Below are 56,203 nucleotides of genomic sequence, written 5' to 3'. Positions count from 1 at the left end.
TCAGGGCGGCCATCCGCGCGTACCACTCCGGCGTGAAGAAGTCGTTGGGGTCGGCGGCCTCCACCGGGACGACGGCGTGCGTCACGGTGTCGTCGTACACGTGCACGAGCTGGAACGTCTGCCCCGCGTCCATCCCGTTCACCGACAGCGCGGGGCGCGCGATGTCCATCGTGTAGCACGATGCGGACGCGACGCTCACGGGGATCCCCGCGAACGTGCCGCTCGTGGCGTAGTGCAGATGGCCCGCGAGGATGGCCCGCACGTCGGTGCCGCGGATCGCGTCGGCCAGCGCCGGCTGGTCCTGCAGCTCGAGGATGTCGAAGAGCGGGACGTGGCTCGGCAGCGGCGGATGGTGCAGAGCCAGGAGCGTCCCGAGCGGCGCTGGCTCCGCCAGCTCGCGGCGCAGCCAGTCCAGCTGCTCGTCGCCCAGCCGACCGTGGTGCCAGCCGGGCACCGAGGAGTCGAGGGCGATGAGGCGGAGGCCGCCGAGGTCGTGCACCGAGGTGACGGGTTCGAGGCTCGGCTCTCCTCCCAGGAGCGCCGACCGCAGCGGGGCGCGCTCGTCGTGGTTGCCTGCCACCCACACGACGGGCGCGCCGAGGCGCGCCGCCACCGGCTCGACCAGCGCCCGCAGCCGGCGGTACGCCGACTCCTCGGCGAGGTCGGTCAGATCGCCCGTGAGCACGAGCGCGTCGACCCCGCCGACGAGCCGCTCGACGCGCGCGAGCGCGCGGACGAGATTGGCCTCGGTGTCGATGCGCCCGTTCAGCGGCCCTTCGAGCAGATGGGTGTCGCTGAGGTGCACGATCGTGCGGCGGGCTGGCGGATGGCTGCCGAGCTGGTGCATGCGCCCAGCCTAGGCGGGGCGGGCGACGCCGCCCCGCCCGCGGCGGGTCAGCCGAAGAGGGCGGCCGCCTCCTCGTAGCGGCTGAGCGGCACCGTGTGCAGCTCGCCGAGGGCCTCCTCGAACGGCACGCGCACGATGTCGGTGCCCTGCATGGCGACCATCTGCCCCCAGGCGCCGTCCACGACGGCGTCGGCGGCGTGCAGGCCCAGACGCGTCGCGAGCACGCGGTCGAAGCCCGAGGGGGCGCCGCCGCGCTGGATGTGGCCGAGCACCGTCGAGCGGGTCTCGATCCCGGTCGCCTGCTCGATGAGGGGCGCGAGCACCTCGCTGATCCCGCCCAGGCGCGGCCTGTTGAACGCGTCGAGCCCCTTGTCGCTGTACGCCTCGGACTGGCCCTTCAGCGTGAAGCCCTCCGCCACGACGACGAGCGGAGCGCGACCGCGCTCGGCCGCCGCGAGCACGTGCTCGGTGATCTCCTCGAGCGACAGCGGCACCTCGGGGATGCAGATGATGTGCGCGCCCGCCGCCATCCCGGAGTGCAGGGCGATCCAGCCGACGTGACGGCCCATGACCTCGGCCACCATGCAGCGCTGGTGCGAGTCGCCCGTCGTGCGGAGCCGGTCCATGGCGTCGGTGGCGATGTTGACGGCCGTGTCGAACCCGAACGAGTAGTCCGTCGCCCGCAGGTCGTTGTCGATCGTCTTCGGCACGCCGAGCACGGGGATGCCGTCGTTGTTGAGGCGCTGAGCGGCCGCGAGGGTCCCCTCGCCGCCGATCGCGATGATGCCGTCGAGCTTGTGCCCGTAGAGCGTCTTCGCGATGTTCTCCGCCCCCCCGCGGTCGCCCTCGTAGGGGTTCGTGCGGCTCGTGCCGAGGATGGTCCCGCCGACCTTCGACAGGCCCTTCACGTCACGGCGCGTGAGCGGGAAGAAGTCCGCCTCCACGAGGCCCTTCCAGCCGTCGCGGATGCCGACGAACTCCATGTCGTACGCCTCGGTGCCCTTGAGCACCGCGCCGCGGATGACTGCATTGAGGCCGGGGCAGTCGCCACCACTCGTCAGAACGCCGATCTTCATGAGAACAACGCTAGGGCATCCCGGGCCGCCGTGTTCACGCCCCGGGAGCCGAGCGCGTCAGTCGCCGCCGAGCGCCTGGCGGAGCACGTGCATGAGCGCGGCGAGCTGCACGGAGTCGCTCGACGTCTCGTCCCAGACCTCGCCGTCGAGCGCGCGACCCGCGAGACCCTGCTTGCGGTCGATGAGCTCCGCGATCTTCGTGTCGATCGTGTGCGCGGCGATGATGCGCCAGGCGGTGACGGGCTCGTCCTGGCCGATGCGGTGCACGCGGTCGATCGCCTGCGTCTGCTCCGCGGCCGTCCAGCTGAGCTCGGCCAGCACGACGTTCGAGGCCACCTGCATGTTGACGCCGACACCGGCTGCGGTGAGCGAGCACACCGCGATGCCGACCTCCGGGTCGTTGTTGAACGCGTCGATCGCGGCCTGCCGGACGGCGCCGGACTGCTCTCCGCGCACGGAGACGGCCTTGATCCCGGCCGCGGCGAAGTGCGCCTCCGCCTGGTCCATGACATCGATGTGCTTGGCGAAGAAGACGACCTTGCCGACCGAGCGCTGCAGCTGCGCGGCGTAGTCCGCCGCGAGCAGCGCCTTGGCCTGGCCGATGCGGCGCACCATCGCGAAGACGTTGTCGCCCTCGGTGCCGGCGGCCTTCGACTCGTCGAGCTCGCCCTGCGCCACGAGGCGCACGATGTCGTCGTCGATCTCGCCCGGCGCGAGGCCCCTGTCGCCGCGCGCCTCGATGATGCGGCGGTACCGTGCGGCGAGCCGGCCGCCGAGCTCGCGCTCGGCCGCGCGGATGCCGCGCCCGAACTCGTCGTCGAGCTGCACGGGGAGGTCGGCCACGAGCTTGTCGGGGAGGTCCTTCGCGACGTCCTTCTTGCGTCGGCGGACAATGCCGAGCGAGATGACGGCGTCGCGGGCCTCGGGGTAGAAGGCCTTGTCGGCGGGCGTCAGCCCCGTCGCGTCGAGCTTCTCCATGAGCTCGGGGCCGGGCTTCTCGCCGTTCGTCCAGCCGAGGAAGCGCCAGATCGCGTCGAAGTCCTCGACGTCGTTGATGAGCGGCGTGCCCGTCAGGGCGAGCATGAGCGGCTCGCCGCCCGGGGTGGTCTCTCGGATTCCCCGCGCGAGGGCGAGGACGTTCTGCGACCGCTGCGACGTGAGGTTCTTGATGAAGTGCGCCTCGTCGACGACCATCCCCCGCAGCCCGAGCGTCGACAGCCATCCGATGTGGCGGTCGAGGATCTCGTAGTTCACGATGAACACGTCGGCGAACGCGTCGACGTCCTGCCCGTCGCCGTTGATGACCGTGGCGCGGCGCTGCGGCGTCCAGCGCTCCACCTCGCGCGCCCAGTTCATCTTCACGACGTTCGGCACGACGACCACGAGCGGATAGGCCTCCGCGACCGACGCCGCGAGCACCGATTCCGCAGTCTTGCCGAGACCCGGCTCGTCGGCGAGGAGGAACGACCGGTGCCCCTGCCGCACGGCCTCGAGGAACCGCGACTGGTGCGGCATGACCTCGAGTCCCTTGGGCGAGAGCCGGTCGAACTCGGGCACGTCGGGCAGCGGCATGGTGGCCGCGCCCCCGCCGGCGCCCAGCTCGAACGCCTTGTAGAGCGGGCCCATGAGCTCCCAGCCGTCGAGTCGACGACGCGGGGTCGGCCCGGATGGCGCGCGCGACAGATCGGGGGCGAGGAACGGATTCGCCTCGCGGCGCGTCTCGATCTGCGGCGGCGTGACAGCGCGCTCCGACACGACGGCGGGGAGGACCGCGGCCTGCACGACGGGCTTCTCGTCGGAGATGACGAGCTCCTCCGGCGGCAGATCGGCACCCGACTCGAGCAGCCAGTCGCGGCGCATGCGGCGCGCCACGGGCGAGGTCGCGTGATCGGCCTCGAGGAGCTGGATGAGCGAGGTGTCGCGCGCCGCCGTCTTGGCGAGGATGGTCGCGACGCCGTCGAGCCGCTTGAGCAGCTCGGCGCGGGCGGCGTCGGTGATGGCCGTGTCGGCCTTCACGCGGGCGCGCTCCTCGCGGACGAGGAACGCGATCACCTGGAACTTGACGCGGTTCGTGGGGCCGAGCTTGTTGCGCTGTGCCTTCGCCTCGATCTCGCGCACCTTCCGGGCGAGGATCGGGATGACGGGGGCCTCGTCGTCGCGCCGGGCGGACGAGGACTTCTTGCGCTGTCGCGCGGGTGCCGTGGTCGGCATGCTCCTCCTGAGCGTCGCTGCCCGCGGATGTCGCCGCAGGTCAGGTCGAGGTCGTGCGTGCGCCATGCGCCGCCGGAGTGCGGGCGGCGCCGTCCGGCGGGACCGGGCGACGACCGGAGCGCTCGCGAACCGGCGTCCGATGACGCGTCCCGTCCCCCCGGCGCACACGCGTCGATCGGGAGAACGGAAGCTTCACGGGCATTCTACGCCATCGGGCGACCCCGACCGCGTCTCAGCCCCAGAGCGTCGCGATGACGTCGTCGGTGTACTCGGGCTCGACGTCCGCGTTCAGCCAGTGGGTGGACACCCACCCGTTGCCGCCCAGCACGTGGACCTCGCCGCCCTCGCCCTCGGGAGCGCCGTCGAAGGTGTCCCTGAGCTCGCAGCGCGTCACGACGACGCGGTCCTCGCAGGCGAACGCCTGCTCCTGCAGCGCCGCGAGGACGGCGTCCGCCTGCGCGTCGTCGACGATCGCGACGGTCGTGGCGATCCCGACGTCGCTCGGCAGGCCCCACGTGCAGCGCAGGCTCGGCACCGTGTCGAGCACCTCGAGCGCCGGCACGACCTCGGTCGAGAGCATCGTGAGACCGGGGTCGTTCAGCGGTCCCACGTCCTCGCTCAGGATGGCGAGCGCCTCGGGCGACCACACCTGCTCGCAGCTCGCCGGCAGGGCGATGCCCTCGGAGGGCTCCGTCGTCGGCGTCGGCGCCGCGGGTGCCGTGGTCGCGGGGGTCGGCGTGACCGGAGCGCCCGTCTCCGTCGTCACGGGCACGGACGAGGTCTCGGCGGGCGCCGGGCCGAGCCCGCCGGAGGCGCACCCCGCCGCCGTGAGCACGAAGGCCGCCGGCACGACGGCGAGGGCGAGGCGGCGCATCATGCGTCCGACGGTAGCGGAGCGACCGTCCCGCCGCGCGGGGGCGCACCCCGATCGTGATGCAATCGCATCCGATGGGGCGCGCCTCAGCGAAAGCGGCGCAGCCGCAGGCTGTTCAGCACGACGAAGACGCTCGAGAACGCCATCGCCGCCGCGGCGATCATGGGGTCGAGCAGGCCGAGCGCGGCGAGCGGGATGGCCGCCACGTTGTATCCGAACGCCCACACGAGGTTGCCGCGGATGATCGACATGGTGCGCCTCGACAGCCTCACGGCATCGGCGGCGGCGTCGAGCGACGCGCGCACGAGCGTGACGTCGCTCGCGTGCAGAGCCGCGTCGGCTCCCCCGCCCATCGCGATGCCGAGGTCGGCCGCGGCGAGCGCCGCGGCGTCGTTGACGCCGTCGCCCACCATCGCCACCCGATGGCCGTCGGCCCGCAGGCGCGCGATCTCGGCGAGCTTGCCCTCGGGGTCGGTGCCGGCGACGACGCGGTCGATGCCGACGGCGTCGGCGACCCGGCGCGCGATCGGCTCGGCGTCGCCCGTGAGCAGGACGGGCTCGAGACCGAGGGCGCGCAGGCGAGCGATGGCGGCGGCGGAATCGGACCGGACGGCGTCGGCGACGAGGAGCACGGCCCTGGCCTCGAGCGGGGCGTCGGCGTCCTCCGCCCAGCCGACCACGACGACCGTCGCGACGGCGTCGTCGACCGCCTCGGCGAGCGCGTCCGGCAGGCGCGTGCTCTGATCCGCGGCGAAGGCCGGGCTGCCTGCGAACGCGCGACGGCCTCCGACGACGCCCGTCACGCCGCGACCCGCGTGGTCGCGGAAGTCCTCCACCGCATCGGGCTCGCCGCCCGCGGCCTCGACGACGGCGCGCGCGATCGGGTGGGCGGAGGCGCCCTCGAGCGCCGCCGCCGTCCGCAGGGCGTCGCGCTCGGAGACGCCGCCGGCGACGACCACGCCCTCGACGGCCATCCGCCCCTGCGTCACGGTGCCCGTCTTGTCCAGCACGACGACGTCGACGCCGCCCGCGGTCTCGATGGCCTCGGGGCCCGTCACGAGGATGCCGCGCTGCGCTCCCCGCCCCGTGCCGACGAGGATGGCGACGGGGGTCGCGAGGCCCAGCGCGCACGGGCAGGCGATGATGACGACGGCGACGGCGGCCGTGAACGCGGCGTCGACGGGCTGACCGGCGATGAGCCATCCCGCGAAGGTGGCCACGGCGAGGGCGATCACGATGGGGACGAACACCGCCGAGATGCGGTCGGCCAGACGCTGCACGCGGCTCTTGCCCGCCTGCGCGTCCTCGACGAGCCGTGCCATGTGCGCCAGCCGGGTCGCCTCTCCCACGGCCGTCGCGACGACGACGAGCCGCCCGTCCGCGGCGATCGTCCCGCCCGTGACGGAGTCGCCCTCTCCGCGCGCGACGGGGACCGACTCGCCCGTGAGCATGCTCGTGTCGACGGCCGCCGATCCGCTCTCGACGACGCCGTCCGCGGCGATCCGCTCGCCGGGCCGCACGACGAACCGGTCGCCCTCCGCGAGGGAGCCGATCGGCACGCGCGCGCCGTCTCGGCCGTCGGGGGCGGCCAGCACGACGTCCTTCGCGCCCAGCTCGAGCAGGGCGCGCAGCGCGGCTCCCGCCGTGCGCTTCGACCTCTGCTCGATGACGCGCCCGAGCAGGAGGAAGACGGTGATGACGGCCGCCGTCTCGAAGTACACGTGCCCGTCGCCGAGGACCGTCGCCCCTGCGCTCCACAGCAGCGCGGCCGCCGTCCCCAGTGTGATGAGCGTGTCCATCGTGGCGGCGCCGTGACGGGCGGCGGCGAACGCCGCCCTGTGGAACGGCCATCCGCCCCACACGACGACGACGGCCGTCGCGACGAGCGCCGCCCACTGCCATCCCGGTACCTGGAGGGGCATGATCATCGACACGAGCACGACGGGGACGGCCAGCACGGCCGACACCACGAGCCGTGTCCGCAGCGTCACGGCACCCGGCCGGTCCTCGACGTCGTGCACGTGGCCCGCCGCACCCGCGTGCTCATGGGCACTGCGCTCATGGACACCGTGCTCACGATCGCCGTGCTCATGGACACCGTGATCGTGGCGAACGGTGCGCCCCTGCGTCGCTGCGGGGCGGCGCACGACGGCGTCGTATCCCGCCGATCGGACGGCCGCGACGAGCGCGTCGTCCTCGACACCGGCGGGCGCGGTCACCCTCGCCGACTCGGTCGCGAGGTTGACGCTCGCGTCGACGCCCGGCACGCTCCGCAGGCGCTTCTCGACCCGGGCGACGCAGCTCGCGCAGGTCATGCCGTCGATGTCGAGCACGACGGGTCGCCCGCCGGCCTCCTCTGTCACCGCCATGGCGCATCCTCCTTCGCTGTCACGTCACTGAACACGATACCCCCCAGGGGTATTCCGCACCACCCACGCGGGTAGGCTGGTCGCATGCCCATCGAGCTCACCGAGGCGGCTGTCGCCGCCGCCATCGACCACGCGATCCTCAAGCCGGACTTCACGCGCGCCGACGTCGACCGGGAGCTCGACATCGCCGCGCAGTGGGGCGTGTTCAGCGTCTGCGTCCGCCCCTCCGACATCCCCTACGCCGTGCGCCGTCTCGACGGGACGGGAGTCGCGGTCGGCACCGTCATCGGGTTCCCCCACGGCACGACCTCGACGGCGGCCAAGACGGCCGAGCTGCGGCGGGCCCTCGACGACGGCGCGACGGAGTTCGACATGGTCGTGCACATCGGAGCCCTGCGCGGCGGCGAGGACGACCGCGTCGTCGCCGACATCCGCGAGGTCGTGGCCGCCGCCGGCGGCCTCGTCACCAAGGTCATCCTCGAGACGAGCCTCCTCGACGAGGAGCAGATCGAGCGCGGCAGCCGTCTCACCGAAGCCGGCGGCGCGTCCTTCGTGAAGACGTCGACGGGCTTCGCCGGGGGCGGTGCAACGGTCGAGCACGTGGCGCTCATGCGCCGCACGGTGTCGGAGACCGTGCAGGTGAAGGCGTCCGGCGGCGTCCGCGGCCTCGACGCGGCCATCGCCATGCTGGGGGCCGGCGCGACCCGGCTCGGGACGAGCGCGAGCGCGACCATCCTCGGCGAGCTGCGTGCCCGCGAGGCCGGCGGCGCGGCCTCCACGACGGAGGACGCCACCTCCTACTGAGGCGCCGTCCGCGACGCCCTCAGCCCTGGCGGAGGGCGTCGCCGACGTGCGCGACGTCGTCGGCCATCTGGTCGATGAGCCTCTCGACGCCCTCGAAGGCGACCATTCCGCGGATGCGCGCGACGAACTGCACCTCGACACGCAGCCCGTACAGGTCGAGATCGGCCTCGTCGAGCACGTAGGCCTCCACCTGGCGGCGCTCGACGTCGTCGAAGGTCGGGTTGGTGCCCACCGAGATCGCGGCCGGATAGCGCACGACCGAGCCGAGGTCGCCACGCGGCACGATGAGCCACCCGGCGTAGACGCCGTCGGCCGGTACGAAGCCCTCCGCGTCCTCGGCGAGGTTCGCGGTCGGGAACCCCAGTTCGCGGCCGCGCTTCAGACCGTGCACGATCTCGCCCCGCATGCCGTGCGGGCGGCCGAGCAGCTTCGCCGCGCGCTCCACCTCGCCCGCATCGAGCAGTTCCCTGATCCAGGTGGACGACACCCGGCGGCCGTCGCCCGCGCTCGCGATGTCGGGCATGACCTCGACCGTGAAGCCGTGGACCGCCCCCATCCGCTCGAGGAGGGCGGAGTCGCCCGCTCCGCCGCGGCCGAACCGGAAGTCGCCGCCCACGAGCACGCGCTCGGCGTGCAGGGCTCCGACGAGCACGCGCTCGACGAAGCGCTCCGGCTCCTCCCCCGCGAGCTCGTCGTCGAAGGCGAGCACCAGGGTCGCGTCGATCCCCGTGCCGTCGAGCAGGTCGATCTTCTGCGCGACGCCGATGAGTGGCCTCGGGCACTTCTCCGGCGCGATGAGCGCGAGCGGGTTGCGGTCGAACGTGACGGCCACGGTGCGCGACCCCGTCCCCGCCGCGTCCACGAGCATCCGCTCGACGATGGCGCGGTGGCCGGCGTGGAGGCCGTCGAACTTGCCGATCGCGACGACCGACGGACCGAAGCCGACGGGCACCTCGTCCGCGTTGCGGAAGAGCATCATGCTCCCGCCTCCGGTGCATGCGTGCGCAGCCACCAGATGCCGAAGAAGGGCAGGACGAGCGGAATCCAGACGTAGCCGCTGCCGTAGAGCGACCACACCGTGGGGTGCTGGAAGAGCGCGGGGAGCGCGACGCTGAGGGTTCCCACGACGAGCACGCCCGCCAGCTCGAACAGGACCGAGACCCACGCGACCCGGTACCACGCCGGGCTCTTCGCGAACAGGAGCGCGAGCGTCGCGAGGATGTAGACGACGGCCGATGCGGCCGAGAGCGCGTAGGCGAGCGGCGCCTCGTCGAACGCGCGCACGATCTGCACGAACGAGCGGCCTGTGGCGGCGAGCGCCATGACGCCGTAGACGAACACGAGGACGATGCCGACGCCGGTCATCCGGCGGGTGCGCGCGGTCTGTGTCATAACCGCTCCAGTCTAGTTCTCCCGAGGGGAGGGCGATCCGGCCTCACGCGCCCTGGATGGTCCAGATGACGTGCATGCGGTACACCATGACCGCCACGGCGAGCGCGAGCACGCCCATCACGACGACGCTCCAGCGGCTCCTGTCGACGAACGCCCACACGATGCCGGCGGCGGGCAGGAGCGCGGCCGATACGAGGTACGTCCAGAACTCCAGCAGGTCCCCCGTGGGCGGGTTCCCCGCGAGCGGCGCGACGATCGCCACGACGATCTGGGCGAGCAGGAGCAGCTCGACGAGGGCGAGCGCGCCCACCGACACGTCGCCGGGGCGGCGCCCGACGAGGCCCAGGACGACGCACAGGAGCCCTGCCGCCGCCGCGACGCCGACCTGCGCCACGGTGAACCACTCGATCACGACAGCGACTCCGGCATGTTCATGGCGCTCTTGAGCGCGGCGCCCCGCTTCTCCACCACGCCGACGAGCACGCCGTCCGGGTCGATCGCCGCGGCGCGCGCGCCCGCCAGGCGGACGGCCGCTCCCTCCAGGCGCTTGCCGTGGCGGAGGTCCCTGGCCTCGTCGGCGGTCGCGTCGAAGCGGCCGAGGACGCGCGCCGCCACCTCGGCGGCGGGGAGGAGCACCGCGTCGTCGAGCGCGTCGACGGCCGCAGCCTCCGCCACGCCGAAGGGGCCGACATGCGTGCGGCGGAGCGCCGTGAGGTGCCCGCCGATGCCGAGCGACGCCCCCAGGTCGCGCGCGAGGGCGCGGATGTACGTCCCGGACGAGCAGTCGACGACGACGTCGAGGTCGATCGCCCCGGCCGAACGGCGGATGGCCTTCACGTCGAATCGCGAGATCGTCACCTCCCGTGCCGCGAGCGAGACCTCCTCCCCGGCGCGCACGCGGTCGTACGCGCGGCGGCCGTCGACCTTGATCGCGGACACCGCGCTCGGCACCTGCGAGATCGCGCCCGTGAGCGCCGCGACGCCGTCGGCGATCGCGGCATCCGCCACGGCCGCGAGCGCGACCTCGTCGACGGGCGCGAGCGTCTCGCCCTCGGCGTCGTCCGTCGTCGTCGCCGCGCCGAGGCGGATGGTGGCCGTGTAGGTCTTGCCGAGGCCGACGAGGTACGTGAGGAGCCGGGTCGATCCTTCCACGCCGATCACGAGGAGGCCCGTCGCCATGGGGTCCAGCGTGCCGGCGTGGCCGACCTTGCGGGTGCCGAACGCGCGCCGCGTGCGGGCGACGACGTCGTGGCTCGTCAGCCCGCCCGGCTTGTCGACGAGGAGGATGCCCCCTGCCGTGGGATGAGCCTGTGCCATCCCTCCAGCCTAGGCGCTCGCGCGCGGGAGCCCCTCAGGCGCAGGCCTCGTAGGACGGCGTCTCCTGCGTCGTCACGGTCACCGATCCGGCACCGTCGCCGCCGTCGGAGTAGGTGAAGAAGAGCGCGCCGTCCTCGGCGTCGTCGTCGCGGACGCGGAGATGCGAGACGCCGTCGACGGGCGAGGCGACCTCCTCCGCGTCGGGGAAGACCGCGAGCACGTCGTCGCGCTGCGCGCCCACGCCGAGCCCCTCCTCCGTGCGCGGGCCGATGCCGGTCATATCGCTCAGCCACTCCACGGCGACGCCGACGACAGGGCCGTCCGCACCGGCGTCGGCATCGCGCTGGAAGGACACGAGGTAGGTGCCGTCGGGTGAGGACCAGTACGCCACCCAGGCGCAGCTGTCGTCGTTGATCCACTCGGCGGGGAGCCCCGCCAGCGTCTGCGCGAACGGCTCGCCCAGCTCCACCGGCCCGATCGACCCGTCCTCGATCTCCCACGTGGCAGGATCGGCGGGGTCCTCCTCGTCGCGCCCTGGCGTGGAGGGCGTGGGCGGCGGCGTGGCCGGCGTCTGCGACGGGGTCGCGCTGGACGGCGCGGATGAGTCCGTCGTGCCCGGCTCCGCGCCCCCCGGCGACGCGCAGCCGGCGAGCGCGAGCGCGAGCGCTCCCGCGAGCGCGGCGGCAGAGCGTGTGCGCGACATGATGAGACTCCTCCGTCGATCCCCCTCTCGACGCTAGCGGCGGGTTGCGGTATGTCGGTAACGGTTGGGACGCCGTCCGATAACGCTTCGGTCGCGACGGCCGTCCTAGGGTGGAGGGATGCCCGACCTCGCGCTCGCCGACGCCCTCGCGCCGTGGTTCCGCGCCCACGCGCGCGATCTCCCATGGCGCCGGCCGGGGTTCGGCGCGTGGGGCACGCTCGTCAGCGAGTTCATGCTGCAGCAGACGCCCGTGGCGCGCGTCGTCCCGCGGCTCGCCGAATGGCTCGAGCGCTGGCCCACGCCGACGGCCCTCGCCGATGACGCGCCGGCAGAGGCCGTGCGCCTCTGGGCCAACCTCGGGTACCCGCGCCGCGCGCTGTGGCTCCACCGCGCCGCGGTCGAGATCCGCGACCGCCATCACGGCGTCGTCCCTCGCGACGTCGACGATCTGCTCGCCCTCACGGGCATCGGCGACTACACGGCGCGCGCCGTCGCCGCCTTCGCCTACGGCGACAGGCATCCCGTCGTCGACACGAACACGCGGCGCGTGATCGCGCGGGCCGTGCACGGGAGGGCGCAGCCCGCCCCTCCGCATCGTCGCGACCTCGCCGAGATGACGGACCTCCTGCCGCCGGCCGCGCCGGACGCCGCCGTGATGAACGCAGCGGCCATGGAGCTCGGCCAGGTCATCTGCACGGCGCGGACGCCCCGCTGCGGCGAGTGCCCCGTCCAGCACCTGTGCGCATGGGTCGCCGCTGGTCGTCCGGAGACGCCCGACACCCGTCGGCGCCAGGCGCGGTACGAGGGCAGCGACCGGCAGGCGCGAGGCGCCGTCCTGCGGCTGCTGCGCGACCGCGATCCCTCTCCCGTCGCGGAGGACGCCGTGCTCGCAGGATGGCCCGACCGCGCACAGCGCGACCGGGCCATCCTCTCGCTCCTCGCCGACGGCCTCGTGGAGGCGGAGGGCGGAGAGCTGCGACTGCCGCGGTGAGCGTCAGTCCTCGTCGTCCACGCGGGGCTTGACGTAGGGGTCCTCGTCACCCGCGTACCGGGCGCCCGCCGCGAGACCGGCCACGGCCTGATCGCGCTCGCGCGCCTCCTGCAGCAGCGCAGCCAGGTGGTCCGCCGATTCCGGCAGCGCATCGGGGATGAACTCGAGCGTGGGGGTGAGGCGCGTGTTGAGCTTGCGACCGACCTCGCTGCGCAGCATCCCGGTCGCGGCCTTGAGAGCCGCGCCGCTGGAGGCGCGCTCCTCGTCGGAGCCGTAGACGGTGAAGAACACCGACGCGTGCTGCAGGTCGCCCGTGACGCGCACGTCGGTGATCGTCACGAACCCGAGCCGCGGATCGCGCAGCCCCTTCTCGAGCCGCTCGGCGAGGATGACGCGGATGCGGTCCGCGAGCCTGGCCTGTCGTTCGTTTCCAGCCATGTTCAGTCCTCCTCGGGAAGAGACGGCCCTGCCGGGCGGCGCGAGCCGCCCGGCAGGGCCATCGTGTCATGAAGACGCGTCAGGAACGCGGCTTCTCGACCATCTCGGTCGTCTCGATCTCGTCGCCGATCTGGATGTCGTTGTACTTGCCCAGGCCGATACCGCACTCGAAGTCCGTGCGGACCTCGGTGACGTCGTCCTTGAAGCGGCGCAGCGACTCGATGGCGAGCCCGTCCGCGATGACGACGCCGTCGCGGATGACGCGCGCCTTCGCGTTGCGGGTGATCGTCCCCGACCGCACGATGACACCGGCGATGTTGCCGAACTTGGAGGAGCGGAAGACCTCGCGGATCTCCGCGACGCCCGACTGCACCTCCTCGTACTCCGGCTTGAGCATGCCCTTGAGCGACTGCTCGACGTCGTCGATCGCGTTGTAGATGACGGAGTAGAAGCGCACGTCGACGCCCTCGCGGGCGGCCGCCTCGCGGGCCTTCGCGTCCGGCCGGACGTTGAAGCCGATCACGATCGCGTTGTCGATCGTGGCGAGGTTGACGTCGGACTCGGTGATCGCGCCCACACCGCGGTGGATGATCCGCAGCTGCACGCTGTCGTCGACCTCGATCTTGAGGAGCGACTCCTCCAGCGCCTCCACGGCACCGGCGACGTCGCCCTTGATGATGAGGTTGAGCGACTCGACCTTGCCCTCCTCGAGGGCGCGCGTGAACTCCTCGAGCGACATGCGCTTGCGGGCCTTGGCCAGCTGCGCGTTGCGCTCGACGGCCTCGCGCTTCTCGGCGATCTGGCGGGCCGTGCGGTCGTCGTCCGTGACGATGAAGGTGTCGCCGGCCCGGGGGACCGAGCTGAGACCCTGCACCTGGACGGGCCGCGACGGGGCGGCCTCGACGACCTGGTCGCCGTTCTCGTCGACCATGGCGCGCACGCGGCCGTACGCCGTGCCCGCGACGATCGGGTCGCCGACACGCAGCGTTCCCGACTGCACGAGGACCGTGGCCACGGAGCCGCGGCCCTTGTCGAGCTTCGCCTCGATCGCGATGCCGCGCGCGGCCTTGTTCGGGTTCGCGCGCAGGTCGAGACCCGCGTCGGCCGTCAGCAGCACGGCGTCCAGGAGGTCCTGGATGCCCGTGTTCTGGCGCGCCGACACGTCGACGAACATGACGTCTCCGCCGTACTCCTCGGCGACGAGCCCGTACTCGGTCAGCTGCTGGCGCACCTTCGCCGGGTTCGCCTCCGGCTTGTCGATCTTGTTCACCGCGACGACGATCGGCACGCCGGCCGCCTGCGCGTGGTTCAGGGCCTCGACCGTCTGCGGCATGATGCCGTCGTCGGCCGCGACCACGAGGATCGCGATGTCGGTCACCTCGGCACCGCGGGCGCGCATGGCCGTGAAGGCCTCGTGACCCGGGGTGTCGATGAAGGTGATCGCGCGCTCGTAGCCCTCGTGCTCCGTCCACACCTGGTAGGCGCCGATGTGCTGCGTGATGCCGCCGGCCTCGCCCGCGACGACGTTCGTCTTGCGGATGGCGTCGAGCAGTCGCGTCTTGCCGTGGTCGACGTGGCCCATGACGGTGACCACGGGAGGACGGATCTCGAGATCGTCGTCGTCCTCCTCGAGCTCCTCCTTCTCGAGGTCGAGGCCGAAGCCCTCGAGGAGCTCCTTGTCCTCGTCCTCGGGGGAGACGATCTGCACCTTGTAGCCGAGCTCGGAGCCGAGCACGTCGAAGGTCGCCTCGTCGAGGGACTCGGTGGCGGTGGCCATCTCACCGAGGTGGAAGAGCACCGTCACGAGGTTGCCGGGCTGGCAGACCATGCCGGTCGCGGCCTCGATCTTGTCGGCGAAGTCGGAGATCGACGCGCCGCGGCGCATCCGGATGACGGTGTTGCCGTCGCCGCGCGGGACCTTGACGCCGCCGACGATCGGGGCCTCCCGCATCTCGAACTCTTGACGCTTCGCCCGACGCGACTTGCGCTGCTTCGACTTGCCGCCGCCCTTGCCGAACGCGCCGGCGGTGCCGCCTCGTCCGCGTCCGCCGGGGCCGGGACGGCCGGCGAAGCCGCCGCCGGGAGCGCCGCCGCCGGGACGGAAGCCGCCGCCGGCACCGGGAGCGCCGCCGGGACGACCGGGGCCGCCGGGACGCTGCTGGAACGGGGCGCCGCCGGGACGACCGCCGCCGGGACGGCCGGGGCGCGGAGCACCAGGCCGGGGTGCGCCGGGACGCGGAGCCTGCGGCTTCGGCGGGCGCGGGATGTTGCCGGGCGTCGGGCGCTGGCCCATGCCCTGCTGCGACGCGAAGGGATTGTTGCCCGGACGGGGACCTGCGGCGGGGCGCTTGCCCATGCCCTGCTGGGTCGAGAACGGGTTGTTGCCGGGACGCGGGCCGCCGGGGCGGGGGCCGGGCGTGGGCGCACCGGACGCCGTCGGCGCCTCGTCGGCCGACGCGATCGCGGCGGCGGGCTTCGCCGCGGCGGGTGCCGCGGGTGCGGCGGCTGCCCGCTTCGCCGGGGCGGAAGGCGCGGCAGCGGCGGGCGCCGGGGCTGCCGGCTCCTCGACGGCGGGCTTCTCCGCGGGGCGCGCGGGGCCGGGCTTCGGGGCGCCGGGGCGCGCGGCCGCGGGCCCGGGGCGGCCGGGGGCGCGCGGAGCGGCGGGCTTCGCCGATCCCTCGGCCGCCGGCTTCGCGGAGCCCTCCGACTCGAGCGCGGCGCGCAGCTTGCGCGCGACGGGCGGCTCGATCGTCGACGACGGGCTCTTGACGAACTCGCCGAGCTCCTTCAGCTTCGCGAGCGCGACCTTGCTGTCGACGCCGAGCTCCGCTGCGATCTCATGTACGCGTGGTTTTGCCACAATTCTCCTGTCTGGGGCGGCCTGCCCCGGACAGGGCAGACCTCAGTGAAGTCGGACGGGACTCATTTCGAGCCGTTCACTTGGTTTCCATAGCTGACAGCCATTTCTCGAAGGTCTGCGTGTCGAGCGGGCCCGACACGCGCAGTGCCCGAACGAAGGCGCGGCGCTTCACCGCGATCCCGATGCACTCGGGGGTCGGATGGACCCACGCGCCCCTGCCCGGCATGATCGCGCGCTCGTCTGCGACGAGTTCGGAATCGATGACCACCACCCTGAGGAGGGCGGTTCGGGAGGCACGCGTGCGACAGGCGACGCACGTCCGTACGGGTTCCATCCTACACCTTGGTGTCGCGGCCGCCTCCGCGCGTGTCGCGGGGCCGGCCATCCTGCGGTTACTCCTCGAGCACGCTGTCGGGCTGGATGTCGATCTTGGCGCCCGTGAGCTTGGCGGCGAGGCGGGCGTTCTGGCCCTCCTTGCCGATGGCGAGCGAGAGTTGGTAGTCCGGCACGAGGGCGCGCACGGCCTTCGTCGAGGCGTCGAGCACGAAGGCGCTCGTGACCTTGGCGGGCGAGAGCGCGTTCGCGACGAACTTCGGCAGCTCGTCGTCGTGGTCGACGATGTCGATCTTCTCTCCGCTCAGCTCCTCCGTGACGGCGCGCACGCGCCGCCCGAGCTCGCCGATGCAGGCGCCCTTGGCGTTGATGGAGGGGTCGTTGGCGCGCACGGCGATCTTCGTGCGGTGCCCCGCCTCTCGCGCGAGCGAGGTGATCTCGACGAGGCCGTTCGCGATCTCCGGCACCTCCAGCGCGAAGAGCTTCCGGACGAGCCCGGGGTGGGTGCGCGAGACCGTGATCTGCGGGCCCTTGGTGCCCTTCGCGACGCTCGTGACGTAGACGCGGAGCCGCGATCCGTGTGCGTACTCCTCGCCCGGAACCTGCTCCTCGGGGGGGAGGATGGCCTCGACGGTGCCGAGGTCGACGTGGATCATCCGGGGGTTGGGCCCCTGCTGGACGACGCCCGCGACGATGTCGCCCTCCTTGCCGCGGAACTCGCCGAGCACGGCGTCGTCGGCGATGTCGCGCAGTCGCTGGCTGATGACCTGCTTCGCCGCATAGGCCGCGATGCGACCGAAGTCGTCGGGGGTCGTCTCCTCCTCGCCGACGACGGCGCCCTCGTCGTCCCGGACGGGGAGGAGGATGGCCACGTGGCCGCTCTTCCTGTCGAGACGGGCGCGTGCCCCCTCGGGGATCTCGCCCGACTGCGAGATGTGCTTGCCGTAGGCGGTGAGGATCGCCTGCTCGATGATGCGGACGAGTTCGTCGAAGGGGATCTCCTTCTCGCGCTCGACCGTCCGAAGCAATCCGAGATCGATGTCCACAGGGCCCTCCAGTATTCAGCTCTCACCGGCACACGTCTCGCCGATATCTCCGCAACGATACCGGATGAGCAGGGGCGGCGGCTGTGCGTCGTCGCCCCGGGCGCGCCGGTCAGCGCGCGGAGGCGAGCCCGTTCACAGCGGCGATGAGGCGGTGGAGCGACCCGACCTCGCGTCGACGCAGGTGCAGGGCGATGCGAGGGAGGTCGACGTGGTCGTCGTCGGCGACCTCGGGAGGGAGCGCCGCGACGCGCTCGATGCGCCCCTCGGCGAGGAGCGGGCCGAAGGTCGCGTCGAGCTCGGCGAGCTCGGTGTCGCTCGGCTCGTGACGGAGCCGCAGCACGAGGCGCTCGCCGACCCACCGGAGCGAGTGGTAGTTGCGCCAGAAGCCGGTGATCTCCGCGATCGCCTCCTCGGCGGAGTCCGTGAGGAGCACGCGGTCGAAGTCGCCGGGCGAGATGACGCCCGCCGGCTCCAGCTGCTCCGTCACGAAGGACTCCAGTCCGCGCCAGAAGCGGCCACCGGGGGCGTCGAGGAGGACGATCGGCATGGGCTCGGCCTTGCCGGTCTGCTGCAGAGTGAGGAGCTCGAACAGCTCGTCGAGCGTGCCGAACCCGCCCGGCAGGCAGATGAATCCGCTCGACTCCTTCACGAGCATGAGCTTGCGCGTGAAGAAGTACTTCATCTCGACCGAGCGGCTGTCGTCGGCGACGACACCCTCCGCCTTCTCCTCGAACGGGAGGCGGATCGACACGCCGAGCGCGCGCTCGTCGCCCGCGCCCTCCGCGGCCGCGCGCATGATTCCGGGGCCCGCGCCTGTCACGACCATCCAGCCGCGTTCGGCGAGCGCGGCGGCCGCATCGCGCGCCTGCCGGTAGAGGGGGTCCTCCGGCCGCGTGCGCGCCGATCCGAAGACCGTGATCTTGGGAACTCCCGCATACGGCTGGAACAGCCGGAACGCGGAGCGCATCTCGGTGACGGCGGACGCGGCGATCTTCAGATCGAGCCGGGACGTGCCGTCCTGCCCGAGCTGGAGCGCGGCGCGCAGCATCCGCTCGACGAGGGTCCGATTCGCCGTGATGCCCGCCGCGTCGAGGAGTGCGGCGAGGTCGTCGTCGACCGTCGTCATCGAGCGGCCGTGAGGCGGGCGACGGCCTCCTCGACGGGGACCACCTCGCGCTCGCCAGAGCGCCGGTCCCACAGCTCGACCTGGCGCTCGGCCGCGCCGCGGCCGACGACGACGAGGCGCGGGACGCCGATGAGCTCGGCATCGCCGAACTTCACGCCGGGCGAGACCTTCGGACGATCGTCGTAGAGCACGTCGAGCCGCGCGCCCTCCAGCGCGCCGGCGAGCTCCTCGGCGAGCGCGAACGCCTCGTCGCCCTTGCCGGTCGCGACGACGTGCACGTCGAACGGGGCGACCGCCTCTGGCCAGATGAGGCCGCGGTCGTCGTTCGAGAGCTCGGCGATGATCGCGAGGATGCGCGTGACGCCGATCCCGTAGGACCCCATCGTGACGGTCGCGAGCTTGCCGTTCTCGTCGAGCACCTTGAGGCCCAGCGTCTCCGCGAAGAAGCGCCCCAGCTGGAACACGTGGCCGATCTCCATCCCGCGCGCGAGCTCGACGGGACCGGAGCCGTCGGGCGCGGGGTCGCCCGCGCGCACGTTCGCGATCTCGACGACGCCGTCCGCGGCGAAGTCGCGGCCGGCGACGACGGAGTGCGCGTGCTTCTGGTCGATGTTCGCACCCGTGATCCACACGGTGCCCTCGCTCACGCGCGGGTCGACGAGGTAGCGGATGCCGGTGGCCGACTCGGAGCCGAGCACGGCGCCCGTCGGCGACCACGGCCCGATGTAGCCCTTCACGAGGAGGGGGTGCCGCTCGAAGTCCTCCGGCGTGGCGGTCTCGACCTCTGCGGGAGCGAAGGCCACCTCCGCGCGCTTCTCGTCGACCTCGCGGTCTCCCGGGATGCCGACGACGACGAGCTCGCGCGTGCCGTCCAGGTGCGTGAGGGCGAGCACGACGTTCTTGAGGGTGTCGGCGGCCGTGTACTCGCCGTCGAGCACGGCGTTGGAGTGCGCGACGAGCGTCTCGATCGTCGGCGTGTCCGGGGAGTCGAACACGGTCGCCTCCGGCACGGCGGAGAAGTCGACGGCGTCGGGCACGGCGGTCGTGAAGGCCTCGACGTTGGCGGCATAGCCGCCCGCCGAGCGCACGAAGGTGTCCTCGCCGACGGGCGTGGGGTGCAGGAACTCCTCGCTGCGCGCGCCGCCCATGAGCCCGTTGTCGGCGTTGACGATCACGTACTCGAGCCCGAGGCGCTGGAAGATGCGCTCGTAGGCATCGCGCTGCGCCTGGTAGCTCTCCTCGAGCCCGGCGTCGGAGACGTCGAAGGAGTACGCGTCCTTCATCGTGAACTCGCGCCCGCGGAGGAGGCCGGCACGCGGCCGCGCCTCGTCGCGGTACTTGTCCTGGATCTGGTAGATCGTGAGCGGCAGGTCCTTGTACGAGGAGTACAGGTCCTTCACGAGCAGCGTGAACATCTCCTCGTGCGTCGGCGCCAGGAGGTAGTCGGCGCCCTTCCGGTCCTGCAGGCGGAAGATGCCGTCGCCGTACGACTCCCAGCGGCCAGACTGCTCGTACGGGTCGCGCGGCAGCAGCGCCGGGAAGTGCACCTCCTGTGCGCCAGCCGCCGTCATCTCGTCGCGGATGATCGCCTCGATGCGCGCCTTCACCCGAAGGCCGAGCGGCAGCCACGTGAAGATGCCGGGTGCCGCCCGCCGGATGTAGCCGGCGCGCACGAGCAGCTTGTGGCTCGCGACCTCCGCCTCGGCGGGGTCCTCTCGGAGCGTGCGGACGAAGAGCTTCGACAGACGGGTGACCACGATCCCCCAGTCTAGGCCCGCGTCCTTCCGCGCCCCCGACACGCGAGACACGATGCAGGAGTTTTCAGCTGTGGCGGATGGTCATCCCGTGTCGTTCCGGGGGCGCCGTCGCGTCGGCCGGCCGGATCTCCTGCATCGTGTCCCTGCGGACGCCCGCCTAGGCTGGCGCCATGCCGGCCCGTCGCACCCGACTGTCCCCGTCCGCCGTCCGGACAGAGCTCGCCGACTCCCTCGCCGCGCTCCGCCGTGACCTCGAGCTGCCGGAGTCGTTCCCGCCCGAGGTGCGCGCGGAGGCGGTCGCGGTATCGGCGGGCCCCGCGGTCGACGGCTCCGATCCCGATCGCACCGATCTGCGGGACGTCGACTTCCTCACGATCGACCCCGAGGGGTCGCGCGACCTCGACCAGGCGATGCACATCGCCCGCGACGGCGACGGCTTCGTCGTGCGCTACGCCATCGCGGACCTCGCGGCGTTCGTGCGCCCGGGAGGCGCGATCGACGACGAGGCGCGGCGACGCGGGCAGACGCTGTACGCCCCCGACGGCTCGGTCCCCCTCCATCCCGAGGAGCTGTCGCACGGCGCCGCATCGCTCCTCGCGGGCGAGGACAGGCGCGCGTACGTCTGGACCTTCGTGCTCGACGCGCGCGCGGCCGTCCGCTCCCCCGCGTCGATCGAGCGCGCGTGGGTCCGCTCACGGCGGCAGTGGACCTACCGCGAGGCGCAGGCGGCGTTCGACGGCGGCAGCGCGCCCGTCACCATCGCCCTGCTCGGCGTCGTCGGGCCGCTCCTCGTCGCACAGGAGGCGGAGCGGGGTGGAGCGAGCCTCAACACGCCGGAGGAGGAGGTCGTGGACGGGCCGGCGGGGTACGAGCTGCGCCGGCGCGTGCCGCTGCCGATCGAGGAGTGGAATGCGCAGATCTCGCTGCTCACGGGGATGGCCGCCGCGGCGCGCATGCTCGCGGCGGGCAGGGGCGTCCTCCGTACCCTGTCGCCCGCCGACGAGGATGCGCTCGCGCAGTTCCGCCGCAAGGTCGAGCTGCTCGGGCGGCCGTGGGATGACTCCGTCCCTTACGGCGAGTACCTCCGGCGGCTCGACGCGGACGACCCCGTCACGGCCGCCGTGCTGCAGGCGGCCACGGCGCTCTTCCGGGGAGCCGACTACGCGGTCTTCCTCTCCGGCGCCGAGGTGCCGGAGCACGCCGCGCAGGCCGCCATCGGCGCACCGTACGCGCACGTGACGGCGCCGTTGCGGCGCCTCGTCGACCGCTTCGCGCTGCGCGCCTGCCTGGGCGACGTCGACGTCGAGGCGCTGCCCGCCCTCCCCGAGACGATGCGCCGATCCTCTGCGCTCGCGTCGCGGCTCGAGAACGGCGCCGTCGACCGTGTGGAGGCGGCCGTGCTGCACGCCGGCGATGTGCACGACGCCGTCGTGCTGTCGGAGGCGAAGGGCGGCGTGCGCGTGCAGATCGCCGAGCCGTTCGTCACGGCGACGGCGGATGGCGCGGCGCCGGCGGGCGCGCGCGTGCGGGTGCGCGTGGTCGCCACCGACATCGCCGCCGGCACGGTGTCGCTCGCCGTCGTCGGGGCCGAGCACGACGAGGACGGCGCGTAGGAACCGGCGCGCTCAGTCGCCGCGCACGAGGGCGACGAGCGCGTCGACGCCGGGAGCGGCGGCATCACGCGGGAGGTGGCCCGCCACGACGAGGTTGGCGAGACCGTGCGCGAGACCCCACACACCCGCGACGGCCGCGGCGCGCGCCGGCTCGTCGAGCCGCGGGTCGACCTCCCCCACGACGTCGGCGATCAGCTCTTCGTTGGCGCGGATCAGCGGCGCCATGGTCTCCGACGGAGCCCCGGGGACGCACACCTCGGGGTCGAAGACGAGGGCGAAGCCCTGAGGGTGGTCGGCGGCGTAGTCGACGTACGCCACCGCCATCGCGCGCAGGCGCGACGCTCCCGGCGGCGACGCGGAGGCGGCGGCGCGCTGCGCATCGAGCAGGGCGGACATGTGCCGCTCGGACAGCCGCTTCAGCAGCGCCTGACGGTCGGCGAAGTGGTGGTACGGCGCGTTGTGGCTCACGCCTGCGCGACGCGCGACCTCGCGCAGGCTCAGCGTGGCGGCGCCGCTCTCGCCGAGGAGCGCATCGGCGGCCTCGAGCAGGGCGGCGGCCAACGCGCCGTGGTGGTAGCGGTCACCCGATGTTGACATGCGCAAGATCGTAGCTATCTTGATAGTGTCCAGATATCTGGGCACTGTCCATATCAAAGGAGCTGCCATGTCCGCCCTCGTCATCGACGGACATCCGTCGCCGGAGTCGCTCACCGCGGCGCTCTCCCGCAGGTACGCCGAGGCGCACGGAGACGCCGTGCTGCTCACGCTGCGCGACCTCGCCTTCGACCCCGTGCTGCGAGAGGGGTATCGCGGCGTGCAGCAGCTCGAGCCCGACCTCGAGCGGTGCCTGTCGCTCCTGCTCACCGCCGACCATCTCGTCGTCGCCAGCCCGGTGTGGTGGGCATCGACCCCCGCACTCCTCAAGGGGTTCTTCGATCGCGTGCTGCTGCCGAAGGAGACCTACCGCTACCGCCCCAGCGGTCTGCCCGAGGGTCTGCTGCCCGCGCAGTCGGGGCGGCTGCTCCTGACAAGCGATTCGCCGCGCTGGTTCCTCGCGTGGACGGGCGAGCCGGCGGCACGGCAGGTGCGCGATCAGACGATGCGGTTCTGCGGCGTGCGCGGCGTTCGCACGACGCGGTTCACCTCAGTGCGCCGGGCGGACGCGATGCGCCGGGAGGCCTGGCTCGCATCCGTCGAGCGCCTCGCGCGCCGCGACGCCCGTCGCGCACGTGCCCTCGCGGATGTCGGCGCTCGCCGTTAGCGTCGGGGCATGGAGATCATCCTCGTCCCCGGGCTCTGGCTCGACGCCGATTCGTGGAGCGCCGTGACCCCGGCGCTCGAGGCCGCGGGGCACGCACCGCAGCCCCTCACCCTGCCCGGCGTCGGCGACCCCTCGCCCGACGGCATCGGCATCGCAGAATGGATCGACGCCGTCGTCTCGGAGATCGATTCGGCGGAGGCGCCCGTCGTGCTCGTGGGCCACTCGGGGGGCGGCAACGTCGTCTGGGGTGCCGCCGACGCACGGCCCGGCCGCGTCGCGCGCGTCGTGTTCGTCGACACCGTGCCGCCGCCGCCCGGCTCGCACATCTCGGAGTTCCCCGTCGAGGACGGCGTCGTGCCGTTCCCCGGCTGGGACTTCTTCCCGGACGAGGACGTCCACGACCTCGACGCGGCGACGCGGGCGCGCACCGAGCCGCTCACGCACAGCATTCCGGCGCGCGTGCCGACCGACGCCATCCGCCTCGTCGACCCGCGTCGGCACGAGGTGCCGGTGACGCTCCTCATGGGCGGGATGGACGAGCGGGCCCTCCGCGCCGAGATCGCGCAGTGGGGCGCCTACGCGGCCGAGTTCGACGCGATCGCCGACAGCGAGGTCGTCCGCATCGGGTCCGCGCACTGGCCCCAGTTCACGCAGCCCGACCGCGTCGCCGAGCTGATCATCGCCGCGGTGCGCTGACCCCGGCCTGCCTGCCCCGGTACACGGCGGTGCGAAGCTCGACCTCCCACACGTCCGCGGTGGGCATGTCGAGCGCCCGCGCGACGGCGACCTCCGCGTCGACGTCATAGGGCACGCGCACGAACTGGATGCCGAACGGGGCTGAGCGCGGCCCGTCGACGATTCCCTCGAGGATCACATAGCTCGGGGTCGGCTCGTCGAGAGGGTTGCCGACGCTTCCGACGTTGAAGAGCGTGCGCCCGTCGCGCGACTCGATATACGCGTCGTGGACATCGCCGTATCCGACGACATCGGGTTCGGGGCCGGCGCCCGTCATCTCGGTCATGCGGAACATCCCGTCGAACTCCGCCGGCGTGTGGTCGAAGGGGACGCGGATGTGCGGACTCCGCGCTGACGCATGGAACAGGCGGATCCGGCGCCCGCTCACGACGAGGTCGTGATGCATCGGCAGCTCCCGCAGCCAGCGGCGCTGGGCGGTCGTCAGCTCATCGCGCCACCACACCATCTCGGCGGGGCCGTCATCGGCGATGCCGTCGAGGAAGTCGTCCCAGTTGCCGCGGACGGTGACCTCGCACGTCTCCTGCACGCGTGCGACGGCGGCGCTCCCCCGCGGTCCCTTGCCCGCCACGTCGCCGAGATTGACGATGCGCGAGATCCTCCGTGCCCGGATGTCGTCGATCACGGCGTCGAGAGCCGTCAGGTTCCCGTGGACGTCGGAGATGAGCGCGATGCGGTCGAGTGCCACACCGTCATCCTGACACGCGGGGCCCGCGCCCCGTCCAGGGTCAGACGGTGACGACCTGCGCGGTGCCGGTGGCGGCGTCCGGCCCCATCTCGTCGGCGATGCGGTTCGCCTCCTCGATGAGGGTCTGCACGATCTCGGCCTCCGGGACGGTCTTGATGACCTCGCCCTTCACGAAGATCTGACCCTTGCCGTTGCCCGACGCGACGCCGAGGTCGGCCTCGCGCGCCTCGCCGGGGCCGTTCACGACGCAGCCCATGACGGCGACGCGCAGCGGCACGGTCATGTCCTTGAGCCCCTCGGTCACGTTCTCGGCGAGCGTGTAGACGTCGACCTGGGCACGGCCGCAGGAGGGGCACGACACGATCTCGAGCTTGCGTTCGCGCAGATTGAGCGACTGCAGGATCTGGTGGCCGACCTTGACCTCCTCGGCCGGCGGAGCCGACAGCGAGACGCGGATGGTGTCGCCGATGCCCTCCGACAGGAGGATGCCGAACGCCGTGGCCGACTTGATCGTGCCCTGGAACGCCGGGCCGGCCTCCGTCACACCGAGGTGGAGCGGCCAGTCGCCCCGTTCCGCGAGCTGGCGGTACGCCTTGACCATGACGATCGGGTCGTTGTGCTTCACCGAGATCTTGAAGTCGTGGAAGTCGTGCTCCTCGAAGAGGCTCGCCTCCCAGACGGCCGACTCGACGAGAGCCTCGGGCGTCGCCTTGCCGTACTTCTCGAGCAGACGACGATCGAGCGAGCCCGCGTTGACGCCGATGCGCAGCGAGACGCCGGCGGCCTTCGCCGCCTGCGCGATCGCGCCCACCTGGTCGTCGAACTTGCGGATGTTGCCGGGGTTCACGCGCACGGCGGCGCACCCCGCGTCGATCGCCTGGAAGACGTACTTCGGCTGGAAGTGGATGTCGGCGATCACGGGGATCTGGCTCTTCGCCGCGATGATGTGGAGGACGTCGGCGTCGTCCTGGCTCGGCACCGCGACACGGACGATCTCGCAGCCCGACGCCGTCAGCTCGGCGATCTGCTGCAGCGTCGCGTTGATGTCGGTCGTGGGAGTCGTGGTCATCGACTGCACGCTCACGGGTGCGTCGCCCCCGACGAGCACCTTGCCGACCTTGATCTGACGGGACTTCCGTCGCGGGGCGAGGGTCTCGGGAACGCGGGGCATACCGATGTTGACTGCGGGCACGTGCTCCAGCGTACGCGCGCACGGTGGGTGAGGGCTGGATGGCCGTGGCCGCGCCGCACGCTGTGGTAGTTTCGGCGCATGCTCGCGAACCTCTCCTGGTGGCCCGCCCGATAGGCGGACCCTCTCGCGAACCACGATTCGACCGCCCAGTTCAACCGGATGGGGCGGTCTTTTCCGTATCAGGGCGGCCCCGCCCAGAGGGAGTACCACGCATGACCGGGCCCACCGCCCTCGCCCCCGCCTCGGCCGACCTCATCGCACGGCTGGCCGCCGACCCCGCATCCTCGTTCGCGCTCATCGTGCGCGAGGGGGGCGACGCCGTCGAGGTGCTCTCGGGCGCGCTCTCCGACGTCGAGCTGCTGGGAGACATCCCCCTGCAGGACGCCGACGGCACCCCGCGCGAGGTGCTCGCGCTCGTGCCCTACCGCCAGGTGCGCGAGCGCGGCTTCGCCGCCCACGACGACGGCGCTCCGCTTCGCTGCCTGCTCGTCGACACGCACGTCGCCGTCCCGCTCGACGAGGCCGTCGCCGCCCTGCCGAGCGAGACCATCCCCCTCGCCGACGCGGGCTTCGACCTCGCCGACGCCGAGTACGCCGACATCGTGCGCCGTGTCATCGCCGACGAGATCGGCCAGGGCGAGGGTGCGAACTTCGTCATCCGCCGCGACTACGTGGCGGGCGTCGACGCCGACCCCCGGATGGCCGCGCTGACGTGGTTCCGGGCGCTCCTCGAGCACGAGCGAGGCGCGTACTGGACGTTCGCCGTCGTCACGCCCGGGCATGTCGCCGTCGGCGCGAGCCCCGAGGCGCACGTGAGCGCCAGGGACGGCGTCGTCACGATGAACCCCATCTCCGGCACGTTCCGCCATCCCGCCGGCGGCGCGACCGTGGAGACGCTCGCCGAGTTCCTCTCCTCGACCAAGGAGACCGAGGAGCTCTTCATGGTGGTCGACGAGGAGCTCAAGATGATGAGCGCCGTGTGCAGCGACGGCGGACGCATCACGGGTCCGCACCTCAAGGAGATGTCGCGCCTCACGCACACCGAGTACGTGCTCCGCGGGCGCTCGCGGCTCGACCCGCGCGACATCCTCCGCGAGACGATGTTCGCCCCCACGGTGACGGGCTCGCCCATGCAGAACGCCTGCGCCGTGATCCAGCGGCACGAGCGCACGCCGCGCGGGTACTACTCGGGTGTCGCCGCGCTCTTCACGCCGAACGCCGAGGGCGGACACGACCTCGACGCGCCCATCCTCATCCGCACCGCTTACCTCGAGGACGGGCGCCTGCGCGTGCCCGTGGGCGCGACGCTCGTGCGGCACTCCGACCCGTACGGCGAGGTGAGCGAGACGCACGGCAAGGCCGCGGGCGTGCTCGGCGCGATCGGGGCCATCCCCCGCGCGATCACGATCGTCCCCGACGACGACGAGCCGGCGCCGGCCCGCCGCCTCGCCGACGACGAGGGCGTGGCGACGCTGCTCGCCTCCCGGAACGCGCGCCTCGCGCCGTTCTGGATGCAGGAGCAGGCGGGCGCTCCAGACGCGCGGCCGTTCGCCGGCCGCCGTGCCGTCGTGGTCGACGCGGAGGACCGCTTCACGACGATGCTCGCGCACCAGCTGCGTCATCTCGGCCTCGACGTCGAGATCGTGCACTGGAGCGACGCCTCCCCCGCGGTCGTCGACGCCGCCGAGCTCATCGTGTCGGGTCCCGGCCCCGGCGACCCCCGGGATGAGGCGAGCCCGCGCATCGCCCGCATGCGCGAGGTCGTTCACGCCCGGCTCGCGGGGCACCGGCCGCTCCTGGCCGTGTGCCTCAGCCACCAGATCCTGTCCGACCGGATCGGGGTCTCCCTCGCGCCGCTCGCGAGCCCCCACCAGGGACTCCAGCTGACCGTCGACCTGTTCGGCGAGGACGCCTCGATCGGGTTCTACAACACCTTCACGTCGCGCGTGACGCCCGGCGTCACGCAGTTGACGCCGAGCGAGACGCGCTGCGGCGGCGTGGGCGCGGTGGAGATCGCCGCCGACCCCGCGACGGGCGACGTCTACGCCCTCCGCGGCGCAGGGTTCGCCTCCGTGCAGGGCCATCTGGAGTCGATCCTGTCCCGCGACGGGATGCGCACCCTCGAGCGCCTCGTGGCGCACGCGCTGGCCTGAGACGGCACTCCGCGGGGTGGAACGGACGCGGGTGCGCGCGTCGGGTTTCGCCGCGTTTCGGGGCGAACCCCCCGCCGGTCGCCGCGAAACGCGGCGACCGGCGGGGGTCGTCAGCCGCCGAGCAGCTGCACGGGGTTGAAGATGTCGGCGGCGAACAGCAGCGCGCCCATGCCGACGAGCAGCACGACGACCACGAGCGTCACCGGCACGAGCTTCGTGGCGTCGGTCGGCTTCGGCTCTGGCCTGCCGAGCAGCTTCGCGACCGCGCGGCGCAGGCCGTCCCACAGCGCGATGAGGATGTGCCCGCCGTCGAGAGGCAGCAGCGGCACGAGGTTGAACACGAAAAGCGCGATGTTGAGCGAGGCGAGCAGGCTCATCATCACGGCGATGCGATCGAGCACGGGTGCGTCGGTGGCCGCGACCTCGCCGGCGAGCCTTCCCACTCCGACGACGCTCATGGGGCCGTCGGCGTCGCGCTCGCCGCCCGTGAACAGGTCGTACGCCGTGTCGTACAGGCGCGCGGGCAGGTTCGCGACGATCTGCACGACGGCGCCCACGTTCTCGAAGGCCGTCTGCGGGCCGACCCAGATCGGCTCCTGGATGCGCGCGACGGTCGCCGTCACTCCCGCGTAGCCGACCGTCTCGACCGATGTCGTGCCGTCGTCCGCCGTGACCTCGACCTGGTTCTCGACGGGGGTGAGCGTGAGGGAGGTCTCCGAGCCGTCGCGCTCGACGACGACGGGGATGGCGTCGCCCGGGTGCGCCTGGATGATCGCGGACGCCTCGGCGAAGCTCTCGACCTCGGTGCCGTCGAGCGACACGAGCACGTCGCCCGGCAGGATCCCGGCCGCGTGCGCCGGCGCCTCGGCATCCGCCGCCGAGCACTCCGTCGCCGTCGACCCCGCGGGCAGCACGCACTCCGCGACCTGCGAGACGGTCGTCGTCGCCTGCTGCATGCCGATGCCGCTGAACAGCACGGCGAACAGCACGACCGCGAGCACGAGGTTCATCACCGGGCCGCCGAGCATGATGACGACGCGCTTCCACACGGGAAGCCGGTGGAACGTCCGCGACTCGTCGACGCCGTCGAGCGTCTCGGCGTTCGCCGCCTGCGCATCCTGCACGAGCGTCGCGTACATGCGGCGCCCTCTCGCCGCGCGCGGCGTCGAGGCGCCTGCTGCGACCTGGGCAGGCGGGTACATGCCCGCCATCGAGATGTAGCCGCCCACGGGGAGCGCCTTGATGCCGTACTCGGTCTCGCCGCGCCGTCGCGACCACAGCGTCGGCCCCATGCCGATCATGTACTGGCCGACGCGCACCCCGAAGAGCTTCGCCGGCACGAGATGCCCGATCTCGTGCAGCGCGATCGACGCACCGAGGCCGATGACCATGACGACGACGCCGACCACGAAGAGGAGCACATCCACCCCGCCACGGTAGCCCTCGTCGGCTATGAATGCGCGCAGAGGCGCGTCGCCTATCCTGGAGCCGTGAACCCGCGGCAGTTGCGCGTCCTCCGGGGCGCATCGGCATCCGCTGCCGCGACCCTGCTCGCCGCCGTGTCGCACACGTTCGGCGGCGGCGCTGCCCCCGCTCCCCTGCTCGTCGTCGGGATGGCCGCGCTGCTCGCGCTGCCGGCGGCGGCCGTCATGGGGCGGCGGCTGAGCCTTCCCCGCCTCGCCGCCACCACGATGATCACGCAGGGGGCGTTCCACGTCGTGTTCGCCGCGCTCGGCGCCCCCTCCTCGGCCGCGGCCGTGCACTCGGCTCACGATCACGATGCGCATCTCGCGGCCCTCGCGACCGAGCACGCGTCGCTCGCCGCGCAGACGGATGGCGCCATGCTCGTCGCGCACGCCGCCGCCGCGCTCGTCACGACCGCGCTGCTCTGGCGCGGGGAGCACGCGGTGCGCGCCATCGCCGGATGGGCGCGCGCCGTCATCCGGCGCGTACCCGTCGCGGTCGCCCTGCCCGTCGCCGTCGCCCCGGCAGCTGTCGCCGCCGAGCCGACGCGCCCCGCGAGCCGCCTCTTCCACGACGTCCGCCTCCAGCGCGGCCCTCCGCTCGTCCTCTCCTGAGCCCCTTCCTGCGGCCCGCGCGGCGGCTTCGCCCGTCCCGGTCGCAGTCCGCGTCCCCGACCGCCGGTTCCGGGACGCCGATCGCCACCTGGGCGACGGCCGCCGTCGCCCAGGTGGATCACGGCGCTGCCGCGCCTCTTCCCCATCTTCAGGAGCACCCATGTCCTTCACCCCCGCACACCTCAACACCGCGCCTGTCTCCCCCGCGCCCCGCATCCGCCGTCGCCGGGCGATCCGCCTCGCCGCGGGAGCCGCCGCCGCGTGCGCGCTCGTCGTGGCCGCGCCGCTCGCCGCCCAGGCGCACGTCACCGTCACGCCGGATGCCCCCGTCGCCGGCGGCTACGACGTCCTCACGTTCGCGTTCTCGCATGGCTGCGACGAGTCGCCCACAACGCAGCTCGTGATCTCGATGCCCGACGAGGGTCTCGACTCGGCGACTCCGACCATCCAGGCCGGATGGACGATCGACGTCGCGCGCGACGCGTCGACGGGTCTCGTCGACACGATCACGTACACGGCCGACGAGCCGGTGCCGAACGCCATGCGCGCGGCCGTCGAGATCTCGGTCGCCTACGCCGCCGACGCTCCCGAGACGCTCGCCTTCCCCGTGGAGCAGATCTGCGAGGACGGGTCGACGTCGTGGTCGGAGATCGCCGAGGACGGCGAGGACCCGCACGCCCTCGACGCGCCCGCCCCCGTCGTGACTCTCGCGGAGTCCGGCGACACGGCGACGACGGACGAGACGTCGCACGCCGACCACGAGACGGCGTCGGCGACGGCCTCTGCCGCGGCGGACGCCGACCCCCTGCCGGTCGCGCTCGGCGCGGGCGGCCTCGTCGCCGGGGTCGCCGCGCTCGTCGTGGCCGTGCTCGCCTACCGCCGCGGAGCGCGCCGCTGACGCGATGAGGCGGGGCGCGCGGCTCTCGAGCCGCGCGCCCCGCCCCTCGGCCGTCCGACCCGGCGCGTCGCCGCCCCGCACGGGGCACGTGCCGCCGTCCGTGAGACGATGAGGGGGATGTCTGCGACGCCCTCGAACCTGCCCCCCGTCCTGCGGCCCGAGCACCCGCCCGTCCGCGCGCTGGCCGACCTCGCCGCGCGCGTCGGCGGCGAGCTGAGGGGCGACGCGGAGGGGGTCTCGCTCACCGGCATCACCCTCGCGACCGCCGACCTGCGCGCGGGCGAGGCGTTCGTCGCCATCCGCGGTGTCAACCGCCATGGTGCGGAGTTCGCCGCAGCCGCCGCCGAGAAGGGCGCCGTCGCGATCATCACCGATGCCGAGGGCGCCGGGATCGCGGCGCCGACGGGGCTCCCCGCCGTCGTCGTGGAGAGCCCGCGCGCCGTGCTCGGCGACCTCTCCGCGTGGGTGTACGGCACGGGGCCCGACGACGAGCTGCCGCTGCTGCTCGGCACCACCGGCACCAACGGCAAGACGTCGATCACGCACCTCCTCGACGGCCTCCTCACGCAGATCGGCGTCGTGACGGGGCTCTCGTCGACGGCCGAGCGGCACATCGCGGGCGAGGTCATCGTCTCGCGTCTGACGACCCCGGAGGCGAGCGAGTTCCACGCGCTGCTGGCCCTCATGCGCGAGCGAGGCGTGGAGGCCGTGGCGGTCGAGGTCAGCGCGCAGGCGCTCACGCGCCACCGCGTCGACGGCATCGTGTTCGACGTCGCCGCGTTCACGAACCTCACGCACGACCACCTCGACGACTACGCCGACATGGACGAGTACTTCGAGGCGAAGGCGGCGTTCTTCACGCCGGAGCGCGCGCGCCGCGCCGTCATCTCGCTCGATTCCGCGCCCGGCATCGAGTACGTGCGGCGGTCGTCCATCCCCGTCGTCACGATCTCGGCTCCGTCGATCGCCGCCGACCCCGACCTCGCCGCCGGCGCCGACTGGATCGTCTCGATCGACGAGGAGCGGCAGAGCGGCACGCGCTTCACGCTCTCCGGCCCCGACGGCCGCATCCTCTCGACGACGGTCCCCGTGATCGGCCCCCACATGGCCTCGAACGCCGGAACGGCCATCGTCATGCTGCTCGAGGCAGGGTACGCGTGGGACCGCATCGTCGAGGCGCTCGAACGCGACGGCGGCATCCGCGCCTCCCTGCCCGGTCGCACCCAGCTCGTGTCGGGTCCGGACGGCCCCGCCGTCTACGTCGACTTCGGGCACACGCCCGACGCGTTCGAGAAGACGCTCGCCGCCGTGCGCCGCGTCACACCGGGCAAGGTGCTCATGCTGTTCGGCGCCGACGGCGACCGCGACAAGACGAAGCGTCACGACATGGGTCGCACCGCCGTCGAGGGCAGCGACATCGTCGTCATCACCGATCATCACCCCCGTCACGAGGATCCCGCCGCCATCCGGGCCATGCTCCTCGAGGGCGCGCGCGCGGCGGACGCCGGCCATCCGATCCACGAGTTCTCGCCGCCGGAGAGCGCCATCGTCGAGGCCGTGAAGCTCGTCGGCCCCGGCGACGCGATCCTCTGGGCGGGACCGGGCCACCAGGACTACCGCGACATCAAGGGGGTGCGCACGCCATATTCCGCGCGCGAGCTCGCCCGCCGTGCCCTGCGCGACGCCGGATGGGCCGTGCCCGACTCCGCCTGGCCCGTCCCGTACCCGGACTGACGGGCGGGCGGAACGCCGCTGACGGGCGGGCGCCGGGGCACGGTCCTCGCCCGGCACAGCGGTGCACGCCCCGCACAGCAGTGCGTGGGGCACCCGCACCGCCAGCGCGCACTGGCGCCGCCCCATCCGACGCCACCGCGCCATCCCGACCGCGAGGGCCGACGACCGCTGCCGGCCGCCTTCGTGACGGCGGCGCGCGACCTCAGCGCGCGGCGATCAGAGCGTCGGCGGTGCGGCGGGCCCAGGCCTCGGCGTCGGACAGCGCCTCGAGCGAGAGCTCGGCGGGCGCCTCGTGCCGGTCGAGCACGGCCGCGACCGTGTCGACGATTCCGGTGAACGGCAGTCGGCCGTCATGGAACGCCTCGACGGCCTGCTCGTTGGCGGCGTTGTACACGGCGGGATGGGTCGTCCCCGCCTCACCCGCCCGCCGCGCCAGGCACACGGCGGGGAACGCCTCGTCGTCGAGCGGCGCGAACTCCCAGGTCTGCGCCGCCGTCCAGTCGATCGGCACGTCGACGTCGGCCAGCCGTTCCGGCCACGACAGCCCGAGCGCGATCGGGACGAGCATGCGCGGCGGGCCGGCCTGGGCGATGGTCGACCCGTCGTGAAACTCCACCATGGAGTGGATCAGCTGCTGCGGATGCACGACGACGTCGATGCGGTCGTAGGCGATCCCGAACAGCAGGTGCGCCTCGATCACCTCGAGCCCCTTGTTGACGAGCGTCGCCGAGTTCGTCGTGATGACGCGCCCCATCGCGAAGTTCGGGTGCCTGAGGGCCTCCGCAGGCGTGACGCCCGCGAGCTCCGTCCTCGATCGGCCGCGGAACGGGCCGCCGGACGCGGTGACGACGAGCCTGCGCACCTCGCCGCGCTCCCCCGCGCGAAGCGCCTGCGCGATCGCGGAGTGCTCGGAGTCGACGGGCACGATCTGACCGGGCCGCGCCATCCGCGTGACAAGCTCGCCGCCCACGATGAGCGACTCCTTGTTCGCGAGCGCGAGCGTGCGCCCCGCTTCGAGCGCGGCGAGGGTGGGACCGAGTCCCACCGAGCCCGTGATGCCGTTCAGCACGACGTCGGCCTCGACCTCGCGGACGAGGCTCGCCGCCTCATCGGCTCCGAGCGCCGTGTGCACGACGCCGAACTCCGCCGCCTGCGCGGCGAGCACATCGGCCTTCGACCCCGTCGAGAGGCCGACGAGCTCGAAGCGGTCGCGGTTGGCGCGGATGACGTCGAGCGCCTGGGTTCCGATGGAGCCGCTCGACCCGAGGACGATGACGCGCTTCACGGCAGGATCACGCGGCGTGCTGCGTCGCGAGGATGTCGACGACGAAGATCAGCGTCTCGCCGACGAGGTCGGTGTCGTTGATCTCGCCCTCACCGTACCCCTCGGCCGGCGGGATGACGACGACGACCTGCGAGCCGACCGTCTGCCCCTCGAGCGCCTGGCGGAAGCCGTCGACGACGCCCGTCGTCTGGAACGTGGCCGGCGTGCCGGCCTCCCAGCTGGAGTCGAAGACCGTGCCGTCGGAGAGCTTCACGCCGGTGTACTGCACCATGACGGTGTCGCCCTCCGCGACGGTCGTGCCGTCACCCAGCTTGAGCGTCTCGAGCTGCGTGGTGTCCGGCGTCTCGAGCCCCTCGGGCAGCGTCACGGTGGGCGTGCCGTCCTCGGCGAGCTCGACGACGGGCATGCCCTCGACCGGCTCCTGGTCGGCGCCCCATGCGGCGGTCGGCGTGGTCCCCAGCACGTCGAAGACGTAGATCTGCCCCGCGGTCTCCGTGCCCGTCGTCGCGTCGGTCGACGCGGGGAAGGCGAGGACGAAGCGGGAGCCGGTCGTGGCGCATCCGATGTACTGGCCGAGCGACTCGGGCGCGATCTGCGAGGGGAGCAGCTCGCCCTCCTCATAGCCGAGCACGCCGAGCTCCTCGCCGGTGTCGGCATCGTAGGCCGACATGGCGTAGTTCACGTACTGCCCCGACTCGAGCGCATCGCCGTCGCCCTCCGCGATCTGCAGGCTCTGCAGCTCGGGGATCTCGACCCCGGTCTCGAAGGTCGCCGTCGACGGCTCCCCGACCTCCCCGTCGACCGTCACCGACTCGACCGCGTCTCCGGTCGGAGCGACCGATGCGCACAGGTCGGCGGGCGCCGCCGTCGCCTCCGCCTCGGTCTCGGCGTCTCCCGACGACGCGCACCCCGCGAGGGCGAGCGCCGCGACGGCGACGGTGGACAGCAGACCAAGGGAGCGCACGCGCACGAAGACCTCATTCATCGGGGTTGTCGTCCCCATCCTCCCCGATTCCGCCTTTGCGTGGGCTGGACACGCTCCGGCGCCCGCCGATTCCCGGCACGGCATACGTCGCCGGTACCCTGGAGGGATGACCGATGACGCCCAGCCGACCGCAGAGCGGGCGGCGCCCGTCCGTCCCAGCTGGGTCTACACGGCGGGCAGGATGATCCTCGCCCCCCTCGCCAGGGCCGTCTACCGCCCCCGCGTCGAGGGCCGCGAGAACATCCCGCGCGAGGGCGCGGTCATCCTCGCCAGCAACCACCTGTCGTTCATCGACTCCATCGTCATCCCGATCGCGGCCGCACCGCGCCCCGTCCACTTCCTCGCGAAGTCCGACTACTTCACCGGCTCGGGGGTCAGGGGATGGGCGTCGCGCACGTTCTTCACCGCGGTGGGCGCCATCCCCGTCGATCGCGCGGCCGGCCAGGCGGCGCTCGACGCGCTCGAACGCCAGAAGGAGATCCTCGCGACGGGTGCGGCCGTGGCGCTGCACCCCGAGGGCACCCGATCGCGCGACGGCCGGCTCTACAAGGGCCGGACGGGCGTCGCCTATCTCGCCTTGGAGAGCGGCGCCCCCGTCGTCCCGATCGGCCTGATCGGCACCGACAAGGTCATGCCGGTCGGCGCGCGGATGCCGTCCTTCCGCGAACGCGCGACGGTGCGTTTCGGCGAGCCGATCGACGTGTCCGTGCACGGCCCCGCGTCCTCCGGCAGGGCGCGGCGGGCCGCCACGGATCAGATCATGGCCGCCATCCACGAGCTCTCCGGCCAGGAGCTCGCCGGCACGTACAACGAGCTCCCGGCCGGCAACACGCTCGAGAAGATCAAGCGGGCCCTGCCGCACGAGCGCCTGTAGGCGCCCGCGGGCCTCAGCCGACGACGACCTCGGCTTCGTGGTGCACGGGGAACGCCATGGAGCTCGCGATGAAGCACCATTCGTGCGCGTCGTCGTGCGCCGCGATCGCGTCCGCCACCATCGACGCGTCGGCCACCGTCACGCGCGGGTGCAGGGTCACGCTCTCGAAGCGGCCGCCGTTGCCCTCCTGGCGCATGACACCGGCCGCGTCGTCGACGTACGAGGTCACGACGACGCCTCGGACGACGCAGGCGTGCAGGTACGACAGCAGGTGGCACTCGGAGAGCGAGGCGAGGAGCATGTCCTCGGGGTTCCAGCGCGAGCCGTCGCCGCGGAACGGCGTGTCGGCCGACGCGAGCACATCGGGCTTGCCCGCCACCGCGAGCGTCACGGCGCGATCGTAGTCGCGGTAGCCCGACGTGCCGGTCCCCCGGTTGCCGGTCCACGTGGCGGTCAGGGCGTAGCGGTGCTCTCCGGGCATGCGTCCAGTCTGCCAGGCGGTCGACGCGGGCTGGATAGGGTTGTCAGGTGAGTGCCGAGACCTTCTCCGTCCAGGATGCCGTCGAGCTCGCGGTCGTCGACCGCGGCGGGTTCGCGGAGTCGCGGCACGCGGGGGCCGCCGTCGTGCTCGACTCCGCGGGCGAGACCGTGGCATCGCTCGGCCGCGCCGAAGCGCTCGTGCTCCCGCGCTCCGCGCTGAAGCCGTTCCAGGCGATCGGCTCGGTCACGGCCGGAGCCGAGCTGAAGGGCGAGCGGCTCGCTCTCGCGACCGCGAGCCACACGGGCACGGACCGCCACGCCGCCGTCGTCCGCGACATGCTCGGCGCCGTGGGGCTCAGCGAGGACGCACTCGGCTGCCCCGCGCAGTGGCCGTCCGACAGCGCGACGCGCGACGCGCTCGTGCGCGAGCGCTTCGAGCCGGCGCGCGTGCGCATGAACTGCTCCGGCAAGCACGCCGCCATGCTGATGGCGTCGGCGGCGAACGGCTGGGACCTCGACTCGTACCTCGACCCCGCCCACCCTCTGCAGACCCACATCCGCGACGTCGTCGAGAGGTTCGCGGGCGAGCGCGTGGGAGCGACGGTCGTGGACGGCTGCGGTGCGCCCGTGCACGCGCTCACGCTCACGGGGCTCGCGCGCGCCGTGCACCGCGTCGGCGGGTCCTCCGAGCGGTCGCCGTTCGCCATGCACCGCGTGGCGGGGGCGCTCGTGCGGGCGGTCCGCGACAACCCGTGGGCCGTGGACGGACCGGGGCGTCCCGACACCGTCGCGATCGAGACGTTCGGCGTCTTCTCGAAGTACGGCGCCGAGGGGGTCCAGATCATGGTCGCCCCGGATGGCACGACGGTCGTCCTGAAGACGCTCGACGGCTCCACGCGCGTTGGCGTCCTCGTCGCCCTCACGCTGCTCGCCCGTGCCGGTGCCCTGTCGGAGCAGGCCGTCGCGGAGTTCGCGGACGGCCATCCGCTGTTCTCCGTCTCGGGCGGCGGACGCGAGGTGGGCCGCATCCGCGCCGTCGCCTGATCCGCCGACAGCACGATCGTCATGGCAGCACGATCCGCTCGGCGGCTCGGCCCTCCGCGTAGAGCCATGCACGCGACGCGCGGGTGCGGGCGTAGGGAGGAAGCTCCCGGTCGCCCGTGAGGGCGCGCACCTCGGCGGCGCACTCTGCGCCGATGACGAGCGGGCACCTCGCCCTCGCCTCCTGGAGCAGCGACCACTGCCGCTGCCACGACTCGGGATCGCCCGCGATGACGACGGGGACCGGACCGGCGAGCTGCGCGAGGGCGCCTCCCGCCGGCACCTCCTCGAGCACGACGAGGCGGACGCCCTGTCCCCAGGCGGCCTGGAGGGCGGCGCCTCGATGCGGCGCGGATCGGGCGACGAGAGCGGTGACGGGTGCCTCAGGACGCCATCGCGGCGCATCGTCGGCGGACGTCTCGGCGACCGCCGGGCCCAGGGCGAACTGCATCTCGACCCCGTCGAGGATCGCGCGCCCCGGCGGCCGCCGCGGATCGAACGCGCCGCCGTCTCCACCCGCCGCAGCGTGGTCGATCCGCGACGCGGTGGCGAGCAGCGCGCGACGAGGCAGGAGATCGCCGACGCGCGCGACGGCACCCGTCATGCGCGCCGTCGTGAGGACGATCGTCGTCCCGTGGTCGCCCGCCTCCCGGATGAGGCTCTCGATACGCGCGGAGATCGCCTGAGCGTGCTCGTGGGGGTACCGGGCGAGGAGCATGTCGACGTCGTCGATCACGAGCACGTCGGGGGCCCGGCGCTCGGCGCTCTCGATCGCGTCCCAGGCGGCCTCCGCGTCTGCGGGGACGACGACCGCATCCGGGCGCTGCGCGACGACGAGACGGGCGGCCGTCGTGCGGCCGGAGCCGGGGCCGCCGACGATGAGGATGCCGCGGTCGATCCGGGGGCGCAGGAGCACAGGCGGCTGGCGCTGCTCGGCCGGCACGTCGGCGATTCCGAGCACGATCGCCTCGTCGGGGACCGCCTCGCGGGGGATGTCGTGCAGGGCGATGCGAGAGGGGAGCGGCGGCAGCCAGGGCCCGCGCGGAGCCGCCGCCGGCCCCGGGACGTGCGCGACGTCGTCGGACGACGACAGCGCGATCCGCGTGAGGCGGGGGCTCGCATCGGATGCCCGCCGCACGTAGGCGAGCCCGCGCCCCGCGTCGTCCCCCGGCAGGAGGGCCGCGTCGTCGGTTCCGATGACCGCGCGGCTCTCGCCGCTCTCCGCGACGCGCAGCGCGATCCGCAAGGGGCAGTTGGCGACGAGGCCGTCGCGCACGACGCCGGTGGCGCGCTGCGTCCCGAGCACGAGGTGCATCCCGAGCGCCCGCCCCCGCGCCGCCACGTCGGCGAACACGGCGTGCAGGTCGGGATGGTCCTGGAGCAGAGCCGCGAACTCGTCGACGACGATGACGAGGCGCGGCAGCCCGGCGCGCCCTGAGGACACGTCCCGCTCCCCGACCGCCGCCAGCGCCTGCTCGCGGCGGCGGATCTCCGCCCGCAGGCTCTCCACGGCCCGACGGGCCGAACCGGGGTCGAGGTCGGTGACGACCCCCGTCGTGTGCGGCAGCCCGGCGAGGGCGTCGAACGCGGTTCCGCCCTTGAAGTCGGCGAGCAGGAAGACGACGCGCTCGGGCGGATACGCCCGAGCCATCGATGCGACCCACGTGACGAGCAGCTCGCTCTTGCCCGCCCCCGTCATGCCGACGACGAGCGCGTGCGGGCCGTCGGCGACGAGGTCGACCACGGCGGGCGCTCCGGCCGCCGTGCCGATGACGGCGGGCAGGGTGACGCGAGCGGCGGGAGCGGGGTCGAGCGCCGACAGCGCGACGAGCGGATCGTGCGCGTCCGCCGTGGCGAGCGGTCGCCGGGCGAGCGTCGACGCCGCGGCCGCCGCCTGCGCCGCCGCCACGGCCTCGAGCGCGATCTCGCGCGTCTCCGCCCCGCGGATGAGACGACCGCGGAGCCCGGCCCCCACCTCGATCAGGACCCCGCACGCGGCGGGCACCGGCTCGTCGGGCCCGATCGCGACCACGACGGCGTCCGTCCCGGCGGGCGTCGTCTCCCCGGCGCAGGCGAACCCGACGGTGAGAGCGCGAGGCGCTGGACGAGCGTGCGGCAGCCCCCGCGTCCATTCCTCCGACCCGCATCCCGCGACGTGCAGGGCGTCGGGAGGAAGACGCAGGCACAGCTGCAGCACGAGGGCGCGCGCGACGGCGCGCGCGACGATGTCGTCTCCGCGCACGCAGACCCCGTCTGCGACGTCGATCTCGATGGGCGAGCCCGCGAGCGTCTCGGCGTGCGCATGCAGGTCCGACACGTCCTCGTCATCCGTCCCGCCGGCGACCCGCACGCGGCTGGCGACATCGCCCCGGCCGACGACGAGCTCGCGACCGGGTACGCGCCAGGTGCGGCGGTCGTCCGCGAGCAGCGCGCCCAGGTCGACGCATCGCCGTTCGAGCTCCGCGCGCTCACGCGCGTGACGCGCATCGATGACGTCGCGGATGCGCGCCAGCTCCTCGGATCGCGCGGCCGCGTCGCGCCGGCGGACGCGTCTCGACCCGCGCCGGCGGTCGACGATCGCGGCGACCGCCATGAGGGGCCCGAGCGCCGCGAAGCAGAGCGCGATCACCGATCCCGTGAGCAGCCACATCACCACGCCGCCCACGAGCGGGACCGCCGACGCGAACAGCGGCCAGGGCGCGCTCCGGACGGGCGGCGCGGGCGCGGGGATCGTGATCGGCTCGTCGATGCGCGAGGGGCTCATCCCCTCATCTCAGCGGGCGCGGCAGCCCTGCGGCAGCGCTCCCCGCGGACTGTGGAGAGCCCTACGCGGTCGCGTCGCCTGTGGACGCGTCGACGACGGGCAGCTGCTCCGTCGTGGTGTCGGCCGGCGCTTCGCTCACGTCGACGACGACGATCGTGACGTTGTCGCGGCCGCCGTTCTCGAGCGCCGCCGTGAGCATGGCGGTCACGGCCTGCGCGGGATCGGCGTTCTCGCGGAGGAAGTGGAGGATCCCGTAGTCGGTGAGCTCCTTGGTGAGGCCGTCGGAGCAGATGACGAAGCGGTCGCCCGCGCGCAGGTCGAGCCGGACGTAGTCGGGCACGACGCTCTCGCTCGGCCCGACGGCGCGCGTGATCACGTTTCCGTAGGGATGGTTCTCCGCCTCCTCGGGGCTCAGCCGCCCCGCGGCGACCAGCTCCTGCACGAGCGAGTGGTCCACCGTCACCTGCGCGAGCGCGTCCTCGCGGTCGAGGTACACGCGGGAGTCGCCGATGTTGAGGACGACCCAGCCCGGCTCGTCCGTGTCGTCGAGGTAGATCCCGGTGACCGTCGTCCCCGTGCCCTCGTCGGTCGCATCGGGATGGTCGCCGATGTCGCCGACCGCGCCGAGCAGGGCCTCCTCGATCGTCTCGGAGCGGAGATCGCCGCGCGACACCACGTCGTCGAGTCGCGCGATCGTGCTCGCACTCGCGATCTCCCCGCCGATGTGGCCGCCCATGCCGTCGGCGACGACGAACAGGGGGAACCGCGCGAGGACCGCGTCCTGGTTGATCTCCCGCTTGCGCCCGCGGTCGGTGACCGCCGCCCACGCGACGAGCAGGTCGCCATCCGGACGGCGGACCGTCGTCGACTGCGTCGTGACGGGTGCATCGGGCACGGACATCGCCTCCGGTCGTCGGGCGCTCGGTGCGAACGCAGTCCTCCCATCCTAGTCGAGCCGTCCGACGCCCCGTTCCGACGGCGCGAGGGCCCGTGCCGAGCGGCACGGGCCCTCGCCGACGGGACGACCCGTCACTTGATCCAGGCTGGCGTCAGCATGTACTGCGGGGGCTGGCCCGCCGCGAGCTGCTTCGGGACGTTGACCGCGTGCACGATCGCGATGACGAGCGAGCCGATCGCGACGGCCGCGTACAGCAGCTGGCCGATCACGGGGATCCAGATGATGAACGCCGCGGCCACGAGCGCGATGATGCGCACGAGCTGGAAGTTGAGGTTCCCCGCGTTCGCGGCGTTCTCGGCGGGCGACACCTTGTCCTTCTCGACGAGGTAGAAGATCAGGGCGGGGATCCACGAGAAGAACACGGAGAGCCAGAGGTTGAGCGCGAGGTTGCTCGTCGTCGAACCCTGGTAGGGCACCTGACCATGGCCGGGCGCGGGGTAGCCGGCGGGAGGAGCATAGCCGCCGGGCGGCGGATAGGCACCGGGCGGGGGCGGCGTGGTCGGGCCGGACTGCGCGTCCGGCTGAGGCGTGGGCGGCGGGACCGGCGCCGCCGCGGGGGTCGCGTCCTGCGGGTCGTTCGGGTTGATGGTCATGACGGAACCTTCCGCTCCTCGCGGCCGCCTTCTGCGCCGCGACGCTCTCAGGATGGCAGAGCGACGGATGTTCCTCCTGCGGCATAGAGGCCGTATCGCCCCGTCACGCCGCCGCGACGAGCACCGCCTCGCGCGGATGCGCGCCGGCGCGGAGCGTCACTCCGGCTGCGCGCGCCCACGCGAGAAGCTCGTCGACGGAACGCGCCTGCACGCCCGTCTCGGCCATCCGCCGGACGAGCAGGCCCTTGGCCTTCTTGTTGAAGTGGTTGAGCGCGCGGACGGCGCCGTCCTCCTCGGCGACGACGTGGACGTACACGCCCGGCACATCGTCCGGCACGGGTCCGAGCTCGACGTAGGACTTCGAGCGCAGGTCGACGACGAGGCCGCCCGCCGCCGCGTCGCGCAGCGCCGCCGTCGTCGCCTCAGACCAGTGCCGGCGGAGCGGCGGCAGCCCCGGCAGGCGCCCTCCCGCAGAGAGTCGGTACGCGGGGAGCGGATCGGCCGCCCCGACGGGGCCGAACGGAGCGGTCTGGATGAGGGCATGGGCGGCGAGCCAGCCGCGCGCGCTCCCGTCGAGGGAGCCGGCGGAGAGCGCGTCGTAGAGCACGCCCGTGTAGCGATCGACGGCGGGCATCGTTGGGGCCTCGCGCAGCACCCGGTTGACCTCGACCTCGCCGCGCTGGCGGACGCTCAGCTTGAGCACGCGCACGGCCTCGTCCTCGTCCTGCGACAGCGCGACGAGCGCAGCGACGGCCTGCTCCCGCAGCTGCCCGAGCGAGGGCAGGCGCAGGCGGGAGAGGTCGAGCGGGACGGGGTCGCCATCCGGTCGCTTGGTCTCGGAGGGCGGCAGCAGGACGAGCACGGGCATCCCTTCTGCGCACGAGGCGCGAGGACGAAAAGACAGGGCGGGGGATCCCGAAGGATCCCCCGCCCTGGCGAGGAGGTGGCTGCGTCAGTCGACGAGCTGAGCGTGGCCGGCCACGATGGTGAGCACGGAGCCCTCCATCGAGACGAAGCCGTCGCGGGCGTCCGCGACGATCTTCGTGCCGTCCGCCTGGGTGATCCGGACCTGACCCTCGGAGAGGATCGACAGCACGGGCTCGTGGCCCTGCATGAAGCCGATCTCACCCTCGGTCGTCTTGGCGACGACGAGGCTCGCCTCGCCGGCCCAGACCTCGGCCTCTGCGGAGACCAGGGTGACCTCGAGCGCCATGATCAGGCGTTCTCCTTCTGGATCTTCGCCCAGGCGGCCTCGACGTCGCTGATGCCGCCGACGTTGAAGAAGGCCTGCTCGGCCACGTGGTCGAACTCGCCCTTCACGATCGCGTCGAACGACTCGATGGTCTCCTTGAGCGGGACCGTGGAGCCCTCGACACCCGTGAACTTCTTCGCCATGTAGGTGTTCTGCGAGAGGAACTGCTGGATACGGCGCGCACGCGCGACGACGATCTTGTCCTCCTCGGAGAGCTCGTCGACACCGAGGATGGCGATGATCTCCTGGAGTTCCTTGTTCTTCTGCAGGATCTGCTTCACCGACGTGGCGACGCGGTAGTGGTCCTCGCCGAGGTAGCGGGGGTCCATGATGCGGCTCGTCGAGGTGAGCGGGTCGATGGCCGGGTAGAGGCCCTTCGACGCGATCTCACGCGACAGCTCCGTCGTCGCGTCGAGGTGCGCGAACGTCGTCGCCGGAGCCGGGTCGGTGTAGTCGTCGGCCGGCACGTAGATCGCCTGCAGCGAGGTGATCGAGTGACCGCGCGTCGACGTGATGCGCTCCTGGAGCACGCCCATCTCGTCGGCGAGGTTCGGCTGGTAGCCCACAGCGGAGGGCATGCGGCCGAGCAGGGTCGACACCTCGGAGCCGGCCTGCGTGAAGCGGAAGATGTTGTCGATGAAGAGGAGCACGTCCTGCTTCTGGACATCGCGGAAGTACTCCGCCATCGTCAGCGCCGAGAGGGCGACGCGCAGACGCGTCCCCGGCGGCTCGTCCATCTGGCCGAAGACGAGGGCCGTCTTGTCGAAGACGCCCGCCTCCTCCATCTCGCCGATGAGGTCGTTGCCCTCACGGGTGCGCTCGCCGACACCGGCGAACACCGACACACCGCCGTGGTCCTGCGCGACGCGCTGGATCATCTCCTGGATGAGGACGGTCTTGCCGACGCCGGCACCGCCGAAGAGGCCGATCTTGCCGCCCTGCACGTACGGCGTGAGGAGGTCGATCGACTTGATGCCGGTCTCGAACATCGTCGTCTTCGACTCGAGCTGATCGAAGTTGGGAGCCTTGCGGTGGATGGGCCAGCGCTCCGTGACCTCGAGCGTCTCGCCCTCGCCGAGGTTGAGGACGTCGCCGATCACGTTGAAGACCTTGCCCTTGGTGACGTCTCCGACGGGCACCGAGATGGGGGCGCCCGTGTCGCGCACCTCCTGGCCGCGGACCATGCCGTCCGTGGGCTTGAGCGAGATGGCGCGGATCATGTCGTCGCCGAGGTGCTGCGCGACCTCGAGCGTGATCTCGGTCGACTCGTCGCCGATCGTGATCGTGGTCTTCAGCGCGTTGTAGACCTCGGGGATCGCGTCATGCGGGAACTCGATGTCGACGACGGGGCCCGTGACGCGTGCGACGCGCCCGACCACCGCGGTGGTCTCAGCCGTGGCGTTGGCAGTCATACTTTCGTCTCTTTCCTGATGGGTCTCTAGCTCACGACGCCAGGGCGTCGGCGCCGCCGACGATCTCGGCGATCTGCTGCGTGATCTCCGCCTGACGCGCGTTGTTGCGCAGGCGGGTGTAATCGGTGATGAGCTTGTCAGCGTTGTCGCTCGCCGACTTCATCGCCTTCTGCGTCGCTGCCTGCTTGGCGGCCGCCGACTGCAGCAGCGCGTTGAAGACGCGGCTCTGGATGTAGACGGGCAGCAGCCGGTCGAGCACCTGCTGCGGCTCCGGCTCGAACTCGTAGAGCGGGTAGACCTCGGCCGAAGCCGACTCCTCCGCCTCCACGACCTCGAGCGGCAGCAGACGCACCGACTCCGGGGTCTGCGTCATCATGCTGACGAAGCGGTTGTACACGACGTGGATCTCGTCGACGCCGCCCTCGCTCGCGTCCTTCTCGTAGGCCTCGATGAGCGCCTGCGAGATCTCCTCCGCCGACTCGAACGAGGGGGTGTCGGCGTCGCCGACCCACTCGCCCTGCGCGACGATCCGGCGGAACTGGAAGTATCCGACGGCCTTCCGCCCGAAGAGGTAGAACACGACCTCCTTGCCCTCGGAGCGCAGGAGCTCGGCGAGCTCCAGGCCCTCGCGGATGACCTGCGAGTTGAACGCCCCGGCGAGGCCGCGGTCGGCGGCGACGATGAGGATGGCCGATCGCGTGATGCTCTCGGGCTCGCGGGTGAGGGGGTGGTCGATCGACGTGTGCGTGGCGACGGCGGAGACGGCTCGCGTCACCGCGCGGGCGAAGGGCGATGACGCGCGCACGCGCGCCATCGCCTTCTGGATGCGCGAAGCCGCGATGAGCTCCATCGCCTTCGTGATCTTCTTGGTCGTCTGAGCAGAAGAGATCTTCTGCTTGTACTCCCTGAGTTGTGCGCCCATGGTGCGTCGTCTCCGAAGGCGTTACGCCTTGCGGCCCTTGACGATCTGCTCCTGGTTCACATCGTCGGCTGCAGCGGCGGCGAACTCCTCGCGACCCGCGTCGGTGAGGTGCGTGCCATCGCCCTGCTTGAACTCGAGCACGAAGCGGTCGACCTGCTTCTCGAGCTCCGCCACGACGTCGTCCTCGAGCTTGCCCGAGTCGCGGATCGAGTCGAGCACCGACGTGTTGCGCTTGAGGTGGTCGAGCAGCTCGCGCTCGAAGCGGAGGACGTCCTCCACCTCGATGGTGTCGAGCTTGCCGTTCGTGCCCGCCCAGATCGACACGACCTGGTCCTCGACCGCGTACGGCGTGTACTGCGGCTGCTTGAGGAGCTCGGTGAGACGCGCACCACGCGCCAGCTGGCGGCGCGACGCGGCGTCGAGGTCGGACGCGAACATCGCGAACGCCTCGAGCGAGCGGTACTGCGCGAGCTCGAGCTTGAGCGTGCCGGAGACCTTCTTGATGCTCTTGAGCTGGGCGTCGCCGCCGACTCGCGAGACCGAGATGCCCACGTCGACCGCCGGACGCTGGTTGGCGTTGAAGAGGTCGGACTGGAGGAAGATCTGGCCGTCGGTGATCGAGATCACGTTGGTCGGGATGTACGCCGAGACGTCGTTCGCCTTGGTCTCGATGATGGGCAGACCCGTCATCGAGCCGGCACCGAGCTCGTCCGACAGCTTCGCGCAGCGCTCGAGCAGACGCGAGTGCAGGTAGAAGACGTCGCCGGGGTACGCCTCGCGTCCCGGCGGACGGCGGAGGAGGAGCGACACGGCACGGTAGGCCTCGGCCTGCTTCGACAGGTCGTCGAAGATGATGAGGACGTGCTTGCCCTGGTACATCCAGTGCTGGCCGATTGCCGAGCCGGTGTAGGGCGCGAGGTACTTGAAACCGGCGGGGTCCGACGCGGGAGCGGCGACGATCGTCGTGTACTCCATGGCGCCGGCGTCCTCGAGGGCGCCCTTCACGGACGCGATCGTGGAGCCCTTCTGGCCGATGGCGACGTAGATGCAGCGGACCTGCTTGTTGACGTCGCCCGACTCCCAGTTGGCCTTCTGGTTGATGATCGTGTCGATCGCGATGGCCGTCTTGCCGGTCTGGCGGTCGCCGATGATGAGCTGGCGCTGGCCGCGGCCGACGGGGATCATGGCGTCGATCGCCTTGATGCCGGTCTGCATGGGCTCGTGAACCGACTTGCGGTCCATGACGCCCGCCGCCTGCAGCTCGAGCTCGCGGGTCCCCTCGATGCCGGCGATCTCGCCGAGGCCGTCGATCGGGTTGCCGAGCGGGTCGACGACGCGGCCGAGGTAGCCCTCGCCGACGGGCACAGAGAGGACCTCGCCCGTGCGGGTGACCTCCTGGCCCTCCTCGATGCCGGTGAACTCGCCGAGGACGACGACGCCGATCTCGTGCTCGTCGAGGTTCTGTGCGAGGCCGAGCGTGCCGTTCGCGAAGCGGACGAGCTCGTTCGCCATCACGCCGGGGAGTCCCTCGACGTGGGCGATGCCGTCCGCGGCGTCGACGACAGTGCCGACCTCGGTCGCCGCGGAACCGGAGGGCTCGTAAGCGGCGACGAAGTCCTTCAGCGCGTCACGGATGACGTCGGGGCTGATGGTGATGTCTGCCATTGTCTTCCTTAGTGTTGTGGGGCCGATGACGGCCCCAGAGCCGTCCGCCGGTGCGGGGAGAGCTTTCAGCCAGCGAGCCTCTGCCGGAGATCGGCGAGGCGGGAGGAGATGCTGCCGTCGATGACATCGTCGGCGACCTGGATGCGGATGCCGCCGACGACGGCGGGGTCGATCACGGGGTTGAGCGAGACGCCGCCGCCGTAGATCCGACCGAGCGAGGCCGCGAGGCGCTCGCTCTGCTCCGCCGTGAGGGGCGCCTTCGTGTAGACCGTCGCGACCGTGCGACCGCGCTCGGCGGAGACGAGCTTCATCGCGCGCGTCAGCAGGGCGCGAACGCGGCGTCCGCGCGACTGCTGGACGAGCGACGACACGATCAGGGTGGTGCCGGTGCTGGCCGTGCCCTGCAGCAGGGTCGCGATCAGCTCGCCCTTCTTCGCGTCGTCGCCGAGGCGGCTGCCGAGCGCGAGCTCGAGCTCGGGGTTCGCGGAGACGATCCGCGAGACCTGGAAGAGCTCGGCCTCGACGTCGGCGGTCTCCGCCTTCGCGGTGGCGCGGATGGCCAGCTCCTCGATGCCCGACACGAGGTCGGACGCCGAGGACCAGCGCTGAGCCGCGGCCTCCGCGAGGAGCGACTGCGCGACGGGCGACAGCGTTCCGAACACCCGTCCGACGAGCGCGCCGCGCACGTCGGCGGCGGCGGCCTGGTCGGCGAGCGCGCCGCTCAGCGCCGACGAGCCGGCGACGGCACGCGACGCCGCGAACAGCTCGCGCGCCGTGTCGAGGTCGACCCGCGCCGCCGCGAGCGCGTCCGCGCCGGCGGCGAGCGCCTGAGTGGTCGCGCTGCCCATTACTTGGCCGCCTTCTCGGACGCCTCGAGGTCGGCGAGGAAGCGGTCGACCACGGACTGCGCCTTCTGGTCGTCGGCGAGGGTCTCGCCGATGACGTTGCCTGCCAGATCGAGCGCGAGGGAGCCGACCTCGCCGCGCAGCGACACGAGCGCCGACTGGCGCTCCGCCTCGATCTGCGTGTGCGCGGTCGCCGTGATGCGCTCGGCCTCGGCCGAGGCGGTGTCCTTGGCCTCCGCGACGATCTTCTTGCCGTCCTCGCGGGCGGCCTCGCGGATCTCGCCGGCTTCCTTGCGGGCCTCGGCGAGCTGCTGCGTGTACTCCTCGAGCGCGGCCTCGGCCTGCTTCTGAGCCTCGTCGGCCTTCGCGATGTTGCCCTCGATGGCCGCAGAGCGCTCGTCGAGCATCTTCGTGAGGCGGGGGATCGCCACGAAGATCACCACGGCGAGGATGATGACGAAGCACACCGCAGACCAGACGATGTCGTAGATCGCCGGAATGAGCGGGTTGTGCTCTGCTTCCTCCGCGGCGACAGTGACAAGAGCGTTCAGCATCCTGCCTCCTTAGGTGTCGAGCGAGGGATCAGTTGTAGCCGAAGATGAAGCCGGTGGCGATGCCGATGAAGGCGAGCGCCTCGGTGAAGGCGATACCGATCCACATGAGCGTCTGCAGGCGGCCGGCGAGCTCGGGCTGGCGGGCGGTCGACTCGATCGTCTTGCCGACGACGATGCCCACGCCGATGGCCGGGCCGATGGCCGCAAGGCCGTAGCCGACCGTCGCGATCGAACCGTTGACCTCGGCCAGAATCGTGGTAGCGTCCACGGGTTTTTCCTTTCGGTAAGGCGGATGACCGTGTGGTCGTCCGTCAGTGCTCTTCCGCCACCGCGAGCTGGATGTAGACCGCGGTGAGGATCGTGAAGACGTAGGCCTGGAGGACAGCCACCAGGACCTCGAACAGGGTGAAGGCGAAGCCGAAGGCGAGGGTGCCGACGCTCAGGAGCGACCACCATCCGCCCATCGTGAGGAGGAAGAAGTGCGTCGCCGAGAAGAACAGCACGAGCATGAGGTGCCCGACGATCATGTTCATCAGGAGTCGCAGGGTCAGCGTGACCGGGCGGATGATGAACGTCGAGAGGAACTCGAGCGGCGTCACGATGATGTAGAGGAACGGCGGCACCCCGGGCGGGAAGAGCGCGTTGCGGAAGAACCCGGCGGGGCTCTTCTTGATGCCGGCGTAGATGAACGCGACGTAGGAGACGATCGCGAGGAGGAGCGGGACGGCGATGACGCTCGTGCCCGCGATGTTGATGCCCGGGATGATGCCCGTCAGGTTCATGAACAGGATCATGAAGAACATCGTCATGAGCAGCGGCAGGAACCGGTCGCCGTCCTTGCGGCCGAGGATCCCGTGCGCGAACGTGTCGCGGACGAACAGCATGCCCATCTCGACGATGCTCTGGAAGCGCCCGGGGATGACGCGCATGTTGCGCGTGCCGATGAGGAGGATCACCACGAGGACGGCCGTCGCGAGGAACTGCGCGAGGTTGATGCGCGTGATCTCGAACGGCGTGCCGACGAACAGCAGCCCCTCGGGGAAGAAGTCCGAGATCGACGGCGGGTGGAATTCCTCCCCTTCGGCGATCTTGGCGATGAGGTTCGCTGCCTGAGTCAACCTGTGGCTCCTGCTTCTCGCACGGGGACGGGCCCAGCACGGTGAATTGTCATGAGAGAGCGGGTCTGCGGGGCCTCGTCGCGTTCATCGCGTCGCACACCGGCCGCAGGTGAGTCCAGCCTATCAAAGGTCGGGCCCAGGTTTTGACACGTTGTAGAAGACGCCTCAGGAGGCGGGCTTCTCGTCGGCGTCGTCGTCGCCGGGGAGCCGGACGTCCGAGACGTGCGGGATGCGGATGGTGCGCATGACGACGACGTCGACGACGAGCGACGCCACGACGCTCGCGACGATGGCGACGAAGAAGACGACGGGCTCGAGCCACGGCTGGCCGCGCAGCACGAACAGCGCGCCGATGAACACGATGAGCTTGACGAACCATCCGCCCAGCACGATGCCGAAGAAGATCGGCACGTAGAGGGCGTCGCCGAACCAGCGGTTCGCGACGAGGACGCTGACCGACGTGAGCACGAGGAAGACCGCCGCGACGAGCGCGCCCGCGAGCGCCGACCACAGGCCGTCCGCGCCGGCCACGAGGAAGCCCGCCACTCCCCCGACGACGGCGATGAGGCCGGTCGCGGCCGCGCTCCAGAGGATGGCGGCGCGCAGGACGGGCGTGCTGGAAACGGGCGAGGGCGACATCAGGCCTCCTGAGGGGTCGGTGCGCCGGCGGACGACGGCTGGGCTTCTGGTCGGCGCCGGCGCACGGGGCGCGACGGCAGGAAGGTGACGACGAGGCACGCGACGACGCCCACGAGCCCGAAGGCCGCGCCGAGCCACCATCCGCCCGGCCAGCCGCGCTGCGTCGCGATGTACATGAGCAGCACCGCGAGCGAGCAGACGGCGGTCCACGCGTAGAAGATGAGGACGGCGGCGCGCGCGGTGTGCCCCATGTCGAGCATGCGGTGGTGGAGGTGCTTGCGGTCGGGCGAGAACGGCGACCGCCCCTTCGACATGCGGCGGATGACCGCCATCGCGAAGTCGAGGAGAGGCAGCGCGACGACGATGACGGGCATGAGGATGGGGATGAACGCACCGAGCAGCTGGGAGTCGACGTCGTCGCGGTCGAGGATCGACGGCGGCAGCTGGCCCGTGATGGCGATCGCGCTCGTCGCCATGAGCAGGCCCAGCACGAGCGCGCCGGAGTCGCCCATGAAGAGCTTGGCCGGCGTCCAGTTGAGCGGCAGGAACCCGATGCACGCGCCGATGAGGACGGCGGCGATGAAGGTCGCGAAGTTGAAGTAGACCGTCGCGCCGGTGTCGCGCACGAGCAGGTACGAGTACACGAAGAAGACGGTGTTCGAGAGCAGGCAGACGCCGCCGACGAGCCCGTCGAGCCCGTCGATGAAGTTGACGGCGTTCATGACGACGACGATCGAGAGGATCGTGATGCCGATGCTCATCCAGCTGCCCCACACCGTGACGCCGCCGAAAGGGAGGAAGTAGATCTGCAGCTGCCCGCCGACGGCGATGATGCCCGCGGCGAGGAACTGCGCGGCGAGCTTGATCATCCAGTCGAGGTCCCACAGGTCGTCGGCGACGCCGACGAGCATGATGAGCGTGGCGGCGGCGAGGACCGACAGCACGCGCTGCGGCTGGTCCCAGAACAGCCCGAAGTACGGGTTCGCGGCCGACACCGCGAACGCCGTCGCGATGCCGAAGAACATCGCCACTCCCCCGAGCCGCGGGGTGGGGGTCTTGTGCACGTCGCGCTCGCGGATGCCGGGGTACAGCTTGTACCGCATCGCGAGCTTCCACACCGTCCACGCCAGGCCGAACGTGACCACGGCGGTGAGGACGATGATGAAGACGTACTGCCTCACGCGTCGCCCGCAGCCTCAGGTTCGAGCAGGTCGCCCAGCACCTCGCGCAGCTCGACGCGCGAGATGGCACCCTCGCGCAGGACGCGCAGGAGCGGGTCGGATGCGCCGCCGACGAACGACGTGGCGTCCACGATCGTCGACGCGACGCCCGTCTTCGACGGACCGCCGTCGAGGTAGACCGACACCGACTCGCGGAGCATGCCGCGAGCGGAGTCGATCGTGACGGCGGCCGGCTGCCCGGTGAGGTTGGCGCTGGAGACCGCGAGCGGCCCCGTCTCGGCGAGGAGCTCGAGCGTGAGCCGGTCGTCGGGCATGCGCACGGCGACGGTGCCCTGCGTGTCTCCCAGGTCCCAGCTCAGCGAGGGCTGCGCGGGGAGCACGATGGTGAGCGCTCCGGGCCAGAAGCGGTCGACGAGTCTCTGCACGGGTTCCGGCACCTCCTCGACGAGGGCGCGCATCGCGGCGTCGTTCGCGACGAGCACGGGCGGCGGCTGCTGACGGCCGCGCCCCTTCGCGTCGAGAAGGCGCTGCACCGCGGCGGGGCTGAAGGCGTCGGCCGCGACGCCGTAGACGGTGTCGGTGGGCAGGACGACGAGCTCTCCGCGGGCGATCGCCTGACGCGCCTGGCGCATGCCGGGGAGGAGCTGCGTCTCATCGCGCAGATCGAAGAGGGGGGACATAGCGCGACAAGTCTACGGCGAAGGCGCCTGGGAGCCCCGATCCCCTGCCGCACGGCGCCCGCCGGGCGTCGCGGCGTCGCGTCTCAGGCGCGGACGGCCGTGGTCGCCCTGTCTCGCAGCGTGAGGTCCGGGTGCGTGGCGGCCTGGCGCCATCCGTCTGCCGTCAGGAGCTCGCGCACGGGCGCGCCCTGCCACTCCCCGTGCTCGATGACGAGGAGGCCGCCCGGGCGCAGCAGGCGGGCGGCCGTCACGCTCAGGACGCGCACGACGTCGAGGCCGTCGGGACCGCCGTAGAGCGCGGCCGCCGGATCGTGCAGCCGCACCTCCGGGTCGCGGGGGATGGCGTCGTCCGGCACGTAGGGCGGGTTCGAGACGACGACGGAGACCGTCCCGTCGAGCTCTCGGAGGGCGTCGGCGAGGTCTCCCAGGACGAGGTGCACCTCGGCGCCCGAGCGCGCGATGTTCCGCCGCGTCCACGCATGCGCGTCGGGCGACTTCTCCACGGCGTGGATCTCGGCGTGCGGCACCTCGGTCGCGAGGGCGAGCGCGATGGCCCCGCTGCCCGTGCCGAGGTCGACGCCGACGGGGCGCGGCGACGCGTCGGCGCGCAGGGCGTCGATGCCGAGCTGCGCCACCATCTCGGTCTCGGGTCGCGGCACGAAGACGCCGGGGCCGACGAGCAGCTCGAGGTGGCGGAACGGGGCGACGCCCGTGATGTGCTGCAGCGGCTCGCGCTGAGCGCGCCGGGCCACGACGGCGTCGAAGGCGTCGTGCGGGGCGGGATCTATCGCGTCGCCGCGGATCGCGGCGACCTGGACGGCGCCGCGGCTCTCGGCGAGGACGTGCGCGAGGAGGAGCTCGGCGTCGACGAGCGGATCGGGGACGCCCGCCTCGGCGAGCCGACGCGCTCCGCCCTCGAGGACGGCGCGGAGGGAGGATTCTGCGGGAGTCGTCATGGCCCATCGAGTCTACGGACGCCGGTAACTTCATTACGCAGACCATGCGGAGCCCCGGGGTTCGTGCCCTAGGGTGAAGCCGATCGCAGGATCCCCCTCAGAAAGGCCGTCATGACCGGTATCCACGCTGACGTCACCACCGCGTTCGGCAACACCCCGCTCGTCCGCCTCAACCGCGTCACGGGCGACGCGGGCGCCGAGGTCCTCGCCAAGCTCGAGTACTACAACCCCGGCTCGTCGGTGAAGGACCGCCTGGGCATCGCCATCGTCAACGCGGCAGAGGAGTCGGGCGAGCTGAAGCCCGGCGGCACCATCGTCGAGGCGACGAGCGGCAACACCGGCATCGCACTCTCGCTCGTCGGCGCGGCGCGGGGCTACAAGGTCATCCTCACGATGCCCGCATCGATGTCGAAGGAGCGCCGCGTGCTCCTCAAGGCGTTCGGCGCCGAGCTCGTGCTCACCGACCCGGCCGGCGGCATGAAGAACGCCGTCGCCGAGGCCGAGCGCATCGCCGCCGAGACGCCCGGCGCCATCCTCGCGAAGCAGTTCGCGAACGCCGCGAACCCCGCCATCCACCGCAAGACCACGGCCGAGGAGATCTGGCGCGACACCGACGGCAAGGTCGACATCTTCGTCGCCGGCGTCGGCACGGGCGGGACGATCACGGGCGTCGGCCAGGTGCTCAAGGAGCGCAACCCCGACGTCAAGGTCGTCGCCGTCGAGCCCACGGCGTCGCCGCTGCTCTCCACCGGCACGCCCGGCCCCGCGAAGATCCAGGGCATCGGCCCGAACTTCGTGCCGCCCATCCTCGACACCGACGTCTTCGACGAGGTCGTCACGGTCGAGTTCGAGGACGCCATCGCCACCTCGCGCGCGCTCGCCGCGCAGGAGGGCCTCCTCGTCGGCATCTCGTGCGGTGCGGCCACGTGGGCGGCCGTCGAGCTCGCCAAGCGCCCCGAGAACGCGGGCAAGCGCATCGTCGTCATCCTGCCGGACACGGGAGAGCGCTACCTCTCGACGGCCCTCTTCGAGGACCTCCGCGAGGACTGACGCCCGCATGTCGTTCACGAGCCGCGTCCGCGAGGATCTCGTCGCCGCGCAGCGACGGGATCCCGCGGCGCGCTCGCTCCTCGAGATCGCGCTTCTCTACCCGGGCCTGCACGCCATCTGGGCGCACCGGCTGTGGCACCGCCTGTGGCGTCGCGGCTTCCGGTTCGCCGCCCGGGCCGGGTCGCAGGCGACACGGTGGATCACGGGGATCGAGATCCATCCGGGCGCGGTCATCGGGCGCCGCTTCTTCATCGACCACGGGATGGGCGTCGTCATCGGCGAGACCGCCGAGATCGGCGACGACGTCATGCTGTACCACGGCGTCACGCTGGGAGGGCGCACGCACGACGCCGGCAAGCGCCATCCCACGCTGGGCGACGGCGTCGCCGTGGGAGCCGGCGCGAAGGTGCTGGGGCCCATCGAGATCGGCGCCCGCTCCGCCATCGGCGCGAACGCCGTCGTCACGCGCAGCTGCCCCGCCGACACCGTCCTCATCGGCATCCCCGCGAAGGCTCGCGCGAAGCAGAGCGGCGAGGACACCCGGGCCGTCCTGATGGCCCCCGACTACAGCATCTGAGCACTCCGTCGGGCCCTTCCGATCGGCCAGCGGGCGAGACGAGACGCCGCGATCCGTCCCGGGGACGGCACCGAGACCATCCGCTCTCCGAGACCGGCGCACGGCGATTCGACTCGCTGCGCTCGCGGGGCGACCGGACGCGGCTCGCTCACCGACCGGGGCGCACCGCCGGCGGCCACGGCAGCGGACCGCGCCGGCTCTCGAGCTCGGCCGCGAGCGACAGCAGGGCCGCCTCCCCGCCCGGGCGGCCGACGAGCTGCACGGCGACGGGGCGGCCCGTCGCATCGGGCGCGAGCGGCAGCACGATCGCCGGCAGCCCCGCGACGTTGACGAAGCTCGTGTGCGGCGCGTACGTGCACTGCTGTGCGAAGTTCCGCTCCGGGTCGTCGGCGTCGAACCATCCGACCGGCCTCGGCGACTGCGCGAGCGCGGGCGTCAGGACGACGTCGAACGACGCGAACGCCGCGATCGTCGCGCGCTCGAACGCCGTCGCCGCGGCGAGGGCCGCGAGCAGCCGCTCGGCCCGCAGGGCCCGTCCCTCCCGCACGAGCCAGGCCGTCAGCGGCTCGAGATCGGCGTCGAGCCTGTCGTCGGCGACGGGGACCCGCGCGGCGGAGGCCCGCCACAGCGTCGTGAAGAGCTCGGGGTACCCCTGCGGATGCCATCCGGCGTCGTCGACGTCATGGTCGGCGAGCATCCGCACGGCCGCATCGAATGCGACGCGCGCGTCGACGTCGAGCGCGGTGTCCGTCCAGCCGTCCCACGGCGTGACGGTCGTGGCCCCGATGCGCAGACGCCGCGGTGGACGGCGCGCCGCGTCGAGGAAGGGGCCGCCTCCCGGCGCCGCAGTGGCGAAGGGGTAGGGAGCCGCCGACACGAGCGCATCGAGGAGGAACGCGGCGTCGGCGACGGAGCGTGCGATCGGCCCCGCCACCGCCAGCCCCGCGAGTCCGTCCATGCCGGACCCCACCGGGAGCCTTCCTCTGGACGGCTTCAGCCCCACGACGCCGACGGTCGCCGCGGGGATCCGGATGGACCCGCCGCCGTCCGAGGCGGGCGCCGCAGGGAGGAGACCCGCGGCGACGGCGACAGCCGCCCCTCCGCTCGACCCCCCTGCTCCCGTGGCGGCGTCCCACGGGTTGCGGGCCGGCGGCGCGACGCGCGACTCGGTGTAGCCGGTCAACCCGAACTCCGGTGTGTTCGTCTTGCCGAGGCTCACGGCGCCGAGGTCGTCGAGGGCGACGGCGAGGGGGTCGGATGCCGAGGGCACGGCATCGCGGAAGGCCAGCGAGCCGTAGCGGGTCGGCACTCCGGCGCGCGCCGTGAGGTCCTTGTCGGCGAGCGGGAGGCCCCACAGCGGCCCCGAGGGCGCGCCGCCCGCGGCGGCCAGGGCGAGCGCGTCGGCCTGCGCGAGCGCGCGATCGGCCGTGACCTCGACGAAGGCGCCCAGCCCGCCGTCGAGGCGCGCGATGCGGTCGAGGAAGTGCTCGGCGGCCTCGCGGGGACCGGCCTCGCCGGCGCGCAGGGCGTCGGCGAGGCCGATCGCGCCGAGCTCGTGGATCTCCATCCGCCCATCCTCCCAGCTGCCCCGAGATCCGCATCCGATCCGGCCGCGGCGCCGGCGTCGTCGCCGCCGGCGGCTCCCTCCTCCAGGTCGCAGAAAGCGACCCGAAACGGCCTCCACAGGACGGGTACTGCGACCTGAACGGGAACACCACCCCTCCAGGTCGCAGAAAGCGGCTCGGAACGGCCTCCACAGGACGGGTACTGCGACCTGAACCGAGAGGCGGCGGAGCGTCAGGGGGTCGGAAGCGTACCGTGGAGGAGGCGGCCCTGCGCCACCACGGCGACGATGCGC

General features: G+C 72.4%; 54 protein-coding genes (2 of these 54 only partly in view). 13 read left to right on the top strand and 41 right to left on the bottom strand.

Translation table 11 applies throughout. The annotated features are described in order from the left end of the window. From ABD998_RS12775 to ABD998_RS12755, 5 genes are all read right to left on the bottom strand, one after another. Positions 1-847 carry the 5' portion of a phosphodiesterase gene (locus ABD998_RS12775; protein ID WP_345439720.1) on the bottom strand. It extends 44 nt beyond the left edge of the window, so only the first 847 of its 891 coding nucleotides appear in the window; its start codon is at positions 845-847; the stop codon falls past the left edge of the window. Between the two features lie 47 nt (positions 848-894). After that, a complete protein-coding gene (locus tag ABD998_RS12770) occupies positions 895-1,923 on the bottom strand; it encodes an ATP-dependent 6-phosphofructokinase (RefSeq protein ID WP_345439718.1) in 1,029 nt (342 codons plus the stop codon). 57 nt (positions 1,924-1,980) lie between these two features. Then, entirely contained in the window at positions 1,981-4,134 is a 2,154-nt protein-coding gene (locus ABD998_RS12765) for a DEAD/DEAH box helicase (RefSeq protein WP_345439716.1), read from the bottom strand. 232 nt (positions 4,135-4,366) lie between these two features. Next, positions 4,367-5,011, bottom strand: a complete 645-nt coding sequence (locus tag ABD998_RS12760) for a hypothetical protein (protein ID WP_345439714.1) — start codon at positions 5,009-5,011, stop codon at positions 4,367-4,369. Between the two features lie 83 nt (positions 5,012-5,094). Further along, positions 5,095-7,377 (bottom strand): heavy metal translocating P-type ATPase, encoded by a 2,283-nt coding sequence (locus tag ABD998_RS12755; RefSeq protein ID WP_345439712.1) that lies wholly within the window; start codon positions 7,375-7,377, stop codon positions 5,095-5,097. An 84-nt stretch (positions 7,378-7,461) separates the two neighbouring features. Here ABD998_RS12755 and deoC point away from each other — a divergent pair, with 84 nt between their 5' ends. Next, complete coding sequence (deoC, locus tag ABD998_RS12750; protein WP_345439710.1) at positions 7,462-8,181, top strand: deoxyribose-phosphate aldolase; 720 nt, start codon at positions 7,462-7,464, stop codon at positions 8,179-8,181. A gap of 19 nt (positions 8,182-8,200) precedes the next feature. Here the strand turns inward: deoC and ABD998_RS12745 are convergent, their stop codons facing one another. From ABD998_RS12745 to ABD998_RS12725, 5 genes are read right to left on the bottom strand one after another with little or no spacing between them, the layout of a single operon-like run. Next, the gene (locus ABD998_RS12745; RefSeq protein WP_345439708.1) at positions 8,201-9,160 is read right to left on the bottom strand and encodes a bifunctional riboflavin kinase/FAD synthetase; all 960 of its coding nucleotides are present in this window, start codon (positions 9,158-9,160) and stop codon (positions 8,201-8,203) included. Then, positions 9,157-9,573: a hypothetical protein gene (locus tag ABD998_RS12740; protein ID WP_345439706.1), complete on the bottom strand. Its 417-nt coding sequence runs from the start codon at positions 9,571-9,573 to the stop codon at positions 9,157-9,159. The genes ABD998_RS12745 and ABD998_RS12740 overlap by 4 nt, the downstream gene beginning before the upstream one ends. A 43-nt stretch (positions 9,574-9,616) precedes the next feature. Further along, positions 9,617-9,985: a hypothetical protein gene (locus tag ABD998_RS12735; RefSeq protein ID WP_345439704.1), complete on the bottom strand. Its 369-nt coding sequence runs from the start codon at positions 9,983-9,985 to the stop codon at positions 9,617-9,619. Continuing rightward, on the bottom strand, positions 9,982-10,890 hold the full coding sequence (gene truB / locus ABD998_RS12730; RefSeq protein WP_345439702.1) for a tRNA pseudouridine(55) synthase TruB: 909 nt from the start codon (positions 10,888-10,890) through the stop codon (positions 9,982-9,984). The genes ABD998_RS12735 and truB overlap by 4 nt, the downstream gene beginning before the upstream one ends. A 34-nt stretch (positions 10,891-10,924) precedes the next feature. Next, positions 10,925-11,593 (bottom strand): hypothetical protein, encoded by a 669-nt coding sequence (locus ABD998_RS12725; protein ID WP_345439700.1) that lies wholly within the window; start codon positions 11,591-11,593, stop codon positions 10,925-10,927. A gap of 118 nt (positions 11,594-11,711) precedes the next feature. Between ABD998_RS12725 and ABD998_RS12720 the strand changes: the two genes are divergently transcribed. Then, the gene (locus ABD998_RS12720) at positions 11,712-12,584 is read left to right on the top strand and encodes an HhH-GPD family protein (RefSeq protein WP_345439698.1); all 873 of its coding nucleotides are present in this window, start codon (positions 11,712-11,714) and stop codon (positions 12,582-12,584) included. 3 nt (positions 12,585-12,587) lie between these two features. On the opposite strand, the gene rbfA is transcribed toward ABD998_RS12720, so the two are convergent. The 6 genes from rbfA to ABD998_RS12690 all read right to left on the bottom strand — a co-directional run bounded on the left by rbfA (position 12,588) and on the right by ABD998_RS12690 (position 20,144). Beyond that, positions 12,588-13,022 carry a 30S ribosome-binding factor RbfA gene (gene rbfA, locus ABD998_RS12715; protein ID WP_345439696.1) on the bottom strand — a complete coding sequence of 145 codons (435 nt, stop codon included), beginning with the start codon at positions 13,020-13,022 and terminating at the stop codon, positions 12,588-12,590. A 79-nt stretch (positions 13,023-13,101) separates the two neighbouring features. Continuing rightward, positions 13,102-15,882, bottom strand: a complete 2,781-nt coding sequence (gene infB / locus ABD998_RS12710; RefSeq protein ID WP_345439694.1) for a translation initiation factor IF-2 — start codon at positions 15,880-15,882, stop codon at positions 13,102-13,104. 76 nt (positions 15,883-15,958) lie between these two features. After that, complete coding sequence (locus ABD998_RS12705; protein ID WP_345439692.1) at positions 15,959-16,216, bottom strand: YlxR family protein; 258 nt, start codon at positions 16,214-16,216, stop codon at positions 15,959-15,961. 58 nt (positions 16,217-16,274) lie between these two features. Further along, the gene (nusA, locus tag ABD998_RS12700) at positions 16,275-17,261 is read right to left on the bottom strand and encodes a transcription termination factor NusA (RefSeq protein ID WP_345439690.1); all 987 of its coding nucleotides are present in this window, start codon (positions 17,259-17,261) and stop codon (positions 16,275-16,277) included. Between the two features lie 109 nt (positions 17,262-17,370). Beyond that, positions 17,371-18,387, bottom strand: a complete 1,017-nt coding sequence (locus tag ABD998_RS12695) for an LOG family protein (protein ID WP_345439688.1) — start codon at positions 18,385-18,387, stop codon at positions 17,371-17,373. Next, positions 18,384-20,144, bottom strand: a complete 1,761-nt coding sequence (locus tag ABD998_RS12690; RefSeq protein ID WP_345439686.1) for a proline--tRNA ligase — start codon at positions 20,142-20,144, stop codon at positions 18,384-18,386. Before ABD998_RS12690 ends, ABD998_RS12695 begins: the two co-directional genes overlap by 4 nt. A gap of 170 nt (positions 20,145-20,314) precedes the next feature. Between ABD998_RS12690 and ABD998_RS12685 the strand changes: the two genes are divergently transcribed. Further along, the gene (locus tag ABD998_RS12685; RefSeq protein WP_345439684.1) at positions 20,315-21,757 is read left to right on the top strand and encodes an RNB domain-containing ribonuclease; all 1,443 of its coding nucleotides are present in this window, start codon (positions 20,315-20,317) and stop codon (positions 21,755-21,757) included. 12 nt (positions 21,758-21,769) lie between these two features. Here ABD998_RS12685 and ABD998_RS12680 read toward each other — a convergent pair whose 3' ends face one another. Then, entirely contained in the window at positions 21,770-22,354 is a 585-nt protein-coding gene (locus tag ABD998_RS12680; RefSeq protein ID WP_345439682.1) for a TetR/AcrR family transcriptional regulator, read from the bottom strand. Positions 22,355-22,421: 67 nt separating this feature from the next. Between ABD998_RS12680 and ABD998_RS12675 the strand changes: the two genes are divergently transcribed. After that, positions 22,422-23,018, top strand: coding sequence for an NAD(P)H-dependent oxidoreductase (locus ABD998_RS12675; RefSeq protein ID WP_345439680.1), 597 nt, complete (start codon positions 22,422-22,424; stop codon positions 23,016-23,018). A gap of 9 nt (positions 23,019-23,027) precedes the next feature. Further along, on the top strand, positions 23,028-23,714 hold the full coding sequence (locus ABD998_RS12670) for an alpha/beta fold hydrolase (RefSeq protein ID WP_345439678.1): 687 nt from the start codon (positions 23,028-23,030) through the stop codon (positions 23,712-23,714). Here ABD998_RS12670 and ABD998_RS12665 read toward each other — a convergent pair. After that, entirely contained in the window at positions 23,695-24,459 is a 765-nt protein-coding gene (locus tag ABD998_RS12665) for a metallophosphoesterase family protein (protein WP_345439676.1), read from the bottom strand. The two genes, ABD998_RS12670 and ABD998_RS12665, sit on opposite strands and share 20 nt — an antisense overlap. A 40-nt stretch (positions 24,460-24,499) precedes the next feature. Continuing rightward, positions 24,500-25,630, bottom strand: coding sequence for a flavodoxin-dependent (E)-4-hydroxy-3-methylbut-2-enyl-diphosphate synthase (gene ispG / locus ABD998_RS12660; protein ID WP_345439885.1), 1,131 nt, complete (start codon positions 25,628-25,630; stop codon positions 24,500-24,502). Between the two features lie 233 nt (positions 25,631-25,863). On the opposite strand from ispG, the gene ABD998_RS12655 reads away from it, so the two are divergent. Next, positions 25,864-27,804 (top strand): chorismate-binding protein, encoded by a 1,941-nt coding sequence (locus tag ABD998_RS12655; protein WP_345439674.1) that lies wholly within the window; start codon positions 25,864-25,866, stop codon positions 27,802-27,804. 110 nt (positions 27,805-27,914) lie between these two features. Here ABD998_RS12655 and ABD998_RS12650 read toward each other — a convergent pair whose 3' ends face one another. Continuing rightward, a complete protein-coding gene (locus ABD998_RS12650; RefSeq protein WP_345439672.1) occupies positions 27,915-29,231 on the bottom strand; it encodes a M50 family metallopeptidase in 1,317 nt (438 codons plus the stop codon). A gap of 63 nt (positions 29,232-29,294) precedes the next feature. Between ABD998_RS12650 and ABD998_RS12645 the strand changes: the two genes are divergently transcribed. From ABD998_RS12645 to ABD998_RS12635, 3 genes are all read left to right on the top strand, one after another. Beyond that, a complete protein-coding gene (locus ABD998_RS12645; RefSeq protein ID WP_345439670.1) occupies positions 29,295-29,882 on the top strand; it encodes a hypothetical protein in 588 nt (195 codons plus the stop codon). Positions 29,883-30,042: 160 nt separating this feature from the next. Continuing rightward, positions 30,043-30,780, top strand: a complete 738-nt coding sequence (locus ABD998_RS12640) for a YcnI family protein (protein ID WP_345439668.1) — start codon at positions 30,043-30,045, stop codon at positions 30,778-30,780. 117 nt (positions 30,781-30,897) lie between these two features. Continuing rightward, a complete protein-coding gene (locus tag ABD998_RS12635; protein ID WP_345439666.1) occupies positions 30,898-32,514 on the top strand; it encodes a Mur ligase family protein in 1,617 nt (538 codons plus the stop codon). Positions 32,515-32,716: 202 nt separating this feature from the next. On the opposite strand, the gene ABD998_RS12630 is transcribed toward ABD998_RS12635, so the two are convergent. Beyond that, positions 32,717-33,799: a 1-deoxy-D-xylulose-5-phosphate reductoisomerase gene (locus tag ABD998_RS12630; protein ID WP_345439664.1), complete on the bottom strand. Its 1,083-nt coding sequence runs from the start codon at positions 33,797-33,799 to the stop codon at positions 32,717-32,719. A gap of 7 nt (positions 33,800-33,806) precedes the next feature. Then, positions 33,807-34,784, bottom strand: coding sequence for an FKBP-type peptidyl-prolyl cis-trans isomerase (locus tag ABD998_RS12625; RefSeq protein ID WP_345439662.1), 978 nt, complete (start codon positions 34,782-34,784; stop codon positions 33,807-33,809). A gap of 106 nt (positions 34,785-34,890) precedes the next feature. Between ABD998_RS12625 and ABD998_RS12620 the strand changes: the two genes are divergently transcribed. After that, positions 34,891-35,658 (top strand): lysophospholipid acyltransferase family protein, encoded by a 768-nt coding sequence (locus ABD998_RS12620; protein ID WP_345439660.1) that lies wholly within the window; start codon positions 34,891-34,893, stop codon positions 35,656-35,658. A 13-nt stretch (positions 35,659-35,671) separates the two neighbouring features. Here ABD998_RS12620 and ABD998_RS12615 read toward each other — a convergent pair whose 3' ends face one another. Continuing rightward, on the bottom strand, positions 35,672-36,139 hold the full coding sequence (locus ABD998_RS12615) for an OsmC family protein (RefSeq protein WP_345439658.1): 468 nt from the start codon (positions 36,137-36,139) through the stop codon (positions 35,672-35,674). Between the two features lie 47 nt (positions 36,140-36,186). On the opposite strand from ABD998_RS12615, the gene ABD998_RS12610 reads away from it, so the two are divergent. Further along, entirely contained in the window at positions 36,187-37,182 is a 996-nt protein-coding gene (locus ABD998_RS12610) for an asparaginase (RefSeq protein ID WP_345439656.1), read from the top strand. Between the two features lie 19 nt (positions 37,183-37,201). Here ABD998_RS12610 and ABD998_RS12605 read toward each other — a convergent pair whose 3' ends face one another. From ABD998_RS12605 to prmC, 16 genes are all read right to left on the bottom strand, one after another. Then, the gene (locus ABD998_RS12605) at positions 37,202-39,943 is read right to left on the bottom strand and encodes an FtsK/SpoIIIE domain-containing protein (protein WP_345439655.1); all 2,742 of its coding nucleotides are present in this window, start codon (positions 39,941-39,943) and stop codon (positions 37,202-37,204) included. 61 nt (positions 39,944-40,004) lie between these two features. Beyond that, positions 40,005-40,838 (bottom strand): PP2C family protein-serine/threonine phosphatase, encoded by an 834-nt coding sequence (locus ABD998_RS12600; RefSeq protein ID WP_345439653.1) that lies wholly within the window; start codon positions 40,836-40,838, stop codon positions 40,005-40,007. A 134-nt stretch (positions 40,839-40,972) separates the two neighbouring features. After that, the gene (locus ABD998_RS12595) at positions 40,973-41,494 is read right to left on the bottom strand and encodes a DUF4870 domain-containing protein (RefSeq protein ID WP_345439651.1); all 522 of its coding nucleotides are present in this window, start codon (positions 41,492-41,494) and stop codon (positions 40,973-40,975) included. A 103-nt stretch (positions 41,495-41,597) separates the two neighbouring features. After that, entirely contained in the window at positions 41,598-42,356 is a 759-nt protein-coding gene (locus tag ABD998_RS12590) for a YaaA family protein (protein ID WP_425562984.1), read from the bottom strand. Positions 42,357-42,446: 90 nt separating this feature from the next. After that, positions 42,447-42,707, bottom strand: coding sequence for a F0F1 ATP synthase subunit epsilon (locus tag ABD998_RS12585; RefSeq protein ID WP_345439647.1), 261 nt, complete (start codon positions 42,705-42,707; stop codon positions 42,447-42,449). A gap of 2 nt (positions 42,708-42,709) precedes the next feature. Further along, entirely contained in the window at positions 42,710-44,158 is a 1,449-nt protein-coding gene (gene atpD, locus ABD998_RS12580; RefSeq protein WP_345439645.1) for a F0F1 ATP synthase subunit beta, read from the bottom strand. Between the two features lie 31 nt (positions 44,159-44,189). After that, positions 44,190-45,080, bottom strand: a complete 891-nt coding sequence (locus tag ABD998_RS12575; protein ID WP_345439644.1) for a F0F1 ATP synthase subunit gamma — start codon at positions 45,078-45,080, stop codon at positions 44,190-44,192. Between the two features lie 21 nt (positions 45,081-45,101). Continuing rightward, positions 45,102-46,745: a F0F1 ATP synthase subunit alpha gene (gene atpA, locus ABD998_RS12570; RefSeq protein WP_345439642.1), complete on the bottom strand. Its 1,644-nt coding sequence runs from the start codon at positions 46,743-46,745 to the stop codon at positions 45,102-45,104. Between the two features lie 65 nt (positions 46,746-46,810). After that, complete coding sequence (locus ABD998_RS12565; protein WP_345439640.1) at positions 46,811-47,593, bottom strand: F0F1 ATP synthase subunit delta; 783 nt, start codon at positions 47,591-47,593, stop codon at positions 46,811-46,813. Further along, positions 47,593-48,144 (bottom strand): F0F1 ATP synthase subunit B, encoded by a 552-nt coding sequence (locus ABD998_RS12560; protein ID WP_345439639.1) that lies wholly within the window; start codon positions 48,142-48,144, stop codon positions 47,593-47,595. The genes ABD998_RS12565 and ABD998_RS12560 overlap by 1 nt, the downstream gene beginning before the upstream one ends. Before the next feature lie 28 nt (positions 48,145-48,172). After that, positions 48,173-48,412 carry a F0F1 ATP synthase subunit C gene (atpE, locus tag ABD998_RS12555; RefSeq protein WP_156241867.1) on the bottom strand — a complete coding sequence of 80 codons (240 nt, stop codon included), beginning with the start codon at positions 48,410-48,412 and terminating at the stop codon, positions 48,173-48,175. 43 nt (positions 48,413-48,455) lie between these two features. After that, the gene (gene atpB / locus ABD998_RS12550) at positions 48,456-49,262 is read right to left on the bottom strand and encodes a F0F1 ATP synthase subunit A (RefSeq protein WP_345439638.1); all 807 of its coding nucleotides are present in this window, start codon (positions 49,260-49,262) and stop codon (positions 48,456-48,458) included. A gap of 165 nt (positions 49,263-49,427) precedes the next feature. After that, entirely contained in the window at positions 49,428-49,901 is a 474-nt protein-coding gene (locus ABD998_RS12545; RefSeq protein ID WP_345439637.1) for a hypothetical protein, read from the bottom strand. Continuing rightward, positions 49,901-51,082, bottom strand: coding sequence for an MraY family glycosyltransferase (locus tag ABD998_RS12540; protein ID WP_345439636.1), 1,182 nt, complete (start codon positions 51,080-51,082; stop codon positions 49,901-49,903). The genes ABD998_RS12545 and ABD998_RS12540 overlap by 1 nt, the downstream gene beginning before the upstream one ends. Beyond that, complete coding sequence (locus tag ABD998_RS12535) at positions 51,079-51,762, bottom strand: L-threonylcarbamoyladenylate synthase (protein ID WP_345439634.1); 684 nt, start codon at positions 51,760-51,762, stop codon at positions 51,079-51,081. Before ABD998_RS12535 ends, ABD998_RS12540 begins: the two co-directional genes overlap by 4 nt. 83 nt (positions 51,763-51,845) lie before the next feature. Beyond that, the gene (prmC, locus tag ABD998_RS12530) at positions 51,846-52,718 is read right to left on the bottom strand and encodes a peptide chain release factor N(5)-glutamine methyltransferase (protein WP_345439632.1); all 873 of its coding nucleotides are present in this window, start codon (positions 52,716-52,718) and stop codon (positions 51,846-51,848) included. Between the two features lie 111 nt (positions 52,719-52,829). Between prmC and cysK the strand changes: the two genes are divergently transcribed. Then, positions 52,830-53,768 (top strand): cysteine synthase A, encoded by a 939-nt coding sequence (gene cysK / locus ABD998_RS12525; protein WP_345439630.1) that lies wholly within the window; start codon positions 52,830-52,832, stop codon positions 53,766-53,768. Positions 53,769-53,775: 7 nt separating this feature from the next. After that, positions 53,776-54,345 carry a serine O-acetyltransferase EpsC gene (epsC, locus tag ABD998_RS12520; RefSeq protein ID WP_345439628.1) on the top strand — a complete coding sequence of 190 codons (570 nt, stop codon included), beginning with the start codon at positions 53,776-53,778 and terminating at the stop codon, positions 54,343-54,345. A 148-nt stretch (positions 54,346-54,493) separates the two neighbouring features. Here epsC and ABD998_RS12515 read toward each other — a convergent pair whose 3' ends face one another. Next, complete coding sequence (locus ABD998_RS12515; RefSeq protein WP_345439626.1) at positions 54,494-55,912, bottom strand: amidase; 1,419 nt, start codon at positions 55,910-55,912, stop codon at positions 54,494-54,496. Between the two features lie 230 nt (positions 55,913-56,142). Further along, positions 56,143-56,203, bottom strand: the 3' portion of a protein-coding gene (locus ABD998_RS12510) for an amidohydrolase family protein (RefSeq protein WP_345439624.1). It continues 1,139 nt past the right edge of the window; only the last 61 of its 1,200 coding nucleotides appear in the window; its start codon lies off the right edge, out of view — the gene reads right to left on this strand; it ends in the stop codon at positions 56,143-56,145.

Source organism: Microbacterium gilvum (assembly GCF_039543865.1).
In the GTDB taxonomy this organism is placed as follows: Bacteria; Actinomycetota; Actinomycetes; order Actinomycetales; family Microbacteriaceae; genus Microbacterium; species Microbacterium gilvum.
This window is presented reverse-complemented; position numbering and strand designations above follow the sequence as displayed.

Coding starts and splice junctions, on each gene's coding strand:
- ABD998_RS12565 (WP_345439640.1), bottom strand. CDS start 47,593: ATGGGCAGCGCGACCACTCAGGCGCTCGCCGCCGGCGCGGACGCGCTC.
- cysK (WP_345439630.1), top strand. CDS start 52,830: ATGACCGGTATCCACGCTGACGTCACCACCGCGTTCGGCAACACCCCG.
- ABD998_RS12655 (WP_345439674.1), top strand. CDS start 25,864: ATGACCGGGCCCACCGCCCTCGCCCCCGCCTCGGCCGACCTCATCGCA.
- deoC (WP_345439710.1), top strand. CDS start 7,462: ATGCCCATCGAGCTCACCGAGGCGGCTGTCGCCGCCGCCATCGACCAC.
- ABD998_RS12515 (WP_345439626.1), bottom strand. CDS start 55,912: ATGGAGATCCACGAGCTCGGCGCGATCGGCCTCGCCGACGCCCTGCGC.
- rbfA (WP_345439696.1), bottom strand. CDS start 13,022: ATGGCTGGAAACGAACGACAGGCCAGGCTCGCGGACCGCATCCGCGTC.
- truB (WP_345439702.1), bottom strand. CDS start 10,890: ATGGCACAGGCTCATCCCACGGCAGGGGGCATCCTCCTCGTCGACAAG.
- ABD998_RS12585 (WP_345439647.1), bottom strand. CDS start 42,707: ATGGCGCTCGAGGTCACCCTGGTCTCCGCAGAGGCCGAGGTCTGGGCC.
- ABD998_RS12680 (WP_345439682.1), bottom strand. CDS start 22,354: ATGTCAACATCGGGTGACCGCTACCACCACGGCGCGTTGGCCGCCGCC.
- ABD998_RS12560 (WP_345439639.1), bottom strand. CDS start 48,144: ATGCTGAACGCTCTTGTCACTGTCGCCGCGGAGGAAGCAGAGCACAAC.
- ABD998_RS12625 (WP_345439662.1), bottom strand. CDS start 34,784: ATGAATGAGGTCTTCGTGCGCGTGCGCTCCCTTGGTCTGCTGTCCACC.
- epsC (WP_345439628.1), top strand. CDS start 53,776: ATGTCGTTCACGAGCCGCGTCCGCGAGGATCTCGTCGCCGCGCAGCGA.
- ABD998_RS12755 (WP_345439712.1), bottom strand. CDS start 7,377: ATGGCGGTGACAGAGGAGGCCGGCGGGCGACCCGTCGTGCTCGACATC.
- ABD998_RS12745 (WP_345439708.1), bottom strand. CDS start 9,160: ATGATGCTCTTCCGCAACGCGGACGAGGTGCCCGTCGGCTTCGGTCCG.
- atpD (WP_345439645.1), bottom strand. CDS start 44,158: ATGACTGCCAACGCCACGGCTGAGACCACCGCGGTGGTCGGGCGCGTC.
- ABD998_RS12605 (WP_345439655.1), bottom strand. CDS start 39,943: ATGAGCCCCTCGCGCATCGACGAGCCGATCACGATCCCCGCGCCCGCG.
- ABD998_RS12635 (WP_345439666.1), top strand. CDS start 30,898: ATGTCTGCGACGCCCTCGAACCTGCCCCCCGTCCTGCGGCCCGAGCAC.
- ABD998_RS12720 (WP_345439698.1), top strand. CDS start 11,712: ATGCCCGACCTCGCGCTCGCCGACGCCCTCGCGCCGTGGTTCCGCGCC.
- ABD998_RS12765 (WP_345439716.1), bottom strand. CDS start 4,134: ATGCCGACCACGGCACCCGCGCGACAGCGCAAGAAGTCCTCGTCCGCC.
- ABD998_RS12695 (WP_345439688.1), bottom strand. CDS start 18,387: ATGACGACGGTCGACGACGACCTCGCCGCACTCCTCGACGCGGCGGGC.
- ABD998_RS12770 (WP_345439718.1), bottom strand. CDS start 1,923: ATGAAGATCGGCGTTCTGACGAGTGGTGGCGACTGCCCCGGCCTCAAT.
- ispG (WP_345439885.1), bottom strand. CDS start 25,630: ATGCCCCGCGTTCCCGAGACCCTCGCCCCGCGACGGAAGTCCCGTCAG.
- ABD998_RS12640 (WP_345439668.1), top strand. CDS start 30,043: ATGTCCTTCACCCCCGCACACCTCAACACCGCGCCTGTCTCCCCCGCG.
- prmC (WP_345439632.1), bottom strand. CDS start 52,718: ATGACGACTCCCGCAGAATCCTCCCTCCGCGCCGTCCTCGAGGGCGGA.
- ABD998_RS12620 (WP_345439660.1), top strand. CDS start 34,891: ATGACCGATGACGCCCAGCCGACCGCAGAGCGGGCGGCGCCCGTCCGT.
- ABD998_RS12760 (WP_345439714.1), bottom strand. CDS start 5,011: ATGATGCGCCGCCTCGCCCTCGCCGTCGTGCCGGCGGCCTTCGTGCTC.
- ABD998_RS12725 (WP_345439700.1), bottom strand. CDS start 11,593: ATGTCGCGCACACGCTCTGCCGCCGCGCTCGCGGGAGCGCTCGCGCTC.
- ABD998_RS12535 (WP_345439634.1), bottom strand. CDS start 51,762: ATGTCCCCCCTCTTCGATCTGCGCGATGAGACGCAGCTCCTCCCCGGC.
- ABD998_RS12615 (WP_345439658.1), bottom strand. CDS start 36,139: ATGCCCGGAGAGCACCGCTACGCCCTGACCGCCACGTGGACCGGCAAC.
- ABD998_RS12545 (WP_345439637.1), bottom strand. CDS start 49,901: ATGTCGCCCTCGCCCGTTTCCAGCACGCCCGTCCTGCGCGCCGCCATC.
- ABD998_RS12670 (WP_345439678.1), top strand. CDS start 23,028: ATGGAGATCATCCTCGTCCCCGGGCTCTGGCTCGACGCCGATTCGTGG.
- atpA (WP_345439642.1), bottom strand. CDS start 46,745: ATGGCAGACATCACCATCAGCCCCGACGTCATCCGTGACGCGCTGAAG.
- ABD998_RS12675 (WP_345439680.1), top strand. CDS start 22,422: ATGTCCGCCCTCGTCATCGACGGACATCCGTCGCCGGAGTCGCTCACC.
- ABD998_RS12740 (WP_345439706.1), bottom strand. CDS start 9,573: ATGACACAGACCGCGCGCACCCGCCGGATGACCGGCGTCGGCATCGTC.
- ABD998_RS12595 (WP_345439651.1), bottom strand. CDS start 41,494: ATGACCATCAACCCGAACGACCCGCAGGACGCGACCCCCGCGGCGGCG.
- ABD998_RS12575 (WP_345439644.1), bottom strand. CDS start 45,080: ATGGGCGCACAACTCAGGGAGTACAAGCAGAAGATCTCTTCTGCTCAG.
- ABD998_RS12705 (WP_345439692.1), bottom strand. CDS start 16,216: ATGGAACCCGTACGGACGTGCGTCGCCTGTCGCACGCGTGCCTCCCGA.
- ABD998_RS12685 (WP_345439684.1), top strand. CDS start 20,315: ATGCCGGCCCGTCGCACCCGACTGTCCCCGTCCGCCGTCCGGACAGAG.